This window comes from Methylobacterium sp. P3_A11 (assembly GCF_056403155.1).
The window spans coordinates 1-42,143 of sequence record NZ_JBFUGA010000050.1; the positions used below are offsets into that span (position 1 = coordinate 1).

Below are 42,143 nucleotides of genomic sequence, written 5' to 3' on the forward strand. Positions count from 1 at the left end.
CCGCGGACCTTCGGCCGCGCCGCCAGCGCCCACCGCGGACCTTCGGCCGCGCCGCCAGCGCCCAGCCCGACGAGGCCGCGAGCGACGCCCGCACCCGCGCGCGGCAGGCCAAGACGCTGGACGAACTCGAAAAGATCCTGGGCGCCTTCGATGCCTGCCCGTTGCGCTTCACCGCCAAGAACCTCGTGTTCGGCGACGGCAACCCGGAGGCGCGGGTGATGTTTCTCGGGGAGGCGCCGGGCGCCGACGAGGACCGGATCGGCAAGCCGTTCATGGGCCGCTCGGGCCAGCTCCTCGACAAGATGATGGCGGCGATCGGGCTCGACCGGACGAGCGCCTATATCGGCAACATCGTGCCCTGGCGGCCCCCGGGCAACCGCAACCCGACCCCCCAGGAGGTGGCGGTGTGCCGCCCCTTCGTGGAGCGCCAGATCGAGCTGGTCGATCCCGACATCCTCGTCTGCCTGGGCGCGCCCGCGACCCAGACGCTGACCGGCACCAAGGACGGCATCCTTCGCACCCGCGGCCGGCTGTTCCCCTACAAGTTGCCGAACCGCGAGGTGAAGCTGCTGGCCACGCTCCATCCGGCCTTCCTGCTGCGCCAGCCGGTGCAGAAGCGTCTGGCCTGGCGGGATTTCCGCGCCCTGCGCGCCCTCCTCGACGGGACAGCTTGACCGCGGCGGCGGAACCGGGTCTCCCCTCCCGCCATTAGAGCTTCGTTCCCACCCCCGGTGCACCAGGGGCCGGACACAACGACGCACAGCAAACCGTGGGCTGCCCGAGGCGGCCGGCGCAGCATCGATGGCGGGACCCAACCATGCGCTGGGAAGATCTACGCAGCTCCGACAACGTCGAGGATCGCCGGGGCGAAGGCGGTGGCGGCGGCGGGATGGGCTTTCCCGGCGGCGGCGCCGGCGGGCTCGGCATCGGCACCATCGTGGTGCTGCTGATCATCAGCTACTTCACGGGCATCAACCCGGCGATCCTGATCGGCGGCGCCGAGCGGATCGGCGGCGGCCACAGCCAGCAGGAGCAGCCGGCCGACCCGCAGACCCAGGCGAAGCGGCGCCAAGCCCCCACCGACGAGAGCGGGAAGTTCGCCTCGAAGATCCTCGGCAACACCGAGGATGTGTGGAGCCAGATCCTGCCGCAGCAGACCGGCAAGCAGTACACCCCGACGACGCTGGTGCTCTACACCGGTGGCACCCGCTCGGGTTGCGGCTCGGCCCAGGCCGCGATGGGGCCGTTCTACTGCCCCCTCGACAAGAAGGTCTATCTCGACACGGGCTTCTTCAAGGAGATGGCCTCGAAGTTCGGCGTGAAGGGTGACTTCGCCTACGCCTACGTCATCGCCCACGAGGTCGGCCACCACGTCCAGGACGTGCTGGGCATCCTCGGCAAGGTCCAAACCCGCCAGCAGCAGGCCTCGAGCAAGACCGAGGCGAACGCCCTGTCGGTGCGGATCGAGCTGATGGCCGACTGCCTCGCCGGCGTCTGGGCCAAGAACTCCAACGACAAGTACGCCGAACTGGAACAGGGCGACATCGACGAGGCTCTGAACGCCGCCGCCCAGATCGGCGACGACGCCCTCCAGCAGCGCTCGAAGGGCTACGTGGTGCCGGATTCCTTCACCCACGGCTCGTCGGCCCAGCGCCAGCGCTGGTTCACCGCCGGCTACAAGAGCGGCCAGACCAAGGCCTGCGACACCTTCCGGACGGCCGACAACTGAGGGCCGACGGGCGGGGGACTCATCCCGTCCTGACACGCGCCTCTCCCTCCGCCCCAGAGGGGCGAGGGAGAGGCCGCCGCCCGCTCACCCCCGGCTCAGGCGCCGCGCGTTGGCCTGAACCTTCCGGCGATAGCTGCGGATCACCTTTCCGTTCGAGGCGCCGGCGGCCAGCATCAGGGCCGCCTCGCTCGCCGCCATGATCTTCTCGGTCACCATGAGCTGCGCCTCGACCTGTGCGGCCGGACCCCCGAAGGCGAACATCGCCATCCGCTGGGCGATCACCCCCTGGGCCTCCAGTCCGAGCATGGCCATGTCCAGGCTCGTCGTCCACCAACCGCAAAGCATCGTCGTCCTCAAAGGTGTCCGCCACGGCCAAGCCCGGCACCATAAGCCGGAGCGGCCGCCGGTGCCGCAGGCAAACGACGTAGCTCGCAGAATGGGGCCGAAAAGCCGCGCGGCCCCCGGCGACGGCCACGATTGCGTGGCGCGCAGGCCTCGCCCCCGCCCGGCCCGTCTTTGCGCCGTCTCGATCCATGCCGTAAGCGCCCCCGGGAGACCCTTTCCCGGACACCGCACCCCCTCTCCATGATACGCCTCGACAAGATCACCAAGCAGAACGGGCGTCAGCTCGTCTTCATCGAGGCCTCGGCCGCGCTCCAGCGGGGCGAGAAGGTCGGGCTCGTCGGCCCGAACGGGGCCGGCAAGACCACCCTGTTCCGGATGATCATCGGTCAGGAGCAGCCGGACGAGGGACAGGTCGCGGCCGACCGGGGCATCACGATCGGCTACTTCAGCCAGGATGTCGGCGAGATGTCCGGGCGCAGCGTCGTCACCGAGGTGATGGACGGCGCCGGCCCGGTGAGCACCGTGGCGGCCGAACTCGCGGACCTCGGCGCGGCGCTCGCCGATCCGGACCGGGCCGACGAGATGGACGCCCTGATCGAGCGCTACGGCGAGGTCCAGGCGCGCTTCGAGGAACTCGACGGCTACGCCCTGGAGGGCCGCGCCCGCGAGGTGCTCGACGGCCTCAGCTTCAGCCAGGAGATGATGGACGGGGATGTCGGCGCCCTCTCGGGGGGCTGGAAGATGCGCGTGGCGCTGGCCCGCATCCTGCTGATGCGCCCGGACGTGATGCTCCTCGACGAACCGTCCAACCACCTCGACCTGGAGAGCCTGATCTGGCTCGAATCGTTCCTGAAGGCCTATGACGGCGCCCTGCTGATGACCTCGCACGACCGCGAGTTCATGAACCGCATCGTCACCAAGGTGGTCGAGATCGACGGCGGCGCGCTCACCACCTATTCGGGCGACTACGCCTTCTACGAGGGGCAGCGGGCGCTCAACGAGGCGCAGGCCCAGGCGCAGTTCGAGCGCCAGCAGGCGATGCTCGCCAAGGAGATCGCCTTCATCGAGCGCTTCAAGGCCCGGGCCTCCCACGCCGCCCAGGTGCAGAGCCGGGTGAAGAAGCTCGACAAGATCGAGCGCGTCGAGCCGCCCCGGCGGCGGCAATCCGTGGCCTTCGAATTCCAGCCGGCGCCGCGCTCGGGCGACGACGTCGTGATGCTGAAAGGGGTGCACAAGCGCTACGGCAGCCGCACGATCTACGAGGGGCTCGACTTCGGGGTGCGGCGCCGGGAGCGCTGGTGCGTCATGGGCATCAACGGGGCCGGGAAGTCGACCCTCCTGAAGCTGGTTACCGGCACCACCGCGCCCGACGACGGCTCGGTCACCCTCGGCGGCAGCGTCAAGCTCGGCTATTTCGCCCAGCACGCCATGGAKCTGCTCGAMGGSGASMGCACSGTSTTCCAGACSCTGGARGACRMCTTCCCGCAGGCCGGCCAGGSGYCGCTYCGGGCGCTYGCCGGCTGCTTCGGCTTCTCGGGCGACGACGTCGAGAAGCGCTGCCGGGTGCTCTCGGGGGGCGAGAAGGCCCGGCTGGTCATGGCGCTGATGCTCTACGATCCGCCGAACTTCCTGGTGCTCGACGAGCCGACCAACCACCTCGACATGGGCACCAAGGAGATGCTGATCACGGCGCTTGCCCATTACGAGGGCACGATGCTGTTCGTGTCCCACGACCGGCATTTCCTGGCCGCGCTCTCGAACCGGGTGCTCGAAGTCACGCCGGACGGCATCCACCAGTATGGTGGCGGCTACACCGAGTACGTGGCCCGAACCGGGCAGGAGGCGCCGGGCCTGCGGAGCTGAGGGGCCCCGCGCCGCTCCGTCATCGCGAGTGCAGCGAAGCGACCCAGGGCAGCGCGACCGCGGTCGGCGGGGCGCCGGCTGGGTTGCTTCACTGCGCTCGCAAGGACGGTGGAGGGTTTCGACCGGACGCCCTGCGACCGACGCGCCGCTATCCCGCCGGGGCCGGCCGCGCTAGGCTTCACCGAAAGCGGCCCGGGTGAGATGCCGTGCGACGCCTGCTGAAGTTCCTCCACACGATGGGGTCCGCCGGGTTGCTGGGGGCGATGGCGTCCCTGGTCGTCATGGTGAGCCTCGCGCCCGCACCGGCTGCCCTCGCGGGTTACGCGGCGATGCGCGGCGCGATGGGCGCGGTCGCCACATGGATCTTCCTGCCGGCGCTGGCCGTGACCTTGATGTCCGGCCTGCTGGCCATGGCACTCAACCGGGCCTTCCTCATGGCCGGTTGGGCCTGGGTGAAGCTCGCCACCGGCGTCCTCATGTTCGAGGGCGGTTTGGTCTATGTGCAGGGACCGATGAAGCAGGAGGCCGAGCAGAGCGCCCGGGCGCTCGCCGGTCTCGTCGACTCGGCCACGCTGGCGGTGGCACTTCCGGGCGAGCGCGGCACCCTCTGGGTGCTGCTGGCCGTCGCGACCGCCAATGTGGCGCTGGGCATCTGGCGACCGCGGATCCTGCGCATCCCCGCATAGGCCAGCGCCCTGCAAATTGCCGGCTATTCAATTATTTTCCGATGCAGAATCCACTGAATAGGCGGTCGAGCACATCCTCGACGCCGACATGGCCGCCGACCGCGCCAAGGGCGCGCACCGCGAGGCGCAGATCCTCGGCGGCGAGTTCCGGCAGGCCACCCGCGCCTATGAGAAGCCGGTCGAGATGGGCGACGCAGGCCTCGAGCGCCGCCCTGTGACGGGCTCGGGTGATCAGCGCATCGCCGGTGCCGAGGCCGGTCTCCGCCGCGGCCTGTACGGCGTCGAGCAACGTGCTCAGGCCCGCCCCGGTCCGCGCAGAAACGGCGATCGCGGCGTCGGACAGGGGTAGTGATGAGCCGGCAAAAAGATCGGCTTTGGTGTGGACGGTTAGAACCGGAATGCTCACCGACCCCAGATCGGGGGCCGGCGCCCCGGGAGGAACCAGGGCGAGGACGAGGTCGGCGCCGTCGATCCGCGCCCGCGTCCGGGCGATCCCCGCGGCCTCAATCGGCTCCAGGGTGTCACGCAGACCAGCCGTATCCACCAGGAGGACCGGCAAACCGCCGAGGTCGAGCCGGACCTCGATGGCGTCGCGGGTTGTGCCGGGGGTGTCCGACACGAGAGCCACGTCGCGCCGGCTCAGGGCATTCAGCAGGGTCGATTTTCCGGCATTGGGAGCACCGGCCAGCACCACCGTGAATCCCTCGCGCAGGCGCTCGCCGCGGTGCCCGTCGCGGAGCGCCGCCGCGATTGCATTCCGCAGGATCTCGGCGCGCTCGAACATCGCGGCATCGAGCCCGGCATCGTCCACGTCGCCCTCATCGGAGAAATCCAGCGCGGCCTCCGCGGCGGCCAGGCAATCGATCGCCTCCGCGCGCCAGGCGGCCACCTGGCGGCTGAGGGCGCCATCGAGCTGGCGCAGGGCCTGCCGCCGCTGGCCCTCGGTCTCGGCATCGATCAGATCCGCGACGGCCTCGGCCTCGGCGAGGTCCATCCGGCCGTTGAGGACGGCCCTGCGGGTGAAGGCACCGGGCTCGGCCGCCCGGCATCCGGGGATCTGCCCGAGGGCCGCGAGCACGCCCATGCGCACGGCCGTCCCGCCATGCAGGTGCAGCTCACCCATATCCTCGCCGCTATACGTGTCGGGTCCCGGGAACCACGCGACCAGCGCACGGTCGAGCTCGGTCCCGTCGGTCGGATCCTTCAGGGTCCGCAGGGACAGCCGCCGGGGTGCCGGCAGGCGTCCGCCCAGCGTGACGAGGACGTCGCGCGCCGCGGGGCCGCTGATGCGGATCACCGCCACGGCGGCCCGCCCGAAGCCGCTGGCAGGCGCGAAGAGCGTTTCAGTCTGCATCATGGTCCGACGGGGGCACCAAGGGACGGCGTTTCACGTGAAACAAGGGTGGACGGCCCTATACCATTGCGGCGTCACGGCGCCTCCCGCAGGGATGCAGCGCCGCGCCACCGAACCGGGCCGCCGCCATGATCGCCAGAACCCGCCGCTCCGTCAGCCTCGGCCTGTTCGCCGCGCCCTTCGTGTCGCCCCTGCGGGCGGCCGAGGCGGATCCGGACTGGGCCGTCATCGAGCGGCGCCTTGACGGACGCCTCGGCCTCTCCGCCGACATGGCGGGGCGCGTCTTCGCGAGCTACCGGGCGGCGGAGCGCTTTCCGATGTGCAGCACCTTCAAGGTGCTGGCCGTGGCCGCGGTCCTGGCGCGGGTCGATGGCGGTGCCGAGACCCTGAACCGGATCGTGACCTACGAGGCCGGCGACCTCCTGAGCTACGCGCCGGTGAGCCGGTCGGCCCTGGAGGCGGGGGGCGGGACCGGGCGGATGTCCGTCTCGGATCTCTGTGCGGCCACCCTCGTGTGGAGCGACAACACCGCCGCCAACCTGCTCCTGGCGAGCCTCGGTGGACCGGAGGGGCTGACCGCATGGCTGCGCGGTACCGGCGACGGCGTGACCCGCCTCGACCGGACGGAGCCGACTCTCAACACGGCACTCCCTGGTGATCTTAGGGACACCACCACGCCCGAGGCGATGCGTGCGACCCTCGGCCGGATCCTCCTCGGCACCGACCTGTCGCCGTCATCGCGCAACCGGCTGGAAGCCTGGATGATCGCCTGCGAGACCGGCCGCAAGCGCCTGCGTGCGGGGCTGCCGTCCGATTGGACCGCGGGCGACAAGACTGGTAGCGGCGACAACGGGACGATCAACGACGTGGCGATCCTGCGGCCGCCGGGACGTGCGCCGGTCGTGGTCTCGGTGAACCTGACCGGATCGACGGCCTCGGCGGACATCGTCGCGGCGGCCTATGCGGAGATAGGCCGGCGCATCGCCGCTCTGGCGAGTGCCGCCTGAGACCCGGACGCCCATGAAGACGCCCGCCAAAACGCGTTCCAAGACGACCCGCGCGACCCAGGCCCTCGACAAGGCCGGAATCCGCCACAGCGTTGATGTCTACGATTACGATCCGGACGCGCCGCGCATCGGCCTCCAGGCCGCGGAGGCGCTGGGGGTCGCCCCCGGCCGCGTGCTGAAGACCCTGATGGCGGCCGTGGACGGACGGACGGTCTGCCTGCTCGTGGCCTCCGATAGGGAAGTGTCGATGAAGCGGGTCGCGGCCGCGTTCTCGGGCAAGGCGGCGGCCATGCTGAAGCCCGCCGACGCCGAGCGGCTGACCGGCTACCATGTCGGCGGCATCAGCCCCCTGGGGCAGAAGCGGTCCGTGCCGACGGCGATCGATGCCGGGTCCCTCACGGAGCCCGGCGCCGAGATTCACGTCAACGGCGGCGGCCGGGGATTGCAGATCCGCCTGATCGAGGGTGATCTCGTCGCCGTCCTGAAGGCCCTCGTCGTGTCGCTCACGTGAGCGTGCGGTAATCATCCATTTACCCTGCCGGCCCACGGTGACGGCTTTCGGCAGGGACGGGTTAGGCATGCGGGGCACGGGGCGCGGGGCGATGGCGGCGCTCGGATCCGTCCTGCTGCTCGCGGGATCCCCGCGCGCCGCGGATCTTGACATCCGCGGCCCCGCCGAAACGGGGTTGGGCGCCAGTCCGCGCTTCTTCCCGCGCAGCGACGGGCTCGATCGTCGCCCGGTCTACGCGGTGCGGTCCCGTCCCGTGCCGGTGGGCTGCACGCCCCGACGGGCGCCAGTGCCCACCAACGCACCGGATGATCCGAGCTATGTCGGCTCCGAGTACGGCCTGTCGCATCCGAGCTATTACGGCTTCACGCCCCCCCTCGGCGTGGACGATCCCTTCGGCCGCTCCCTCCTGCCGTATTGTCCCTGAGTGGAACAGCCCGGCTCCGGGCGGGGCGCCCCCCGCGCGCGGGCACGCGCCGCCGCCCTACGCGGACGGGAGCCCGGGGCCGCCTCCCCCGCGGCATGCACCCGGCTGCTTCTTCGTCCAGGATGGTTGCGGACAGCCGGATTCCACCGGTCCGCATCATGCTCTAGACCGGCGACGCCCGTCTCCCGGAACTCGTCCCGTGCCAGATCCGACACTCCAGCCCTTCAGTGACCTTGCCGCCCTGCGCGGGTGTGTGGCCGCCTGGCGCGCGGCGGGCGAGCGCATCGTCCTGGTCCCGACCATGGGGGCTCTGCACGAAGGCCACCTCGCCCTGGTGGCCGAAGCGCGGCGGATCGGCCGCCGGACGGTGGCGAGCATCTTCGTCAACCCGACCCAGTTCGGCCCCAACGAGGATTTCTCCCGCTATCCCCGAGACCTGGAGGCCGACCTGGCCCTGCTCGACAAGGCCGGTGCGGACGCCGCCTGGACGCCCGGCGCGGCGACCATGTACCCGCCGGGCTTCGCCACCCGGATCGAGGTGGCGGGGCTGACCGAAGGGCTGTGCGGCCCGTTCCGGCCGGGCCATTTCGCCGGGGTCGCCACGGTGGTGACCAAGCTCCTCAATCAGGTCCGGCCGGACGTCGCGCTGTTCGGGGAGAAGGATTTCCAGCAGCTCCGGGTGATCCAGCAGGCGGTGGCGGACCTCGACCTCGCGGTGGAGATCCGCGGGGTGCCGACCGTCCGGGAGCCCGACGGCCTCGCGCTGTCGTCGCGCAACCGCTACCTCACCGCCGCGGAGCGCGCCGTCGCCCCGAAGCTCCAGGCCGTCCTCGCCGAGATCGCCGCCGCCTCCCGCAACGGCACGCCCGTGGCGGGCCGGATCGCGGCCGGCCGAGCGGCACTGGAAGCGGCCGGGTTCCGGGTTCAGTATCTCGCCATCTGCAATGCGCGGACCCTGGCGCCGGTCGAGCGGGTGGACGGACCGGCTCGCGTGATCGCCGCCGCGTATCTCGGCCGGACCCGGCTGATCGACAATCTCGCCGTGTAGGAGACCGCAGCCCTGCCACCCGTCCCCGCGGCGCGGTTCTCGGCCTGCAGGACGGCATCCGGCCAGGGCGCGCGGGCTGGTCCTGGATCGTCGTGGGCGCGGGACAGGATTTCACCGTGATCGCCGGCGTCCGTGGCCGGCGAGTCACGGCTCCCGCGGTTCTCAGATTTCGGTGCCAGGATGATTGGCGCCGCCGGGCCGATCTGCTCTCTGCTGACGCAGTGATCGCGACGCGCCCCGCTCCGGCCTTCCTGGCCGTGTCCCTCGCCCTGGCGGCGCCCGCCGCGGCCGGGGAGGACGCGTTCGAGGGCATGGCCGGCCCCTTGGCCGGCCCCTCCGGCGAGCGCCTGCGCGTCGATGCCAAGGGGCTCACCCTCACCGTCCCGGAGCCCGACGTGGCGCTCCAGATCGGCGGCCGGCTGCACCTCGACGGCGGCGCGGCCGGTTTCAGCCGGCCGGGCCTGCCCGAGGCCTTCCCCGACACCGTCGCGGTGCGCCGGGCCTGGATCGAACCGACGCTCACCATCGGCCGGGACTGGGTGATCGCCTTCCAGTACGATTTCGCCGACCCGATGCTGCCGATCAACGACGCGTTCGTCGCCTGGAAGGGGGTGCCGGGCACGATCCTGACGCTCGGCAACATGAAGGAGCCGTTCAGCCTGGAATGGCTGCAGAGCAACAACGACACCCTGTTCGTCGAGCGCTCGGTGGCCAATGCCCTCGTGCCGGAGCGCCGCTTCGGTTTCGCGGCCGGGCATCACGGGCAGGCCTGGACCGCGGTGGCCGGCGTGTTCGGCAACGCCGCCAGCAGCGGCATCGACGGGGACGGCGTCGCGGTGGCGGCCCGCGCCACCGTCGCGCCGATCATGACCGCGGACGAGACCCTGCATCTCGGGCTCGCCGGGGTCGCCCGCAGCCGGTCGCGGTCCGACGGCGCCTTCAGCTTCTCGAGCCCGGCGGGGGCGTCCCTGTTCGAGCGTCCTCTGGTGGATACCGGCGATCTCCCGGATGCGGCCAGCGTGTCGCGGCTCGGCGTCGAGCTGGCCTATCGCCGCGGCCCGTTCCTGATGCAGGCGGAGTACATCCGTGCCGCGCTGCAGCCGTTCGGCGACCCCGGCCAGCCCACCGCCAGTCTCGACTTCCAGGGCGGCTACGTCGAGGCGGCGATGGTGCTGAACGGCGCGGGCCGCGCCTACGCGCTGACGCCTCAGGGCGGCACCACCTACGCGACCTTCAAGGGGGTGACGGTCCCGGAGGCGCAGCGGGTCACGCGGGGCGGGATCGGCGTGTTCGAACTGGCCGCGCGCTACAGCGCCATCGATCTGAACGCCCGCGGTTTCCGCGGGGGCGCCGAGCAGGACGTGACCCTCGGCCTGAGCTGGTATCCCGAACCGAATCTCAGGCTGACCGGGAACGTCATCCACGGGCGGGTGCGACCGGGGGACGCCCAGTCCGAGCGCCTCGGCGCCGCCCCGTTCACGGTCGACACGGTCGTGGCGCGCCTGCAGATCGCGTGGTGAGGCGCGTGGCCGGGCGCGTCGCCCGGTCGGCCGCGCGGTCCTCACACCGCCCTGCGCAGGACCGACCGGAACGGGCGCCGCTCGGGTTCCGGCTCGGGCGGCGTGGGACCTTCGGGGGGCGAAGCCGCCAGGACCTCCGCGCGCACCGGCCGCGGCGCCGCGAAGGCCGTTCCCTGCGCGAACGGGACGTCGAGGTCGATCAGGTCCGGAACGTCGGCCTCGTCGGCGACGCCCGTGGCGACGAGGCGGATTCCAGCCCGGGCCAGGGCCGGTGCGGTATCCTCGACGGCGATGTCCGACAGGTTGCCTCGGGCCAAGCCCGGCCGCAGCAGCATCTCGGCCGGGACCTTGACCTGACCGATTCCGAGGGCGGCGAGTTCGGCCGCGTCGAAGCGCAGGTCATCGGGGCGGTCGAGGCTGAACCCGATCCGCCCCTGCAGGGGCGCGAGCAGGCCGCGCTGGCCCGCATCGAGACGGCGCCAGCTCTCCTGCGGCAGGGCGAGGGTCAACCCCGCCAGGGCCGGGTCGTCGGCGGCGGTGCGCGCCAGCTCGCGCAGGAGTCCGGGCTCGAACAGCGACAGCGGCGACAGGCCGTAGGTCAGCAGGGTCTCGCTGCCGCGCCGGGCGAGGTGGCGGGCCACGATGGTGGCACGCTGGAGCATGCGACGGTCGAGTTCGGTGGTGCGGCCGTAGCGCTCCAGAACCGGCAGGAAGGCGTCGGGCTCGGCCGGCGGAGCGCCGGGGCCGCCGATGCGCAGCCGGGCCAGCGCCTCGTAGGCCACGACCTTGCGCTGGGGCAGGGTGACGACCGGCTGGAGGTGGATCTCCAGGCCGTCCCCTTCGAAGGCCCGGATGATCTCGGCCTCGTCCTKGACGGCCGCCACCGGCCGCGGCGGGATCGGTCGCGGGGGGATGGGCCGTGCCGGCCCGGCCGGCGCAACCGGAGCGGCGCGCCGGTCCGTCGCGTCCGGCGGGGCCGCGGGCGGAACCTGCTCGGCGATGGTGGGCGGCCCCTGGGGGCGGAGCGGTGACGCCGCGGCAATCGGTTCCGCGGCGGGCGCCGGCCCGGCCTGGATCCGTGGCGCTTGGGCCGCCTGGATCTCGGGCCGGGCCTCGAGGCCCGCGATCGCGGCGTCCTGCGTGCTCACCACCGTGGTGAGGTCGCGGACGATGCCGCTGAGAAGCCCGAACTCGACGGTGAGCTCCTCGATCTGTGCCCACAGCGTCGCTTCGGCGGATTCGGGGCGCGGCTGCGCGGCGGCGGCCGTCGTCTCGACCTTGAGCAGGCGCCGGGACAGCAGATCGACCTCGCCCGACAGCTTCTCGCAGCGCGCCTTCAAGGCGGCGATCCGGGTGAGGGCGAGACCGCCGGCCACAGCGGCCACGACGCCGAGCGCCAGGGCACTCCAAAGCGGCAGGAACACCGCGAGCGGCCCGAACACGACGAGCCCGAGAAGGCCGACCGTCAACAGCCCCGCGTACCGGCCGAGGACCGGGACCATCGTCTGAACACCTGCCGGGAACGCGCGCCGGTCGCCGGGGGACATCCCGGGCGAACCCCGCCGGGCGCGAACCGAATCGCAGGATCATTGGCCGCGCGCACCCGGCCCGGCAAGGCTCAGGGACGGCGATGGCGCGCCACAGGCTGTTAATTCCGTGCGGTGTGACGCCGGCGCCCGCTGGAACGTTGCGGAATCATCACGTCGCGTCCGATTGCGGGGCGCTCCGGGGAGGGTTGTGCGGCTTGCGAATGCGGAGCGGATGAAAAGGGGCCATAAAGCGTTGCCATGACCTCCGTTCCCCAGCGTAACCCACGCTTCCGCGCCGTTCTCGGCGCCGGCGCGCTCCTCGCAGCCTTCGGCACGACGCCGACGCGGGCCGCGGATCTCGGCGCCGATCTTCCGCGGACCACGCCGACCTTCGCGCTGATCGATCCCAATACCTGGATCGTCACCGTGAGCGGCTCGATCCAGGCCGTGCCGCGCTATCCGGGCGCCAGCGACTACACCGCCGTCGGCTATCCCTCGATCGACATCCGCCGGGTGGGCGAGCCGCGCCGGTTCTCGACACCGGACGACGGCTTCAGCCTGTCCCTGTTCGACACCGGCACCTTCCGGATCGGGCCGACCGCGCGCTTCGTGCCCGGGCGCTATTACGGGGACGACCGGCGCCACCTGTTCGGCTTCCGCGATGCACGCTTCGCGGTGGAGCCCGGCGTGTTCGCGGAGTTCTATCCGGTCTCCTTCATCCGGACCCGCGTCGAAGTCCGCCAGGGCATCTACGGCCATCACGGCACGGTCGGCTCGCTGGCGGCCGACTACCTGATCCCGGCGGAGAAGTTCCTGTTCTCCATCGGGCCGCGCTTCAACTTCGGCGATGCCAGCTACGCCCGGAAATATTTCGGCGTCTCCCCGATCGAGGCGGCCCTGAACGGGCGGGTCACCCCCTACGATCCGCGCAGCTTCTACTCGGCGGGAGTGCTCGGCGGCGTGACCTACACGCAGAGCGAGACTTGGTCCTACACGGCCTTTGCCGGCTACACCCGGATCCTGGGCGCCTCCGGCGACAGCCCCCTGGTGCGCCGCCCGTTCGGCAACCCCAATCAGTATCAGTTCGGCCTGCGCATCGATTACGCCTTCCGCATGCCGGCGCTGTTCTGAGTCGGGCGCACGGCTTGCGCGGCCGGCTCCGCCTCCCGACATTCGGGGTACACGGTTGGAAGAGGCCCGGATGGACGAGACGCGGGCCGACCTGCTGATACGGGTCGAGGGCATGACCTGCGACGGCTGCGCCGCCGCGGTGACCGGCTTGGTGAAGCGGATCGATCCCGGGGCCCATGTCGCCGTCGACCGGGCGGCTGCACGGGTCGCCATCCGCACCGACGTGCAGGCGCTCACCATCGCGGACGCCCTCACCAAGGCCGGCTACACGGCCACGGCCATGACCGGCTGAGACCCATTCCGCGGCCGCCCGCGCGGGCTCAGACGCCGTCACGGCGATCCGACGCCTGAGCCCGCGGTCCTTGTCGCAGCATCCACGTTTCCAAGCGTCGCGGACACTTGCGTCTGGATCGATGCCCTAGGAGCGGGTCAGGAACATCCCGGTCAGCAGCAGGGCGAAGCCCGCTAGGCCGAACAGGCCTTCCTTGCGATGGGTGCTGTCGAGAAAATGGGCCGCGGCCCCGGCCGCGCAGCAGACGGCACCGAGGCCGATCGTCAGCGACGACATTGCGATCTCTCCTCATCGCGCGTCGCTCGGCGACGCGGCGAAACACGCCCTCTCGTGGGCCTGCCGGACGGCGTTGTCCGTTCAGGATTCCGTCACGGCGCAAGATTTGCACGGTCCGGCGCGACTGACAAGTGAGGCTTGCCAAGTCTTCCGTCATCCTTCAAGAATTCAACTTGAGTGAACAATATAACTCGGCGTAAATATCGCTAATAATACTGTATTCATGTGGGCTGTGCCGTTCGGCATCGCCACGTCGGGAATGTCGGGGCTGCCGGAAGGCGGACAGCGCGCGTTGACCGTCCTGCCCGGACCCGCTTAGACCGTCCGCAGAACCGCGGTCTCCGGCGCCGTGCACCGCCGGCAGGCCGGGTGCGTGGCGCCCTTCGCCCGCGTGAGATCCCGCCAGAGGCTGCGCGTCCCCCGATGCTTACCCCCTCCTCCGCCCGGTTCGACGTCGCGGTCGTGGGCGGCGGCCATGCCGGCGTCGAGGCCGCCGCCGCCGCTGCCCGCTGCGGCGCGCGCACGGTTCTGGTCACGCACGATCCGGGGACGATCGGGGCCATGTCGTGCAATCCCGCGATCGGCGGGCTCGGCAAGGGCCATCTCGTGCGCGAGGTCGATGCCCTCGACGGCCTGATGGGCCGGGTGGCGGACGCGGCCGGGATCCAGTTCCGCCTGCTTAACCGCCGCAAGGGTCCGGCGGTGCGCGGCCCCCGGACCCAGGCCGACCGCAAGCTCTACGCGGCCGCCATGCAGGCCGCGGTGGCCGAGACCGAGGGGCTGACGGTGGTCGCGGGCGCCTGCGAGGATCTGGCTTTCGATCCGGAGGGCCGCCTCCACGGCGTGGTCCTGGCGGATGGCCACACCCTCGCCTGCGCCGCGGTGGTGTTCACCACCGGAACCTTCCTGCGCGGGCTGATTCACATCGGCGAGCGGCAGATCCCGGCGGGTCGCGTCGGCGAAGCGCCGGCGATCGGGCTGGCCCGGACCCTCGACCGCCTCGGCCTGCGCCTCGGACGCCTGAAGACCGGCACGCCCCCGCGCCTCGACGGGCGAACCATCGACTGGTCCGGCCTGGAGATGCAGGAGGCCGACGCCGAGCCGGTGCCGTTCTCCACCCTGACCGAGCGGATCACCACGCCGCAGATCCGCTGCGGCATCACTCGGACGAGCCGGGCCGTCCACGACCTGATCCGCGCCAACCTGCACCGCTCGCCGATGTATTCCGGCGGGATCGCCAGCCGGGGGCCGCGCTACTGCCCGTCGATCGAGGACAAGGTCGTGCGCTTCGGCGACCGGGAGGGCCACCAGATCTTCCTGGAGCCCGAAGGACTCGACGATCCGACGGTCTACCCGAACGGCATCTCCACGGCACTGCCGGAAGAGGTGCAGCGCGACCTGGTCCGCCTGATCCCGGGGCTGGAGCGGGCCGCGATCCTCCGTCCCGGCTACGCCATCGAGTACGATTACGTCGATCCCCGGGAACTCGATGTCGGCCTGCAGGTGAAGCGCCTGCCGGGCCTGTTCCTGGCCGGCCAGATCAATGGCACCACGGGCTACGAGGAGGCGGCCGGCCAGGGGCTGGTGGCCGGGCTCAATGCCGCCCGTCACGCGGGCGGCCTCGAGATCGCAGGCTTCGACCGGGCGGAGTCGTATCTCGGCGTGATGATCGACGACCTCGTGACCCAGGGGGTCAGCGAGCCCTACCGGATGTTCACCTCGCGCTCGGAATACCGGCTATCCCTGCGGGTCGACAACGCCGACGCCCGCCTGACGCCGCGGGGGATCGCGCTGGGCTGTGTCGGGGGACGTCGGGCCGCCCATTTCGCGGCCGGGCGGGCCGCCCTCGACGCGACCCGCGCCCGCCTCGACTCCGTGAGTCTGACGCCGAGCCAGGCAGCGATCCACGGCATCACCCTGAACCGCGACGGCATCCGCCGTTCGGGCTTCCAGCTGCTCGCCTATCCGGAGATCGCCTGGGCCGACCTGGCGGCGGTCTGGCCTGACCTCGCCGAGGTCGCCCCGCGGATCGCCGACCGGATGAAGACCGACGCCACCTACGCGGTCTATCTCGACCGTCAGGACGCCGACATCGCGGCCTTCCGTCGGGACGAGGCGGTCCGCCTGCCTCCGGGCCTGGATTACGCGGCCATTTCGGGACTCTCCAACGAGATGCGGGTGAAGCTCGAGACCGTACGGCCCGGAACCCTGGGACAGGCGGCACGCATCGAGGGCGTGACGCCGGCGGCCCTCACGCTCCTGGCAGCCCATGCGCGGCGCGGTGCGCGCTCGCTACCGGCCGTGGTGGATCAGCTCTCGGCATGATCGAACCGGACCGCGCCCGCATCCTCGCGGCCTCCCGTGTTTCACGTGAAACAGCCGAGCGGCTCGATCTCTACGTGGCGCAGTTGCGGCGCTGGCAACCGATCAAGAACCTCGTCGGCCCGGCGACGCTGGCGGAAGTCTGGAGCCGCCACATCGAGGACGCGCTGCAACTCCTCGATCTGGCACCGGAGGCCCGCACATGGCTGGATCTCGGCTCCGGGGCGGGCATCCCGGGCCTGATCCTCGCCATCGCCGGCCAGGAGCGCGGCATCCGCGTGGACCTCGTGGAGAGCAACGCGCGCAAATGCGCGTTCCTCATCGAGACCGCCCGGCTCACGGGAGCGCCGGCCCGGGTGCGCAACGCCCGGATCGAGGCGGTGATCGGCGACTACGCCGGGACCGACGTGGTCTGCGCCCGCGCCCTCGCGCCGATGGTGCAGCTCCTCGCCTGGACCGAGCCTCTGTTGAAAACGGGCACCACCGGGCTGTTTCCGAAGGGCCGGGACGTACAAGCCGAATTGACCCAGGCCAGCGCGCAGTGGACAGTCGTTAACGACCTCGTGCCGAGCCGGACCGATTCCGATGCCCGGATCGTGCGCGTCACTGCCCTCGCCGCCCCGAGCCACCGATGAGCGAAGCGATCCTCGGCGATCCCGCCGACCGGTCCATGGATTCATCCATGCGCCGCCCTCTGCGCGTTCTGGCGCTCGCCAACCAGAAGGGCGGCGTCGGCAAGACCACCACGGCGATCAATCTCGGCACCGCCCTGGCGGCGATCGGCGAGGACGTGCTGGTGATCGATCTCGATCCGCAGGGCAACGCCTCCACGGGTCTGGGCATCGATCGCGCCAAGCGCAAGGTCTCGACCTACGAGGTCATGGCCGGCGAGGCCTCCCTGGCGCAGGCGGTCGTTCCCACCGCGGTGCCGCGGCTGTCCCTGGCGCCCTCGACCATGGATCTCCTCGGTCTCGAGCTGGAACTCGCCACCCTGCCCGACCGGGCGCACCGGCTGCGCAGCGTCCTGAAGAGCCTGACCCAGGCGCCGAGCCTGAGCCGGATCAGCTACGTGCTGATCGACTGCCCGCCCTCGCTCAACCTGCTGACCATCAACGCGCTGGCGGCCGCCGACGCGGTGCTGGTGCCGCTGCAATGCGAGTTCTTCGCCCTGGAGGGTCTCAGCCAGCTGCTGCGCACCGTCGAGCAGGTCCGCGGCGCCCTGAACCCGAAGCTCACGATCCAGGGCATCGTGCTGACGATGTTCGACCCGCGCAACAACCTCTCGGCCCAGGTCGTGGCGGATGTGCGCGGGTTCATGGGCGACAAGGTCTACGAGACCGTGATCCCCCGCAACGTCCGCATCTCCGAGGCGCCCTCGCACGGCAAGCCGGCGCTGCTGTACGACCTGAAATGCGCCGGCAGCCAAGCCTACCTGCGCCTCGCCTCGGAGGTGATCCAGCGCGAGGGCCGGGTTCCGGCCGCGGCCTGATTGATTTGAGCCCCCTCCGGTTCGAAGAGGGGGGATGTGGAGCGTGACACGGGTGGCGATCATGGCGGAGGAGGGGGCGAAGCCTCGACTGGGGCGCGGGCTCGCGGCGCTGATCGGTGACTTCAACGAGGCGGGCCGTGGCTCGGCCAAGGCCGAGGAGCAGCGCAGGGTTCAGATCGAGTTCCTGCGTGCCAACCCGCGCAACCCGCGCCGGAGTTTCGCCGAGACGGAGCTGTCGGAACTCGCGGTTTCCATCGGCCAGCGGGGCATCATCCAGCCAATCGTCGTGCGGCCGATCAGCGACGTGCCCGGCACCTTCGAGATCGTGGCCGGCGAGCGGCGCTGGCGTGCGGCCCAGCGCGCCGGCCTCGACGAGGTGCCGGTGGTGGTGGTCGAGATCGACGACCGGGGTTCCCTGGAATTCGCGATCCTGGAGAACGTCCAGCGCACCGACCTCAACGCCATCGAGGAGGCGTCCGGCTACGAGCGCCTGATGAAGGATTTCTCGTACACGCAGAAGGAGCTGGCCGAAATCCTCGGCAAGAGCCGCAGCCACCTGGCCAACACGCTCCGGCTGCTCAACCTGCCGCTCTCCGTGCAGGAGCGGGTCTCCGCCGGCGAGCTGACCGCTGGCCATGCCCGGGCGCTGCTGGCCGTGCGCGATCCCGAGGCGCTGGCGCGCCGCGTCGTGGCCGAGGGCCTGTCGGTCCGGGATGTCGAGGCCATCGCCTCCGCGGAGGCCGCACCCACGGAAGCGCCCCGCCCCGGCCGTCCACGCCTGTCCGCCGAGCGGCCTGCCCCGGTGCGCGACCTGGAGCTGCGGATGCACCGGGCGCTCGGCGTCCCGGTCTCCTACAAGCCCAAGGACGCCGATTCGGGTGAGATCCGCATCCGCTACGAGACGAAGGACGAGCTGCAGGCCCTGCTCGACCGCTTCCAAGTCTCGAATGGCTGATTAAGTCCAGGCTGGCGCCGCGCACGGTCGGCGTGCTGTTCCGAAGGCCGGCGCAACGCCGTCCGCGCGATCTTGGCTGGTCCGGGCAGAGTAGTGCACGGGGGTCGCCGTCCTGGGCCGCGGCACGGCGGCGCGGCTGCTGATCGTCGGCGCGGGCGGCAGCGGCACCGAGATCCTGACCGCGGCGGCCCTCGAGCCAGGCTGCACTTCACAGCGGTCGATCCGTCCGACGCCATGATGGATCGCTCGGTCGCGCGGCTGGCGCAGGACGGACTCCGCGACCGAACCGAGATCGTCCGTGGGACGGTGGATGCCCTCCCCCGTGACGTAGCCTACGACGCTGCGGCCCTGATCGGCGTGCTGCAGCATCTGCCGGGCGAAGCGGACCAGCGGGCGATCGCTGCAATCCATCGCCGTGCGCCTGAAGCCGGGTGAGCCCCTGATGCTCGCCGGAAACCAAGATGCATATGCGAGCCAGCCCTGTTGATGGCGGCCGTCGCAACCCTGCTGGACGCGGTCGGCTTCGGGCCTCCGACCCGCTTCTTCTCCAGCCTGTTCTGGGGGGCCGTGGCTCGCGCGCCGCCAGTCCGGGGGCGCTGACGGCGCCTGAAACGGGGCGCTATCGTCGCCGCCGCGCGCCGGCCTCCGCGACCCGCAGCAGGGCCGCGGAGGCCAGGGCGTGGGCCAGATCGGGTTCGGCCCGCCGGCAGGCGAGAACCGCCTCCTGCAGGGCCGCCACGGCCTGTCGGAGCGTGCCGGGCGGCCAGGCGCCGAGCTGGCCCTCAAGGCTGGCCTTGCGCTTGAAATGCAGCCCGCGCCACGTCGCCACCATCATGGCGGGGGTCTTGTCGGGATTGTCGAGGCGGGTGGTGAGCAGCGTCAGGGCGTGCCGCAGCGCCGACCCCAGCACCACGCCCGGGTCGAGGCCCTCGTGGCGGAAGCGCCGGTAGTCGCGCTCCACCGCGTCGCGGCGGCCGTCGAAGGCGGCGTCGATCAGGGTGCTGAGCACGCTCGCCGCGACGTCGCTGGTGACGGCCTCGACATGGTCGAGGGTCACGGTCTTGTCCCCGCCGCCCTCCCCCGCGGCGTAGAGAGCGAGCTTCTCGATCTCCATGAGGCTCGCCCGGCGGTCGCCGCCGAGGCTGCGGGCCAGGACCTCCCGGGCGGCGCGGTCGATGCGCAGGCCGCGGTCCTGGAGGGTGCGCTCGATCAGATCCGAGAGCGTCCGCTCGTCATCGGCGTAGCAGGGGATCGCCAGCGCCCGGGGCGAGCGCTCGCACAGGGTGCGCAGCGGGTTGTTCTTGGCGAGGTCGCCGCCCTCCACGACGATGCGGGCATCCGCCACCGTCGCGCCCAGCACGGCCTCGACGGCGGGGGCGTAGTTGCGCGTGCCCGGACGGACCCAGATCGACCGGCGGCCGCCGAACAGGCCCATCGTCCCGGCCTCGTCGCAGAGCCGGCCCGGATCGGCCGCCAGGGCGTCGCCGTCGATCCGCACCAGGGCGAAGGGATCCGCCGGGTCGGGGACGAAATCCTCGGCGAGCTTGCGGGCGCGCTCGGTCACCAGACCGGTATCCGGTCCGTAGACGAGGATCACGGGGATGCGCGGATCGGGTCCGCGCCGGATCAGCCCCTCGATCTCGCCGGCCTTGACCGCGGTCACGCCGGGCTACGGCTTCGTCGACAGGACGGCGGCGAGGCGGCTCTTGATCTGATCGGAGAGCACGCTCGCCAGACGGATCTCGGCATCCCGCGCCGCCCGCTGGCTGGCGAAGCGCTGGACCGAGCGGTCGTAGGTCGCGGTCGAGGTGGCGACGCCCTCGGTGTAGATCTTGGCGCCGCTCATGTCCTCGAGGCTGTACTTGATGTTGGCCACCAGGGTGCCGGCCTCGGCGCGGCCCGTGGTCGAGGAGACGATCGGGGTCTGCACGATCTCGGAGCCCGACAGCTTCAGCCGGTAGCGCTTGGTCGCCGGCTGTCCCGAGCCGTCGAGGTCGAAGACCAGCTCGCTGCGCAGGTAATGGCCGAGGCGCTCCTGGCCCTGGGCCATCGCCACCTCGTCGACCTGGACGGAGGCGAGCAGCGCCTGGACCGTCTCACCCGAAGCCGTCGGCCCGTAGAGCGGCCGGAAGCAGGCCGAGAGGCTGAGCGCCAAGCCGGTCGCACAGGCGAGGCGGATCATCCGCCCCGCGATCGAAACTCCCGAACCCACCATCAGCCGTCGTTCCGCCCCCGCTTGCCGGATCGTTCTAGCGCGGACACGGCGTGCCGCGCCACGACGCTAGGATCCATGTGTTACGATTCCTCTGCTACGGTTCGTCTGCGGCGAGAGCGTGGTCGCCGGGTTTCGGAATGTGGCCCTCCGCCAGGACCGCGGACCCACGAAGCGTGCGAAAATCCTAGGCGATGGCCGCCAGGTAGGCCGAGACCGTGACGACCGCCAGAACCGTCGAGACCAGCACAACGGTGGCGGTCAGGTCTGCCTCGCGCCGGTAGAACTCTGCCAGCATGAACGGCCCGGTGCCGGTCGGCAGCGCGGCCATCAGCACAGCGGTGTGCAGGAGGAGGGGGGGCAGGTCGAACACGAAGCGGCCGAGCCCAAAGGCGAGCAGCGGGTGAAGGGCGAGCTTCAGGCCGACGAGAAGGCCTGTCTCCCACCCCTGGCGGCCCTGGGGACGGCGGCTCTGGGCCAGGAACAGGCCCAGGGCCACGAGGGCGCAGGGCGCCGCGGCCCCGCCCAGGAGCTTCAGGAACGTCTCCACGGCGTCCGGCTCGGTGAGGCCCATGCTCGGCACCAGGGCGCCCAGGGCCGGTGCCACGAGGAGCGGGTTGCGMAACAACGAGCCGCCGACCGCCTGCCAGACGGGGCGGCAGGGACCGCTCCCGCCCGACGGGACCGCTTCGCGCCGCAATGCGGTTTCGATCAGTACGATCGCCACCGCGAACACACCGCAGACCGTGAGGATTGCCGCCACCGTGGTGGGGGCCAGGGCCTCCGGTCCGAAGGCGACGAGCGCCAGGGGAAACCCCATGAACCCGGTATTGGCGTAGCCGGCGTTGAGGCCGTCCACGGCCGCGTCGGCCAGCGGCCGCCCTCCCCCGCGCCGGATCAGCACGGTGAGGGCGAAGACCGCGAGGCTGCTGAGGCCGAAGGCCCCGATGAAGCCGGGCTTCCAGATGGCGCTCCACTGGGCGTGGGCGGTCACGTCGAACAGGAGGGCCGGCAGGGCCAGGAAGACCACGAACCGGTTGAGTTCGGTGGTGGCGGCGGAGCCGAGCACGCCGATCCGCCGGGCCAGCCAGCCGGCGAAGATCAGGGCGAAGATCGGCAGCACGACCAGAAGGGTCGAGAGCATGGCGGGTCCGGATCGGAGGACGATGCTCCGGCCTTAGGACGGTTTCCGTACCGATCTCCAATGCCGGGGACGGGGGCCTGCCATGCCCGCACCCGCCCCGGTTGGGACTACCAGCGGTAGATCAGGCTGCCGATCAAAGTGGCGGGGGCGCCGCGGTAGCAGAAGCCGGCCTGGCAATTCGTGTAGTCGCGATCGAAGATGTTGAACGCGTTGATCTGGGCTCGGAAACCCTTGTACTTCGGGTCGAGCGCCGCGAAATCGTAGGCGACCAAGGCGTCGAACAGAGTCACGGTCGGATTGCGCACCGTGTTCTCGTCATCGGCGAAGCTGTTGGCATTGAAGCGGATGCCGCCGCCGATCGTCAGACCCCGCAACGCGGAGGAGGGCGGGAACAGGTAGGTCAGGAACGACGCGAAGGTGTCACCCGGGATACCCGAGAGCTGGTTCCCGTCGATTGCCGCCCCGGTGACGGCCGAGGTCTGCTTGACGAAGCGGAAGTCGAGATGGGTGTAAGCGAGCGTCAGGTTGGTCCCGGGCGCGAAGTTTGCCGTCGCTTCCATCTCGAAGCCGCGCGAATTGACCTCGCCGGTCGCTACTTGGTTGGCAAAATTCGTGGGATCCTGGCGCAGGATGCTCGTCTGAGTGATGTCGAAGCCCGCAATGCCGGCACTGATGTTCGTGCCTGGGATCAGGTACTTCACGCCCGCCTCGATCTGATCGCCGGTGGCGGGCCTGTAGGGGCGGCCAGTGACAGTGTTGACACCGACCTGCGGGGTGAAGGTCGTCGCGTAGCTCGCGTAGGGTACGAGGCCGGGCGCGAGTTCATAGTTCAGGCCGGCCCGATACGTGAAGGCGCTGTCGTTCTGGCTCTGCGGACCGGCGACCACGCCCCGCGTCATGCTGGCCGTGTCGGAGGCGACCCAGTCCTGGCGCCCGGTCAGCGTCAGGACGAATTTCCCCACCTTTGCCTGTTCCTGGAAATAGACCCCGACCTGGTCCTGCGCCTGCCGCGACGAGCGATCGACGGCGGGGCGCGCGATCGGCTGGCGGCCGTAGTTCAGGGTGAGCAGGTTGAGGTCGGGCGCCACGCCGAAACCGGCCACGCTCGAAAAGTCGTAGTGGTAGTAATCGATGCCGGCCAGCAGCGTGTGGGCGACCGGGCCGGTGCGGAGGTGGCCCTCGAGCTGCGTGTCGACCGCGAAGGAGGCCAGTGACTGCTTGAACAGCCCGGTGGACCGCTGCGCGCTGAGGCCCGTCACCGCGTCGACCTGCGTGTACGAGAAATTGGCGTCGACGCCGGAATAGCGGAAGTTCTGCCGCAGGATGAGGTCCGGCGAGAACCGGTGCTCGAAAGCGTAACCGATCCGGTGCTGATCCGTCCGATAGGTGTTGAGCGCACCGTCACCCGAGTAGATCCGCGACACGCGAAAACCCGGGAAGTTGTAGAAGCTCGCATTGCCCGGGACGTTCGATTCCTGGAACTCGGTCAGCAGCGTGAAGGTCGTGTCGGCGGTGGGGCGCCACGTGAAGGCGGGCGCGATCGTGAAACGGTCGTCCCGGACACCGGGGCCGGGCAGGAACGTATTGGATTGCCGGGCGACGCCGGTCAGCCGGTAGGCCATCGTGCCGTCCGATCCCTCCACCGGGCCGCCGACATCGAAATTGCCCTGGAAGCGGTCGAAGTTGCCGCCCTGGAACCAGACCTCGCCGAACTGAGCGAAAACGGGCCGCTTGCTGGTCACGTCGACGATGCCGCCGGGCGAGCCCAGGCCGTAGAGGCCGGAGGCCGGCCCACGCAGGATCGTCAGGGCCTCCGTTCCGTAAGGTTCGATCCGGGGAACCGCGAAGCCGACGCCGGTCTGGCGCAGGCCGTCGCGGAACACGCCGTCATAGGTCTCCGCGAAGCCGCGGATGTAGAACGCGTCGGCCCGCGGATCGAAGCCGAACACGTTGCTCGACACGCCGGGCGTGTAGGCCACGGCCTCGTTGAGGCTCTGCACGTTGCGGTCGTTGAGCTGCTCGCGGGTGACCACGGAGACCGATTGCGGGGTCTCGATCAGGGGCGTGTTGGTCTTGGTGGCGGCCGGGCTCACCCGCGCCACGTAGCCGGTGATGCCGGACGGTCCGCCGCCGCCGCCGCTGGTCGCCGCGCTGCCCCCATCACCGCCGCTGACATTGCCGCCGCCGCTGCCGAGACCCGTCGGAGCCGCGACGGCCGGCCGGGCGGCCTCCACGGAAATCTCGTTGAGCTGCACGGCGGCGCCCTGCGCCGCCGCGGCTTGGGGGACGATGACGGTGGTCAGGGCCGTGGTGGCGAGAAGCAGGCCGGACTGGGCGATACGGTATGACATTCGGAAACCCCGAAACGCGCCCTGACGCGGCGCTGGGGTTGCCGTACCACCGTTCACGGGGTCTTGATCAAGCCGAAAACGTGTTAGAAATCACACACTTAGAAGGCTTCAAATCTGGAACGGTTCGAGGCTAGAACTCGAGCGGCGGCTCCCGCAGGGCCTCCGCTTCCCGGGTGCAGACGGCCTGATCGGGGGACGTCCCGGAGCCCGCGAGGGCACCGCGGAGTTCGGCCCGGGCCTTCTCCAGATCGGCCCGGAAGGTCGCATCCCCCATCAGGGCGGCGAAGACCGCGGTGCCGGTCAGGCGTCCCGCCGCCACGTCGCTGAGCCAGTGCACGCCGCAGACGATCCGGCTCTCGCCATAGGCCCGGCCCCGGACCAGAATGGGCGTCGCCTTCTCGGGCACGAGCGCCGCCAGGATCAGCGCGTAGGCCCAACCCTGGGTGGCGTGACCCGAGGGGTAGCTGAAGCTGTCGGCCAGGGCCTGACTGCGCTGCACGCAGATCGGCGCCTCGTTGCCCACGAACGGACGCAGGCGGCGGTAATGCACCTTGGGCGCCCGCGTCGCCCGGGCGAGGTCGAGGCGGGTGCGCTCGAGGAGGTTGATCACCGCCGGCACCCGCGCCTGATCGATGCGGGTGCCGAGCACGCAGGCGAAGTTCTCCAGCACCGCGGCGGCGCCCTCGGCCACGTCGTTGGCGGCGAGGTCCCAGCGGGGGCTGCCCTTGAGGGTCCGGGTGATGTTGAAGGCCGCCCGGTCGGCCTTGTCGAGGGGTGCGTCGTGGGCCGGCGGCGACGGCAGGAGCTGGACCGCGTCGGGGAGCGCCGCATCCGGCAGATAGGGCTTCACGGCCGGCTTGCCGGGCTTGAGGGTGTCGGACCCGAGAGACGGGGCGGCGGGCGCGGCGGCCGGGTGGGGCGCTTCCTCGGCCCGGACGGCGAAGGCCAGGAGGAGGGCGAGGGCTGCCGGGGCGAGGGGGGCCAGGGACGGGGTGCGCAGCATCGGATCCGGGGCTCTATCGGATGGAATCTGCGGGCCGCGCCCGCTGCCGGAGGAACGGTTCGGCCGGCGCATCCAGTCCCTGCACAGGTCGATGGGTCTGTCCAGGGTGGCGGTGCCGATCCCGGCCGCCTGTCACGGACACCCGGCCGGCCCCCGCGATCGTCTGGCTCAGGCGCCCAGGATCGCGGCTGCGACCGCGCCGGGATATTCCTCGTGCGGGCTGAGGGCGCCGGGAATCGCGGCGCCGGTCACGCGACCCTCGGCGATCAGGGCATCCATCTCGGCCCCCGAGCGCCGCGGCGCCCCGTCGGGGCGCAGCACCAGGGTCGGCGGCAGGCCGTCGCCGAACAGCGCCAGGAACGCGGCACGGCTGCCGACCGGGTCGAGGCCGCCGGTGACGAAGGCGGCGGTGCCGAAGCGGCCGTTCCGCTGCCGGGTGATCGCGTGCTTGTCGCGGATCACCGCCGGCGTGACGCGGGCCGGGTCCGCGTAGACATGGGCGCGCATCATCCGGCCGATGATCGGCGGGCTGATGTTGACCCGGTAGAGCGCCTCGCCGAGGACCGGGGCCTCCACGGCCCGGCGGATGCGCGGGAACCAGTGCACCCGCCCCGGCATCGCGGTGGGCAGCGGCCCCCGCCAAGTCGGCGCCATCAGGACCAGCCGCGCGAAGGCGTGCGGATGGCGCCGGGCGGCCGCGACCAGGTAGCCGGCGGCGTGCCCGGCCGCGACCCCGAGGGCATAGGGGCCGGGGGCTGCGGCGAGGAGCGCGTCCAGGAAGGCGTGGAACGTGTCCGGGGCCAGCGGCACCCGCGCCCGCGGCCGGGCGCCGAAGCCCGGCCAGTCGGGGACGAGGCAGCGGTAGTCGGTCGCCAGCGCGCGGGCGAGGTCCCGCATCTCGGCGCGTGCCGAGATCGTCGACAGGGCCGGGAGCAGGAGCGCCTCCGGACCGTCGCCGATCCTGTCGCAGGGGGTCGGCACCGGACGGCCCGCCACCGAGAGGTTCAGCGCCTGCGTCTCCATCGGACCGCCTTCGAATGTCAGGACATCAGGTGCGGAGCAGCTCGTTGATGGCGGTCTTCGACCGGGTGCCGGCATCGACGCGCTTGACGATCACCGCGCAGTAGAGGCCCGGGCCGGGCGTGCCGTCCGGCAGCGCCTTGCCGGGCATTGTGCCCGAGACGACCACCGAGTAGGGCGGCACGCGGCCGTACATCACCTCGCCGGTGGTCCGGTCCACGATCTTGGTGGAGGCGCCGATATAGACGCCCATGGACAGGACGCTGCCCTGGCCGACGATGACACCCTCCGCCACCTCGGCGCGGGCGCCGATGAAGCAGTCGTCCTCGATGATCACCGGGTTGGCCTGGAGCGGCTCCAGCACGCCCGCGATGCCGGCGCCGCCGGAGATGTGGCAGTTCTTCCCGACCTGCGCGCAGGAGCCGATCGTCACCCAGGTGTCGACCATCGTGCCCTCGCCGACATGGGCGCCGAGGTTGACGAAGCTCGGCATCAGCACGGCGCCCGGCGCGATGTAGGAGCCCCGGCGGACGAAGCAGCCCGGCACGGCGCGCAGGCCGGCGGCGCGGAACTCGGCCTCGCCCCAGCCGGCGAACTTGGAGGCGACCTTGTCCCACCAGGGCGCGCCGCCGGGGCCGCCCGCGATCGTCGCCATGTCGTTGAGACGGAAGGAGAGCAGCACCGCCTTCTTCAGCCACTGGTTCACCACCCAGTCGTGGTTGCCGCTCTTCTCGGCGACGCGGGCCTGGCCCGAATCGAGCAGGTCCAGAGCCGCCTCGACCGCCTCGCGCACCGCGCCCCGGGTGGCGGTCGAGATGTTGGCGCGGTCCTCCCAGGCGGCTTCGATGGTCTGGGCGAGATCGGAATGGGGCAGGCCAGCCTGGGACATGGACAGGGTCAGAACTCTTGCGGCGGGAGCCCGTGCTTACAAGCGGTCACCGGAGCTGTCACCTGACGAGATGCCGTCGATGACCTCGAGGAGTTCGCGCACCTGATCGAGGTCGCTCACCAGCCCGGCGAGGTCGTCCGCCAGGGTGTCGTGGACGGCCTGCGCGGCGGCGGGGAATTCCTCCAGCACCCGGCGCATCAGCATCGGCGTGATCCGCATCACCGCGGCGCTGCCCTCGGCCCGGGCCTCGGTCGGGCGCGTCCCGCGCACGAACAGGGCGAGCTGACCGATCAGCGCCGAGCGTCCGGCCCGCACCGGCTCGGCCCCCGGCATCCGGGGGGCGAGCCGGATCGTCCCCGCCATCACCACGAAGCCGCCCTCGGCCGGATCGCCGCGGGAAAACAGCAGGTCGCCGTCCGCCAGGTCGCGCCGCTCCGCCGCGAAGGTCAGCAGGCGCAGGGCGTCCCGGTCGAGGAAGCCGAACAGCGGCGCGGCCGCGAGGATCGCGATATCGTCGTCGAGCCCCAAGAACGCCTCACCACCCTGCGCATACGCGAACCTGCCGGATCGCCTACACGTAAAGCTTCAATTCGTCAGGGCAGCAACTTGTATCCACCGCCCTCCGTCACGAGGATCGCGGCGGTGGCGGGGTTCGGCTCGATCTTCTGGCGCAGCCGGTAGATATGCGTCTCCAGCGTGTGGGTGGTCACCTGGGCGTTGTAGCCCCAGACCTCGGCCAGCAGGGTGTCGCGGTTCACCACGGCCCGTCCCGCCCGGTAGAGGAAGCGCAGGATCGCGGTCTCCTTCTCGGTGAGCTTCAGCTTCGAGCCGCGCTCGCCGACCAGCAGCTTGGCGCCGGGCCGGAACGTGTAGGGTCCGATCTGGAACACCGCGTCCTCGGAGGCCTCGTGGCTGCGCAGGTGGGCGCGGATCCGGGCCAGCAGGATGCCGAACTTGAACGGCTTGGTGACGTAGTCGTTGGCGCCGGCCTCCAGCCCCTCGACATGGTCCGCCTCGGAATCCTGGGCGGTGAGCATGATCACCGGGCCGCGGAAGCCGCCGGCGCGCATCCGGCGCACGGCCTCGCGCCCGTCGAGATCGGGCAGGCCGACATCCATCACGGCGAGGTCGATGCGCTCGGCGGCGACGCGCCGGATCGCGTCCGTGGCGTTGGCCTCGGTGAGGACCGTGAACTCGTCGCAGAGATCGAGCTGCTCGGTCAGGGTGTCGCGCAGGATCGCGTCGTCGTCGCAGATCAGCAGGCGGTAGGCATTCGGCATCGTCCGGGGTCCCAGAGCATGCTGCGGGAGAGGCGAGTGCCGCCTGCCGGGTTCAGCATGCGATGACGTCAGGATCTCGGCAGGATCGCGTCGCGACTCTACCAAGGCTCGTGTTTCCGCATCCTTTCGCCGCCGCGGCCATCGCCACGGTGGAGGGGCTGCGGGATCGGGGCGCTCCGTTCCGGGATCGAGGCGTCGGTCCACACGGCGAGGCGGTGGGCTGGCTCCCGAATCCCGGCTCGGCGGCCCGGGTTCGACCGAGAAATAGGGCGCCCTTTGTGGCCGGAAGTTGCCTTGCGCGCAATTTTCATCGGTTGGGCATGCGGATCTCGGGCATAAGGCGCGCCGGACCGGGTGGGTTCGGGAGGGGAAACATGCGGCGGCCGAGCAGGAAACCCGTCCGCCTGACCCTGGGGGACATCCGCGTGCGGGCGATCGTCGGGGACCGGCGACGCGGGCAGCTGCTGGTCGGCCCAGCGGTGATTCCCTGTGCCCTCGGGTCGGGCGGGATCGTCGGCGACAAGCGCGAGGGCGACGGCGGCTCGCCCCGCGGCCGCTTCCGCCTGCGCGGCGGTGCCTACCGGCCCGACCATCTCGGGATCCGTCCGCGCACGGCGCTGCCCCTGCGGGCGACCAGGCCCGCCGACGGCTGGTGCGACGATCGCCGCGACCGCCGCTACAACCGGCCGATCCGCCTGCCGGCCCCCGGAATCAGCGCCGAGTCGATGTGGCGGGACGACGGACTCTACGACGTGGTGATCGACCTCGACTACAACCGCGCCCCGATCCGGAAGGGGCGGGGCTCGGCGATCTTCCTGCACATCGCCCGGGACGGCTACCGCCCCACGGAGGGCTGCGTCGCCCTGGCCCGGGCCGACCTGCTGCGGCTGCTCCGGCGCCTCGGGCCGCGGACGCATCTGCGGATCGGCTGAGGCTCAGGTCTTCCGGGTTCGCGCGCCGAAGATGGCGGTGCCGACCCGGACATGGGTGGCGCCGAGCTGGATCGCCGCCGGGAAGTCGGCGCTCATGCCCATCGAGAGGATCGGCAGGTTGTGCGCCTTCGCCAACCGGGCCAGCAGGGCGAAATGGGCCGAGGGCGGATCCTCCGCCGGGGGGATGCACATCAGCCCCTGGATGGCCAGCCCGTGGGTCTCCTGGCACTCGGACAAAAGGGTGGCGAGCTGGTCCGGCAGGACGCCGCCCTTCTGCGGCTCGGCGCCGGTATTGACCTGGATCAGGAGCTTCGGCGTGCGGCCGGACCGCTCGATCTCCTTGGCGAGCGCCGCCGCCAGGGACAGGCGATCGAGGGAGTGGATCACGTCGAACAGGGCGACCGCCTCGCGGGCCTTGTTGGATTGCAGCGGTCCGACGAGGTGCAGCTCGACATCGGGATAGCGGGCTCGGAGGTCGGGCCACTTCCCGGTGGATTCCTGGACGTAGTTCTCGCCGAAGACGCGGTGCCCGGCCTTGAGGGCCGGCAGGATGCCCTCGGCCGGCACGGTCTTGGAGACGGCCACCAGCTGGACCGTCGCCGGATCGCGTTCGGAATCCTCGGCCGCCCGGGCGATCGCCGCCCGCACCTCGGCGAGCCCGGCCGCGACATCGGCCTGCCCGACGGGGAGCTTGTCTGTCCTGTGGCCCATCCCATCGGTCGGAGGGGCCGTCGTGCCAGTCGTCGCGTCGTCCATGGCGTGCCTGTCCTGTCGCTGCCGGGCGCCGGTCTGCGCCCAACGGTCCAAGACACGAGGACGGACCAATCCGGGCGGCGCCTCTCCAACCCAAACCCTCATCCTGAGGTGCCGGAGCGCAGCGGAGACCTCGAAGGAGCCCTCCAGAAGCCACCGCGATCCCTGGAGCCCTCCTTCGAGGCCCGCTCACGCGGGCACCTCAGGATGAGGCTTCGGGGCCCGCTCACGCGGTTACCTCAGGATGAGGGATGAGATCGGGAGCACCCCGGCGCAGCCCTCGTCGTGTTCTCTGTCCCGTCATGCGGACCTATGCGTTCGCGCGCCCCGCGCAAGCCCGAATCGCGCGCCGCGTTGACCGGCTCCGGCGCAGATATGCTATCGCGGCGCAAACCGTGCCGCGCCGGCTCCTGTGGCCGCCGCCGAGCCCCTGACCCAGCCGGATCCATGACCAGCACCGCCCCCCAGCCCGTCGAGCGCTACAACGCCAAGGATTCCGAGCCGCGCTGGCAGGAGGCCTGGGCCGCGCAGCGCCTGTTCGAGACCGACAACGGCGACCCGCGCCCGAAATACTACGTGCTGGAGATGTTCCCCTACCCGTCGGGGCGGATCCACATGGGCCACGTCCGCAACTACGCGATGGGCGACGTGGTCGCCCGCTACAAGCGCGCCCGCGGCTTCAACGTGCTGCACCCGATGGGCTGGGACGCCTTCGGGCTGCCGGCCGAGAACGCCGCCATGGAGCGCAAGGTCAACCCGCGGGATTGGACCTACGCCAACATCGCCTCGATGCGCGACCAGCTGAAGGCCATGGGCCTGTCGCTCGACTGGAGCCGGGAGATCGCGACCTGCGATCCCGACTACTACAAGCACCAGCAGCGCATGTTCCTGGATTTCCTGGACAAGGGCCTCGTCACCCGCCGCACCGCCAAGGTGAACTGGGACCCGGTCGACCACACGGTGCTGGCCAACGAGCAGGTGATCGACGGGCGCGGCTGGCGCTCCGGCGCCCTGGTGGAGCAGCGCGAGCTGACCCAATGGTTCTTCAAGATCACGGATTTCGCCGAGGACCTGCTGACCGCCCTCGACGGGCTGGACCGCTGGCCGGAGAAGGTCCGGCTGATGCAGAAGAACTGGATCGGCCGTTCCGAGGGGCTGGAGGTCCGGTTCGCCCTGGCCCGGCCGGTGGCCGGGGCCGCCGATTCGGTGACCGTCTACACGACCCGGCCCGACACGCTGTTCGGCGCCAAGTTCCTGGCGATCGCGGCCGACCACCCGCTGGCGGCCGCGCTGGCCGCCGACCGGCCCGAGCTGCAGACCTTCATCGAGGAGTGTCGCCGCACCGGCACCGCCCAGGCCGCGATCGACACGGCCGAGAAGCACGGCTTCGACACCGGCCTGACCGTTCGCCATCCCCTGGACCCGTCCTGGGAACTGCCGGTCTACGTGGCGAACTTCGTACTGATGGAGTACGGCACCGGCGCGGTGTTCGGCTGCCCGGCGCACGACCAGCGCGACCTCGATTTCGCGAACAAGTACGGGCTCGGCAACACGCCCGTGGTCTGCCCCGAGGGACAGGATCCGGCCGGCTTCGTGATCACCGACACCGCCTATGTCGAGGACGGGCGGATGATCAATTCGCGCTTCCTCGACGGGATGCGCACGGAAGAGGCCTTCGAGGCGGTGGCCCAGCGGCTCGAAGGGGAGGGGATCGCCACCCGCAAGGTGCAGTTCCGCCTGCGGGACTGGGGCGTCTCGCGCCAGCGCTACTGGGGCTGCCCGATCCCGATCATCCACTGCGAGTCCTGCGGCCCGGTATCGGTGCCGGTGGCCGACCTGCCGGTGAGGCTCCCCGAGGCGGTCTCCTTCGATCAGCCCGGCAACCCGCTGGAGCGCGACGCGGCGTGGCGCAACGTGCCCTGCCCGCAATGCGGCGCGCCGGCCCGGCGCGAGACCGACACGATGGACACGTTCGTCGATTCGTCCTGGTATTACGCCCGCTTCACCGCGCCCTGGCTCACCGACGCCCCCACGGACCGCGCCGTGGTCGATCGCTGGCTGGCGGTGGACCAGTATATCGGCGGCATCGAGCACGCGATCCTGCATCTGCTCTACGCCCGGTTCTTCATGCGGGCGATGTGCGAGACCGGCTGGGCCGGCACGCCTGAGCCCTTCGCGGGCCTGTTCACGCAGGGCATGGTGGTCCACGAGACCTACAAGGACGCGGCCGGCGCCTGGGTGCCGCCGGCCGAGATCCGCTTCGCCACCGAGGAGGGCGAGCGCCGCGCGTTTCACGTGAAAACTCAGGCGCCGATCACGATCGGCCCGATCGAAAAGATGTCGAAGTCGAAGAAGAACGTGGTCGACCCCGACGATATCATCGCGAGCTACGGGGCCGACACGGCGCGCTGGTTCATGCTCTCCGACTCGCCGCCGGAGCGCGACGTGATCTGGACCGAGGAGGGCGTGCAGGGGGCGGCCCGGTTCGTCCAGAAGGTCTGGCGGCTGGTGAACGCCGCGCGCGCGGCGACCGGCGACGGCACGGCCGACCTCGCCCTGCGCAAGGCCGCCCACCGGGCCCTGGCTTCCGTGCAGGATGATATCGAGCGGCTGCGCTTCAACCGCTGCGTCGCCCACATCTACACCCTGGCCAACGCCCTGGAGGACGGCCTGCGCGGCCCGGTCTCGGCCACGGCGGCCGGGGAGGCGGCCGGCATCCTGGTGCAGCTCATCGCCCCGATGATGCCGCACCTCGCCGAGGAATGCTGGGTCGCCCTAGGCCGCCCGGGTCTCGTGGCGCAGACGCCCTGGCCGGAGGCGGAAGCCGGTCTCCTCGTCGAGGACGAGATCACCCTGCCGGTCCAGATCAACGGCAAGAAGCGCGCGGACGTCACCGTGCCGCGGGACGCCGACGCCAAGGCGGTGGAGGCCGCGACCCTAGCGCTGGAGGCGGTCCAGAAGGTCCTGGAGGGCAAGGCGCCGCGGAAGGTGATCGTCGTGCCGGGGCGGATCGTGAACTTGGTGGTTTGAAGGACCCGCGCCGGCTCGGAAAGCCCTTCAGAAAGCATCTCTCCAACCCTCGGCCTCATCTAGAGGTGCGAGCGCAGCGCGCCTCGAAGGCGGGCTCCGGAGGTCGCGCGGCCGGCTGGAGCGCTCTTTCGAGGCCTGCGCTGCGCTCCGGCACCTCAGGATGCGGTAGAGGATTGGAGAAGAGGGCAGGGGGCTCTTGGCGGTGATGGCCCGATGCAGGGCGCATGTTGAAGAACCGGCGTTGACGTCGCAGACTCGCTCACCTTCCCTCGATCGCGGCTCGAGGCGCAGACTTGACAGTCAGGTACGATCCGGAGGCCGATGCCCTGTATCTGCGCCTTGCCCATTCCGCGGTGAGCGAGAGCGAGGAGGTGCGGCCCGGCCTCATTCTCGACTTCGACGCGGAGGGCAGCGTCGTCGCCATCGAGGTCCTCGATACCAAGGAGCACCTCTCTGCGGGCGCGGATCTGGCTCATCTCCCCGCCGCCTGAACCCGCTCAGGGCGCCGCCAGCCCCGGATCCTGCCCGCTGGCCTCCAGGCCGCGGGCCACGAGACCTTCCCGCTTCGCCCACGCGATGAAATCCTCGAGATAGGCCGCGCCCGCCGGGCGCCCGACCGGCAGGCCCATCGCCTGCGGAATCTCCATGAAATGCCCCGGCAACAGCCGCACCTCCGGGTGCGCCGCCGCGTAGGCGGCAAGCGGCTGATGCACGCCCGCCGCCACCTCCAGCCCATCCCTCGCGAAGGCCGTCACCGCCTCGGCGGAGGTCGGCGCCCGCACCAGGGTCGCGTGCGTCAGGGCGCGGGTCAGGAACAGGTCGTAGGCGCTGCCGCGCCCCACCGAGACGCGCACGCCGTCGCGATCCACCGTCTCCAGGCTCCGGAGGGGCGAGGCGGCCGGGACGAGGTAGCTGCCGGCGATCAGCACGTAGGGATCGGTGAAGGCGATGCCCTCGGCCCGCTTCGGATCGATCGCCAGGAAACAGATGTCCCAAGTCCCGGATCCCGCCGAGCCCGAGACCGCACCGGCCCCCGGGTAGGTCACGAACGCCACCGGCACGCCGAGCCGCGCGGCCAGCGCCCGGGCGAGATCCACCGAGACCCCCGCCGGGCCGCCCGCGCCCGCCTGCGCGAGGACCGGGTTGCCGAGATTGATCGCCGCCCGGAGCGTGCCGGTGGGGGCGAGATCGTGCAGAACCGTCGTGTCAGGGGCCATGGGTCTGGTCTCCGCGTGTGCGCCCGCGGACAGGATCAGCAGGACGAGTGCCAGGCCGATCCGCCGGGCGCCGCCCTGTCCGAACTCAGGCACGCCGGGCCTGCCCGACCGGCGCTGACGCGTCGCCCCGGGCCGCCCGCCGGCGCCGCCGGGCGAGCATGTTCAGACCCTCGACGCCGGCCGAGAAGGCCATCGCGGTGTAGATGTAGCCCTTCGGCACATGCGCCCCGAACCCTTCGGCGATCAGCGTCATGCCGATCATGATCAGGAAGCCCAGGGCCAGCATCACCACGGTGGGGTTGCGGGCGATGAAGGCCGAGAGGGGCTCGGCGGCCAGCAGCATCGCCGCGACGGCGACGATCACCGCCACCATCATCACCGGGACATGCTCGGTCATGCCCACCGCGGTGATGATCGAGTCGATGGAGAAGACGAGGTCGAGGAGCAGGATCTGGCCGATCGCCGCGCCGAAGCCGAGGCTGCCCCCGGAGGAGGTCTCCGTGTCGGGCTCGGGATCGACACTGTGGTGGATCTCCTTGGTGGCCTTCCAGAGCAGGAACAGGCCGCCGCCGATCAGGATCATGTCGCGCCAGGAGAAGTCCTGACCGAGGAGCGAGACGACCGGTTCGGTCAGATGGACGATGAACGCCACCGTGCCGAGGAGGCCCAGCCGCAGGATCAGCGCCAGCCCGATCCCGATCCGCCGTGCCCGGGTCTGCTGGTCGGCCGGCAGCTTGTTGGTGAGGATCGAGATGAAGATCAGGTTGTCGATGCCGAGCACCACCTCCATCACCACCAGTGTGGCGAGCGCCGCCCAGACGGCAGGTTGACTGGCGAGTTGGAGCAGGTCGGTCACGGGTTGGACGCCTCGCTGTTCGGGAACAGGCGGTTGCCGAGGGTGGCAAGGTCGAATGAGGACGGGCCGCGCACCGGCTCCGGGGCGAAGACGCGGAGGACCTTCGGGACCACCTTGAAATGCGCCGGCGTGTGGGTGGTCAGCTCGCCGTCGGTATTCACCGGCCGGGGCTTCCGGGTGGAGAGCTTGATCTCCTGCGTGTGGAAGGCCTGTACATCGTCCGCGCGCCCGTGCGTGCCGCGCCGCAGGGCCGGCAGCAGCGCGAGGAGGCGCCACCAGTGCTTGATCTCCAGGCTGTAGAAGTCGAGCTTGCCGTCATCGACCGCCGCGGTCTCCTCCACGGTCATGCCGCCGCCGTAGTGCCGGCCGTTGCCCACCGAGACCTGGATGGTGGTGACCCGCTCGACCTTGCCGTCGTGCTCGATCGTCACCGTGAAGGGGCGCACCCGCCGCAGGACCCGGACGGCCGCCACCGCGTAACCGAGGACGCCCCAGGTCTTCTTCGATTCGGCGGTGAGTTCGCCCGCGAGCTCGGCCGAGAATCCGATGCTGGCGACGTTGAAGTAATAGTGACCGTTGACCCAGCCGAGATCCACCGGCCGCGCCTCGGCGGTGGGGATGAAGCGGGCCGCCGCCAGGGGATCGAGCGGCAGGTTCAGGGAGCGGGCGAGATCGTTGGCGGTGCCCAGCGGCAGGATCGCCAGGGGCAGCTCGCTCTCCACCAGGGCCGGGGCGGCGTAGTTCATGGTGCCGTCGCCGCCGCCGAGGATGACGAGATCGACCTCTCCGGCCCGGTCGCGGATCACGTCGCGGCAATCGGCGTCCGGGGGCGGTTCCTCGGGCACGATGCCGCCTGCCCGCAGGATCCGCCGCACCTCGTCCAGGTCGAGGCCGCCGTTGCGGGCCTTGGCGTTGCAGATCAGGAGCGCCCGGCGCTGCGCGGTGCTCAACGCGGCCTCACGGATGGCGGGGGCGGCAGTGCATCGGTCTCAGGTCGGGGCACGGGATCCTCGATGCGCGGCGGCGCTGGACAGGCGGGCTGAGAGCCCGGAAACGGCCAGCGGTCCAGGCTGTCCCCGACTTGGTACAGAAACGAACGAACGCAACCCCATCATCCCCGCAATCCAGGGCTGGTCGAAGCCGCGCCATTCGTCAGGATAGCGGGTGCGCCCGAGACGATTGGGGAACCCCCCGGACGGGCGGGCGCATTCTCCCCAAGATCCGTCCCAGATCCGCCCCGGCCGCCAGGAAGGCACCGATGCCCGCCACCCATCCCGTCCGACCCAAGGCTCTCGCGCTCGGCCTGCTTCTGCCGCTGGCCCTGGCCGGCACCGCGTCGGCCCAGCAGCCGTCGGCGGCGCCCGGGGCAGGCTGGGTGGACCCGCCGGCCCGCACGGCAGCGCCGGATGCGGTGCAGCCGCCGGCTGCCGACCGGCAGGCCCAGGGTCAGCCAGTCACGCAGCCGGCAAAGGGCCAGCCCGACGGCGGGCGCGCCGCGAACTCCGTCCGGCAGGCCGCCAAGGATGATTCCAGGAGGGCTGACTCCGCGAAGGCTGAACCCGCCGAGGACGGTCTGCCCAAGGCCGCCGGAACGCGGGCGCCGGGTCCCAAGCGGGCCGCCGCCCTGGAACGGCCCTCCGGGCGTGAGGGCCTGCACCGCCGTGCCCACCATCCGAGCCGGCTCGCCGAGACCCCGGCCGCCACCGCGGCGCCTGCCGCGCCTGCCGCCACCGCCCACGCCGCGGCGGCCCGGGCGCTGACCGCGAGCTATCTCGCCACGGTCTCGGGCTCCGGCGACACCATGGTGGGCGCCGCCACCCAGTTCTATGCCACCCGGGTGCGCTTCTATGGGCGTCCGATCACCACCGCGGCCCTGGTCGCCGAGAAGCGCAGCTTCGTCCAGCGCTGGCCCGAGCGGCGCTACGAGCCGCGCGCGATGCGCGCCGCCTGCGATGCCGAGACCTGCACGATCCGCGCGATCGTCGATTTTCGCACCGCCAATCCGGGCCGCGGCGCCGTGTCCAGTGGCGAGGCGGAGCTGATCCTCGAGGTGGGCTTCGCGGGAACGCGGCCTTACATCCTCGGCGAGACCGGGCGGGTCCTGCGGCGGAGCATCCAGGCCGGAACCCTGGCCGCCTCGCCCGGCAAGGCGTAAGAGCCTCGCGTGGAAGGCCCGCGGCGCCGTCGTGTGCGGCGCGCGGTGATGCCGGGATCGGGTGTATGACGTCTTCAACGGTGGTGGCGAAACAGGAGTCGGAGCCGGCGCGGCCGGCCCTCGACGATCCCGGCCGCGCCGCACTTCGCGCGGCCATCCGGTCCGAGATCGCCCAGGCTCGGCCGCGCCCGGTGGCGGTCCGGACGCTCGAACTCCTCGCCGAGGCCGCCACCGTCCCCGATGCCGCCGGCTTTCGGGTGCTCGACCGGCACGGGGCCGTCCGGATGCGGGGCGACACCGCCGAGCCGATGACCCTCGCGGATCTCGTCGCGGAACTGCAGGCGCGGCACCCCGCGCTGTTCCTCCCGCCGGAACCCGACCCCGAGCCCGTGCCGGCGGACGCGGACGCCAAGGATTCTTCGCTGCTGAGCGGCGCCTACGAGATGAAGGCCGCCACGGCGCGGTTCGTGGAGACCCAGTCCGAGCGTGCCCGGTCCCTGGCCGAACGCTCCTCGGTGCAGGGCCGGGCGCTGGCGCAGAACGCGGCCGGGCGCTTCGCGACCCTTCGGACGAGCCTGCGCGGCCGGCTCGGCCGCACCGCCGCCGCCGCGGGCGACGATATCGATGGGTCGATGCGGGAGGTCGATCCCGCCGCGGCCTGGACGACGGGCTCCGGCCGGTTCGGCGAAACCCTGCAGGACGGTCTGAAGCGCCTGCGCGACCGGCTCAGCCCCGGAGGCGAGGTCCTGGACGACGGCGCCCGCCGGCAGCGGCTCTGGCTGGCCGGCGCGAGCGCGGCCGCCCTGGTTGCGGTGGTGGCCGCCGGACTCGTCCTGGTGGATCGCGTCCCGAATTCCGGGCCGCCCGCATCCACCGACCCGACCCCGTCGCGGACGACCGAGCCGAACCGTGCGGCACAAGCAACCCCGCCCGCCGCCTCGCCGGCTGCCCCCGACACGGTCACGCCACCACCCGAGACCACCGGCGAAGGCGAGGCCGACACACCGCCCCCGCCGAATTCCGTGCGGGGGACGGTCCAGGTGATCGATACCGCCACCCTCAAGGTGGGCGGGAAGGTCGTGCACCTGTTCGGGGTGGAGTGGGTGCGGGGCGGGCAGGCGGACGAGCTGACCCGCTACATCGGCGGCCGGACGGTGACCTGTCAGCCTGCGCCGGGTAGCGAGACCATGAACTGCCTGGTGGATGGGCGCGATCTCTCCGAAGTGGTGCTGTTCAACGGCGGCGGCCGCGCCTCGCCGGAGGCGAGCCCCGAACTGGTCGCGGCCGAGGACCATGCCCGGAGCGAACGGCTCGGCGTCTGGAAACGCTAGCCGCGTCCCGGCCAAGCGAAGCGGCAGGGACGGGTCGAGACGGGAAGGGCAGCGACGGGAAGGGGCAGGACGGCATGCCGGGCGAGGTCTTCGGCCACACGGCGGACGGGGAGGCGGTCACCCGGCACGTCCTGAGCCGGGGCAGCCTGCGGGTCGCCGTCATCGACTTCGGCGCGGTCGTCACGGCGGTCGAGGTGCCCGACCGGGCCGGCCGGCTGGCCAATGTCGTCCTCGGCCTGCAGAATCTGGAGGGCTACGAGACCGTGAGCCCGAGCTTCGGCGCGGTGATCGGGCGCTACGCCAACCGCATCGCGGGCGGCCGTTTCAGCCTCGACGGGCGGACCTATCGGCTCCCGGTGAACGAGGGTCCCAACACCCTGCATGGCGGCCCGCGGAACTTCGGGACATGCCTGTGGCGGGTGGAGCGATCCGACACGACAGGCCTCGCCCTGAGCCGCCGATCCCCGGACGGCGAGGAGGGATTTCCGGGGACTCTCGACGTGCGCGTCCGCTACAGCCTGCCCGCGGACGGCGTGCTGCGCATCGACTACGCGGCCACGACCGACCGGCCGACGGTCCTGAACCTCACCAACCACAGCTACTTCAACCTCGCCGGGGAGGGGACGGGCAGCGTCCTCGACCACGTCGTGCAGCTCGAAGCCGACGCCTTCACGCCGACGGACGCGACCCAGATCCCCACCGGCGAGATCCGGCCGGTCGCCGACACGCCCTTCGACTTCCGCACGGCGCACCCGCTGGGGGCGCGCATCCGGACCGGCGATCCCCAGCTCGCCATCGCCAAGGGCTACGACCACACCTTCGTGCTGCGTGGCCCCGCCGGGACGCTGCGGCCGGCCGCCACCTGCCTCCATCCGGGCAGCGGGCGCCGGCTCGACGTGTGGACCACTCAGCCGGCGCTCCAGCTCTACACGGGCAACACCCTCGACGGCACGCTCGTCGGGTCGTCCGGCCGCCTCTACCGCTCCGGCGACGGCGTCTGTTTCGAGACCCAGGGCTTTCCGGACGCCCCGAACCAGCCGGCCTTCCCCTCGGCTGTGCTGCGTCCGGGGGAGACCTTCGCGGCGCGCACGGAGTTCCGGTTCTCGGCGGTGTGAGGCGCGTCCGCGCCCGCGGGAGCCCTCTCTGCCGGCCTGGCGGCCCGCCCCGACACAGGGGACGCCGAGGCCGCGTCCCGTCCGCGGAGCCGGCCTCGTGGCCTCCCTGGGGCGAGCGCTCAACCGCCGAAGCTCGTCGCGACGGACCACAGGGCGGCGTCCAAGGCGGTCGGATGCGGCGCGGCAGCCGGCGGTCCCGCCCGCGTGAACGCGACGCCGGGCTCTGCGAGGCCCGACAGGCTCAGAAGGGCTGCCAGTACCGAGGGGAGGGGGCGGGCGCCGGACTGGGCGAGGCACAGGCCGGCGGACAGGATCGAGCGCGGCACGGCCCCACCGCCGGCTGCCCGGCCGGCCTGCAGCCTTGTCGGGGACCGGTACCAGTCCCCGGCTTCGAAGGCTGCCTGCGCGGGCCTCCCCGGTTCAGTTCAGCACCTGCGGCCACCCCGCCGGACCACGCGAGCGGGGGATGAAAGCCGCAGGGTCGGGTGGCCGAGGCGCTGCCGGGTGTGCGGAAGGCACCGAACCTGCGTCGAGCGCCTGGAGGGCGGCCAGGATCGCGTCGAGCGGCACGGGCTCGGCCCGGCAGCCCGCCAGGCAGCGCAGCGTCGGGCAGGATTCCACGGCGCGCGCGTCCGAGGCCCAGGATGCCAGGATCGTTCGTTTCTGAGCGCGCGACAGGCCCGGATAGGCCAGCACCTCGCGGGGATGCCGGAAAACGTCTCCCGGCGCCACGAAGGCCTCGAACGGGTCGACCGCCGGCGCCCTCAGATTGGCTGCCGCCATCGGGCCGAGGCGCTCGACGGGGGACTCGATTGGGTTGGTCTCGCTCTGTTGCATGCGACCCTCCTCCTCGTGGGCAATGGCTGGGGCGGCCGGCACGACCTGCCGGTCCGTGCCGGCCGCCCGTTCAGGCCGCCCGCTCAGGCCGCCTTGGTGTCCCGGGCGATCTGGACCGGCGCGTTGTCCTGGCTGGGCACCGTCGTCGCTCCGCCGATGGCGATGCGGCGGGGCTTCAGGGCCTCAGGGACCTCGCGCTTCAGCGCGACGGTGAGCAGGCCGTTCTCCAGGGACGCGCCCACGACCGTCACGTGCTCGGCCAGATTGAAGGTCTGGCGGAAGGTGCGGGACGCGATGCCACGATGGAGGTAGTGCTTCTCGCCCTCCTGGGCGGCCTTCTGGCCCGACACGAGAAGCGTCGTGTCCTGCTGGACCAGATCGATCTCGTCGGGCGTGAAGCCCGCGACCGCCATGGTGATGCGATACTGGTCCTCGGCGACCTTCTCGATGTTGTAGGGCGGCCAAGTCGCCGAAGCCTCGACGCGGTCGGCCTGGTTGAGCAGCTCGAACACACGGTCGAACCCGATGGACGACCGGAACAGGGGCGCAACGTCGTAAGTCCTCATAACCACATCCTCCGACGAGCAACGTGACTACAAGCGACGCCGGACACCGTGCCCGGCGCCCTCAACGCGAGCCCGTTTCCGGGCCTCGCACGCGCGTAACGTGCCGGGTGAGGGACCGGTTCCGCGCCGGGTGAAGGTTTTTCGGGTCGGTCGGGCGTGGTCGAACACGGCGACCCGCCCCGTGTGGCCTCTCCCTTGAGCCGAGGGCTGCACCGGCTCGCGGTCTCGGTCGGCTCGCGCGTCAGGTCGAGGGCGCGGGTCCCCTCTCCCGTGCGGGAGAGGGACAGGGTGAGGGACGCGAACGGGCGGAAGAGGGCGCGCCCTCTCGGCGCATCAGGCGCGTGGCCTATCGGGAGACGTCTCCTCCCTCACCCCAGCCCTCTCCCGCTCGGGAGAGGGGGCGGGTCGCGCTCCGTCACAGGCCGCGCCTCGAACCTGCCCTTGCCGCAGCGGGGAGGGGGTGCCGCGGAGGCGACGGGCTCTCCCTCTCAGCCGACCGCGTCCTCCACCAGGATCTCGCGCTTGCCGGCGTGGTTGGCCGGGCCGACGATGCCCTCGACCTCCATCCGCTCCATGATCGAGGCGGCGCGGTTGTAGCCGATCTGCAGGCGGCGCTGGATGTAGCTGGTCGAGGCCTTCTGGTCGCGCAGCACCACCTGCACGGCCTGGTCGTAGAGGTCGCCGCCGGCCTCGCCGAAGGAGCCCTGGTCGAAGACCGCGCCGTCGAGTTCGAGTTCCGCGGCGCCGGCCTTGCCCTTGGCGCCGCCCTTCTCGGCCGCCCCCTCCTCGTCGTCGGCGGTGACGGCGTCGAGGTAGCTGGGTCGGCCCTGGCGCTTGAGGTGGGCGACGACGGTCTCGACCTCGCTGTCCGAGCAGAACGGCCCGTGCACCCGGGTCGTGCGGCCGCCGCCGGCCATGAACAGCATGTCGCCCTGGCCGAGCAGCTGCTCGGCGCCCATCTCGCCCAGGAT

The 42,143-nt window shown here is 71.4% G+C and carries 43 protein-coding genes; 22 read left to right on the forward strand and 21 right to left on the reverse strand.

The window, feature by feature from the left end; all coding sequences use genetic code 11:
• The coding region (locus AC1DXK_RS16615; RefSeq protein ID WP_477298374.1) for a uracil-DNA glycosylase at positions 1–674 on the forward strand (674 nt) is incomplete at its 5' end.
• Positions 675–817: 143 nt separating this feature from the next.
• Positions 818–1,729 (forward strand): KPN_02809 family neutral zinc metallopeptidase, encoded by a 912-nt coding sequence (gene ypfJ / locus AC1DXK_RS16620; RefSeq protein ID WP_477298376.1) that lies wholly within the window; start codon positions 818–820, stop codon positions 1,727–1,729.
• Positions 1,730–1,813: 84 nt separating this feature from the next.
• On the opposite strand, the gene AC1DXK_RS16625 is transcribed toward ypfJ, so the two are convergent.
• Positions 1,814–2,074, reverse strand: coding sequence for a hypothetical protein (locus AC1DXK_RS16625; protein ID WP_457107831.1), 261 nt, complete (start codon positions 2,072–2,074; stop codon positions 1,814–1,816).
• A gap of 240 nt (positions 2,075–2,314) precedes the next feature.
• On the opposite strand from AC1DXK_RS16625, the gene AC1DXK_RS16630 reads away from it, so the two are divergent.
• Positions 2,315–3,937 carry an ABC-F family ATP-binding cassette domain-containing protein gene (locus tag AC1DXK_RS16630; protein WP_477298378.1) on the forward strand — a complete coding sequence of 541 codons (1,623 nt, stop codon included), beginning with the start codon at positions 2,315–2,317 and terminating at the stop codon, positions 3,935–3,937.
• 206 nt (positions 3,938–4,143) lie between these two features.
• The gene (locus tag AC1DXK_RS16635) at positions 4,144–4,623 is read left to right on the forward strand and encodes a hypothetical protein (RefSeq protein WP_457107829.1); all 480 of its coding nucleotides are present in this window, start codon (positions 4,144–4,146) and stop codon (positions 4,621–4,623) included.
• A gap of 31 nt (positions 4,624–4,654) precedes the next feature.
• Here AC1DXK_RS16635 and mnmE read toward each other — a convergent pair whose 3' ends face one another.
• Positions 4,655–5,980 (reverse strand): tRNA uridine-5-carboxymethylaminomethyl(34) synthesis GTPase MnmE, encoded by a 1,326-nt coding sequence (gene mnmE / locus AC1DXK_RS16640; protein WP_457107828.1) that lies wholly within the window; start codon positions 5,978–5,980, stop codon positions 4,655–4,657.
• 125 nt (positions 5,981–6,105) lie between these two features.
• Between mnmE and bla the strand changes: the two genes are divergently transcribed.
• The 5 genes from bla to AC1DXK_RS16665 all read left to right on the forward strand — a co-directional run bounded on the left by bla (position 6,106) and on the right by AC1DXK_RS16665 (position 10,487).
• Positions 6,106–6,984, forward strand: coding sequence for a class A beta-lactamase (gene bla, locus AC1DXK_RS16645; protein ID WP_457107827.1), 879 nt, complete (start codon positions 6,106–6,108; stop codon positions 6,982–6,984).
• A 13-nt stretch (positions 6,985–6,997) separates the two neighbouring features.
• A complete protein-coding gene (locus AC1DXK_RS16650) occupies positions 6,998–7,495 on the forward strand; it encodes a YbaK/EbsC family protein (protein WP_457107826.1) in 498 nt (165 codons plus the stop codon).
• Positions 7,496–7,562: 67 nt separating this feature from the next.
• On the forward strand, positions 7,563–7,919 hold the full coding sequence (locus AC1DXK_RS16655; RefSeq protein WP_457107825.1) for a hypothetical protein: 357 nt from the start codon (positions 7,563–7,565) through the stop codon (positions 7,917–7,919).
• Positions 7,920–8,118: 199 nt separating this feature from the next.
• Complete coding sequence (gene panC, locus AC1DXK_RS16660) at positions 8,119–8,967, forward strand: pantoate--beta-alanine ligase (protein WP_457107824.1); 849 nt, start codon at positions 8,119–8,121, stop codon at positions 8,965–8,967.
• Positions 8,968–9,188: 221 nt separating this feature from the next.
• The gene (locus tag AC1DXK_RS16665; protein ID WP_457107823.1) at positions 9,189–10,487 is read left to right on the forward strand and encodes an OprO/OprP family phosphate-selective porin; all 1,299 of its coding nucleotides are present in this window, start codon (positions 9,189–9,191) and stop codon (positions 10,485–10,487) included.
• Between the two features lie 41 nt (positions 10,488–10,528).
• Here the strand turns inward: AC1DXK_RS16665 and AC1DXK_RS16670 are convergent, their stop codons facing one another.
• Positions 10,529–11,989, reverse strand: a complete 1,461-nt coding sequence (locus AC1DXK_RS16670; RefSeq protein WP_477298382.1) for an EAL domain-containing protein — start codon at positions 11,987–11,989, stop codon at positions 10,529–10,531.
• A gap of 285 nt (positions 11,990–12,274) precedes the next feature.
• Here AC1DXK_RS16670 and AC1DXK_RS16675 point away from each other — a divergent pair, with 285 nt between their 5' ends.
• Both AC1DXK_RS16675 and AC1DXK_RS16680 read left to right on the forward strand, forming a co-directional pair.
• Positions 12,275–13,147 (forward strand): MipA/OmpV family protein, encoded by an 873-nt coding sequence (locus AC1DXK_RS16675; protein ID WP_457107821.1) that lies wholly within the window; start codon positions 12,275–12,277, stop codon positions 13,145–13,147.
• A gap of 70 nt (positions 13,148–13,217) precedes the next feature.
• Positions 13,218–13,439, forward strand: a complete 222-nt coding sequence (locus tag AC1DXK_RS16680; protein WP_457107820.1) for a heavy-metal-associated domain-containing protein — start codon at positions 13,218–13,220, stop codon at positions 13,437–13,439.
• Between the two features lie 126 nt (positions 13,440–13,565).
• Here AC1DXK_RS16680 and AC1DXK_RS16685 read toward each other — a convergent pair whose 3' ends face one another.
• On the reverse strand, positions 13,566–13,715 hold the full coding sequence (locus AC1DXK_RS16685) for a hypothetical protein (protein WP_457107819.1): 150 nt from the start codon (positions 13,713–13,715) through the stop codon (positions 13,566–13,568).
• Positions 13,716–14,138: 423 nt separating this feature from the next.
• Between AC1DXK_RS16685 and mnmG the strand changes: the two genes are divergently transcribed.
• From mnmG to AC1DXK_RS16710, 5 genes are all read left to right on the forward strand, one after another.
• A complete protein-coding gene (mnmG, locus tag AC1DXK_RS16690; protein ID WP_457107818.1) occupies positions 14,139–16,040 on the forward strand; it encodes a tRNA uridine-5-carboxymethylaminomethyl(34) synthesis enzyme MnmG in 1,902 nt (633 codons plus the stop codon).
• Complete coding sequence (gene rsmG, locus AC1DXK_RS16695) at positions 16,037–16,672, forward strand: 16S rRNA (guanine(527)-N(7))-methyltransferase RsmG (protein ID WP_457107817.1); 636 nt, start codon at positions 16,037–16,039, stop codon at positions 16,670–16,672. The genes mnmG and rsmG overlap by 4 nt, the downstream gene beginning before the upstream one ends.
• Positions 16,669–17,526, forward strand: a complete 858-nt coding sequence (locus AC1DXK_RS16700) for a ParA family protein (protein ID WP_457107816.1) — start codon at positions 16,669–16,671, stop codon at positions 17,524–17,526. The genes rsmG and AC1DXK_RS16700 overlap by 4 nt, the downstream gene beginning before the upstream one ends.
• 61 nt (positions 17,527–17,587) lie before the next feature.
• Positions 17,588–18,481: a ParB/RepB/Spo0J family partition protein gene (locus AC1DXK_RS16705; RefSeq protein WP_457107835.1), complete on the forward strand. Its 894-nt coding sequence runs from the start codon at positions 17,588–17,590 to the stop codon at positions 18,479–18,481.
• Positions 18,482–18,715: 234 nt separating this feature from the next.
• A complete protein-coding gene (locus AC1DXK_RS16710; RefSeq protein ID WP_457107815.1) occupies positions 18,716–18,916 on the forward strand; it encodes a class I SAM-dependent methyltransferase in 201 nt (66 codons plus the stop codon).
• Between the two features lie 184 nt (positions 18,917–19,100).
• On the opposite strand, the gene holA is transcribed toward AC1DXK_RS16710, so the two are convergent.
• From holA to AC1DXK_RS16755, 9 genes are all read right to left on the reverse strand, one after another.
• Positions 19,101–20,144: a DNA polymerase III subunit delta gene (holA, locus tag AC1DXK_RS16715; RefSeq protein WP_457107814.1), complete on the reverse strand. Its 1,044-nt coding sequence runs from the start codon at positions 20,142–20,144 to the stop codon at positions 19,101–19,103.
• 6 nt (positions 20,145–20,150) lie between these two features.
• A complete protein-coding gene (locus tag AC1DXK_RS16720; RefSeq protein ID WP_457107813.1) occupies positions 20,151–20,696 on the reverse strand; it encodes an LPS assembly lipoprotein LptE in 546 nt (181 codons plus the stop codon).
• A gap of 184 nt (positions 20,697–20,880) precedes the next feature.
• On the reverse strand, positions 20,881–21,837 hold the full coding sequence (locus tag AC1DXK_RS16725) for an AEC family transporter (RefSeq protein WP_477298386.1): 957 nt from the start codon (positions 21,835–21,837) through the stop codon (positions 20,881–20,883).
• 107 nt (positions 21,838–21,944) lie between these two features.
• Positions 21,945–24,188 (reverse strand): TonB-dependent siderophore receptor, encoded by a 2,244-nt coding sequence (locus tag AC1DXK_RS16730; RefSeq protein WP_457107811.1) that lies wholly within the window; start codon positions 24,186–24,188, stop codon positions 21,945–21,947.
• A 130-nt stretch (positions 24,189–24,318) separates the two neighbouring features.
• Positions 24,319–25,191: an acid phosphatase gene (locus AC1DXK_RS16735; RefSeq protein WP_457107810.1), complete on the reverse strand. Its 873-nt coding sequence runs from the start codon at positions 25,189–25,191 to the stop codon at positions 24,319–24,321.
• 168 nt (positions 25,192–25,359) lie between these two features.
• The gene (locus AC1DXK_RS16740) at positions 25,360–26,214 is read right to left on the reverse strand and encodes an alpha/beta fold hydrolase (protein ID WP_457107809.1); all 855 of its coding nucleotides are present in this window, start codon (positions 26,212–26,214) and stop codon (positions 25,360–25,362) included.
• A gap of 25 nt (positions 26,215–26,239) precedes the next feature.
• Positions 26,240–27,085: a 2,3,4,5-tetrahydropyridine-2,6-dicarboxylate N-succinyltransferase gene (gene dapD, locus AC1DXK_RS16745; RefSeq protein WP_457107834.1), complete on the reverse strand. Its 846-nt coding sequence runs from the start codon at positions 27,083–27,085 to the stop codon at positions 26,240–26,242.
• 51 nt (positions 27,086–27,136) lie between these two features.
• Positions 27,137–27,628: a cyclic nucleotide-binding domain-containing protein gene (locus tag AC1DXK_RS16750; protein WP_457107808.1), complete on the reverse strand. Its 492-nt coding sequence runs from the start codon at positions 27,626–27,628 to the stop codon at positions 27,137–27,139.
• Positions 27,629–27,693: 65 nt separating this feature from the next.
• Positions 27,694–28,380, reverse strand: a complete 687-nt coding sequence (locus AC1DXK_RS16755; RefSeq protein ID WP_457107807.1) for a response regulator transcription factor — start codon at positions 28,378–28,380, stop codon at positions 27,694–27,696.
• 374 nt (positions 28,381–28,754) lie between these two features.
• Between AC1DXK_RS16755 and AC1DXK_RS16760 the strand changes: the two genes are divergently transcribed.
• Positions 28,755–29,312: a L,D-transpeptidase family protein gene (locus AC1DXK_RS16760; RefSeq protein ID WP_457107806.1), complete on the forward strand. Its 558-nt coding sequence runs from the start codon at positions 28,755–28,757 to the stop codon at positions 29,310–29,312.
• Positions 29,313–29,315: 3 nt separating this feature from the next.
• On the opposite strand, the gene AC1DXK_RS16765 is transcribed toward AC1DXK_RS16760, so the two are convergent.
• Complete coding sequence (locus AC1DXK_RS16765) at positions 29,316–30,068, reverse strand: YggS family pyridoxal phosphate-dependent enzyme (protein WP_477298390.1); 753 nt, start codon at positions 30,066–30,068, stop codon at positions 29,316–29,318.
• Between the two features lie 444 nt (positions 30,069–30,512).
• Between AC1DXK_RS16765 and leuS the strand changes: the two genes are divergently transcribed.
• The gene (leuS, locus tag AC1DXK_RS16770; RefSeq protein WP_457107804.1) at positions 30,513–33,095 is read left to right on the forward strand and encodes a leucine--tRNA ligase; all 2,583 of its coding nucleotides are present in this window, start codon (positions 30,513–30,515) and stop codon (positions 33,093–33,095) included.
• Between the two features lie 293 nt (positions 33,096–33,388).
• A complete protein-coding gene (locus AC1DXK_RS16775) occupies positions 33,389–33,586 on the forward strand; it encodes a DUF2283 domain-containing protein (RefSeq protein ID WP_457107803.1) in 198 nt (65 codons plus the stop codon).
• Between the two features lie 6 nt (positions 33,587–33,592).
• Here the strand turns inward: AC1DXK_RS16775 and AC1DXK_RS16780 are convergent, their stop codons facing one another.
• From AC1DXK_RS16780 to AC1DXK_RS16790, 3 genes are read right to left on the reverse strand one after another with little or no spacing between them, the layout of a single operon-like run.
• Positions 33,593–34,405 carry an ABC transporter substrate-binding protein gene (locus AC1DXK_RS16780; protein ID WP_477298393.1) on the reverse strand — a complete coding sequence of 271 codons (813 nt, stop codon included), beginning with the start codon at positions 34,403–34,405 and terminating at the stop codon, positions 33,593–33,595.
• Positions 34,398–35,168, reverse strand: coding sequence for a TerC family protein (locus AC1DXK_RS16785; protein ID WP_457107801.1), 771 nt, complete (start codon positions 35,166–35,168; stop codon positions 34,398–34,400). Before AC1DXK_RS16785 ends, AC1DXK_RS16780 begins: the two co-directional genes overlap by 8 nt.
• Complete coding sequence (locus tag AC1DXK_RS16790) at positions 35,165–36,118, reverse strand: lipid kinase (RefSeq protein ID WP_477298395.1); 954 nt, start codon at positions 36,116–36,118, stop codon at positions 35,165–35,167. Before AC1DXK_RS16790 ends, AC1DXK_RS16785 begins: the two co-directional genes overlap by 4 nt.
• Before the next feature lie 308 nt (positions 36,119–36,426).
• Between AC1DXK_RS16790 and AC1DXK_RS16795 the strand changes: the two genes are divergently transcribed.
• The 3 genes from AC1DXK_RS16795 (at position 36,427) to AC1DXK_RS16805 (ending at position 39,769) form a co-directional block, all read left to right on the forward strand.
• Positions 36,427–37,323: a hypothetical protein gene (locus tag AC1DXK_RS16795; protein WP_457107799.1), complete on the forward strand. Its 897-nt coding sequence runs from the start codon at positions 36,427–36,429 to the stop codon at positions 37,321–37,323.
• A 65-nt stretch (positions 37,324–37,388) separates the two neighbouring features.
• Positions 37,389–38,654: a thermonuclease family protein gene (locus AC1DXK_RS16800; protein WP_457107798.1), complete on the forward strand. Its 1,266-nt coding sequence runs from the start codon at positions 37,389–37,391 to the stop codon at positions 38,652–38,654.
• 74 nt (positions 38,655–38,728) lie between these two features.
• A complete protein-coding gene (locus tag AC1DXK_RS16805) occupies positions 38,729–39,769 on the forward strand; it encodes an aldose epimerase family protein (protein ID WP_457107797.1) in 1,041 nt (346 codons plus the stop codon).
• Positions 39,770–39,888: 119 nt separating this feature from the next.
• Here the strand turns inward: AC1DXK_RS16805 and AC1DXK_RS16810 are convergent, their stop codons facing one another.
• The 4 genes from AC1DXK_RS16810 to AC1DXK_RS16825 form a co-directional block, all read right to left on the reverse strand.
• The gene (locus AC1DXK_RS16810) at positions 39,889–40,095 is read right to left on the reverse strand and encodes a hypothetical protein (protein ID WP_457107796.1); all 207 of its coding nucleotides are present in this window, start codon (positions 40,093–40,095) and stop codon (positions 39,889–39,891) included.
• Between the two features lie 94 nt (positions 40,096–40,189).
• Positions 40,190–40,606 (reverse strand): hypothetical protein, encoded by a 417-nt coding sequence (locus tag AC1DXK_RS16815; protein WP_457107795.1) that lies wholly within the window; start codon positions 40,604–40,606, stop codon positions 40,190–40,192.
• Between the two features lie 83 nt (positions 40,607–40,689).
• Positions 40,690–41,172 (reverse strand): Hsp20 family protein, encoded by a 483-nt coding sequence (locus tag AC1DXK_RS16820; RefSeq protein ID WP_457107794.1) that lies wholly within the window; start codon positions 41,170–41,172, stop codon positions 40,690–40,692.
• Between the two features lie 488 nt (positions 41,173–41,660).
• On the reverse strand, positions 41,661–42,143 hold a 483-nt coding region (locus tag AC1DXK_RS16825; RefSeq protein ID WP_477298398.1), incomplete at its 5' end, for a DNA translocase FtsK.

Bases quoted from the DNA above. Each gene is read 5' to 3' on its own strand.
- ypfJ (WP_477298376.1), top strand. From the start codon at position 818: ATGCGCTGGGAAGATCTACGCAGCTCCGACAACGTCGAGGATCGCCGG.
- AC1DXK_RS16625 (WP_457107831.1), bottom strand. From the start codon at position 2,074: ATGCTTTGCGGTTGGTGGACGACGAGCCTGGACATGGCCATGCTCGGA.
- mnmE (WP_457107828.1), bottom strand. From the start codon at position 5,980: ATGATGCAGACTGAAACGCTCTTCGCGCCTGCCAGCGGCTTCGGGCGG.
- bla (WP_457107827.1), top strand. From the start codon at position 6,106: ATGATCGCCAGAACCCGCCGCTCCGTCAGCCTCGGCCTGTTCGCCGCG.
- AC1DXK_RS16650 (WP_457107826.1), top strand. From the start codon at position 6,998: ATGAAGACGCCCGCCAAAACGCGTTCCAAGACGACCCGCGCGACCCAG.
- AC1DXK_RS16655 (WP_457107825.1), top strand. From the start codon at position 7,563: ATGCGGGGCACGGGGCGCGGGGCGATGGCGGCGCTCGGATCCGTCCTG.
- AC1DXK_RS16675 (WP_457107821.1), top strand. From the start codon at position 12,275: ATGACCTCCGTTCCCCAGCGTAACCCACGCTTCCGCGCCGTTCTCGGC.
- AC1DXK_RS16680 (WP_457107820.1), top strand. From the start codon at position 13,218: ATGGACGAGACGCGGGCCGACCTGCTGATACGGGTCGAGGGCATGACC.
- AC1DXK_RS16685 (WP_457107819.1), bottom strand. From the start codon at position 13,715: ATGTCGTCGCTGACGATCGGCCTCGGTGCCGTCTGCTGCGCGGCCGGG.
- mnmG (WP_457107818.1), top strand. From the start codon at position 14,139: ATGCTTACCCCCTCCTCCGCCCGGTTCGACGTCGCGGTCGTGGGCGGC.
- rsmG (WP_457107817.1), top strand. From the start codon at position 16,037: ATGATCGAACCGGACCGCGCCCGCATCCTCGCGGCCTCCCGTGTTTCA.
- AC1DXK_RS16700 (WP_457107816.1), top strand. From the start codon at position 16,669: ATGAGCGAAGCGATCCTCGGCGATCCCGCCGACCGGTCCATGGATTCA.
- AC1DXK_RS16705 (WP_457107835.1), top strand. From the start codon at position 17,588: ATGGCGGAGGAGGGGGCGAAGCCTCGACTGGGGCGCGGGCTCGCGGCG.
- AC1DXK_RS16710 (WP_457107815.1), top strand. From the start codon at position 18,716: ATGATGGATCGCTCGGTCGCGCGGCTGGCGCAGGACGGACTCCGCGAC.
- AC1DXK_RS16720 (WP_457107813.1), bottom strand. From the start codon at position 20,696: ATGGTGGGTTCGGGAGTTTCGATCGCGGGGCGGATGATCCGCCTCGCC.
- AC1DXK_RS16730 (WP_457107811.1), bottom strand. From the start codon at position 24,188: ATGTCATACCGTATCGCCCAGTCCGGCCTGCTTCTCGCCACCACGGCC.
- AC1DXK_RS16735 (WP_457107810.1), bottom strand. From the start codon at position 25,191: ATGCTGCGCACCCCGTCCCTGGCCCCCCTCGCCCCGGCAGCCCTCGCC.
- AC1DXK_RS16740 (WP_457107809.1), bottom strand. From the start codon at position 26,214: ATGGAGACGCAGGCGCTGAACCTCTCGGTGGCGGGCCGTCCGGTGCCG.
- AC1DXK_RS16755 (WP_457107807.1), bottom strand. From the start codon at position 28,380: ATGCCGAATGCCTACCGCCTGCTGATCTGCGACGACGACGCGATCCTG.
- AC1DXK_RS16760 (WP_457107806.1), top strand. From the start codon at position 28,755: ATGCGGCGGCCGAGCAGGAAACCCGTCCGCCTGACCCTGGGGGACATC.
- AC1DXK_RS16765 (WP_477298390.1), bottom strand. From the start codon at position 30,068: ATGGACGACGCGACGACTGGCACGACGGCCCCTCCGACCGATGGGATG.
- leuS (WP_457107804.1), top strand. From the start codon at position 30,513: ATGACCAGCACCGCCCCCCAGCCCGTCGAGCGCTACAACGCCAAGGAT.
- AC1DXK_RS16795 (WP_457107799.1), top strand. From the start codon at position 36,427: ATGCCCGCCACCCATCCCGTCCGACCCAAGGCTCTCGCGCTCGGCCTG.
- AC1DXK_RS16800 (WP_457107798.1), top strand. From the start codon at position 37,389: ATGACGTCTTCAACGGTGGTGGCGAAACAGGAGTCGGAGCCGGCGCGG.
- AC1DXK_RS16805 (WP_457107797.1), top strand. From the start codon at position 38,729: ATGCCGGGCGAGGTCTTCGGCCACACGGCGGACGGGGAGGCGGTCACC.
- AC1DXK_RS16815 (WP_457107795.1), bottom strand. From the start codon at position 40,606: ATGCAACAGAGCGAGACCAACCCAATCGAGTCCCCCGTCGAGCGCCTC.
- AC1DXK_RS16820 (WP_457107794.1), bottom strand. From the start codon at position 41,172: ATGAGGACTTACGACGTTGCGCCCCTGTTCCGGTCGTCCATCGGGTTC.